This is a genomic window from Pseudomonas sp. SJZ078, from assembly GCF_007828255.1.
Taxonomy (GTDB): Bacteria; Pseudomonadota; Gammaproteobacteria; order Pseudomonadales; family Pseudomonadaceae; genus Aquipseudomonas.
The window spans coordinates 1-57671 of the sequence record NZ_VIUG01000020.1; the positions used below are offsets into that span (position 1 = coordinate 1).

51 protein-coding genes and 2 pseudogenes (1 of these 53 running past the window's edge) are annotated in these 57671 nt (G+C 61.0%); 21 read left to right on the forward strand and 32 right to left on the reverse strand.

Annotated features, from left to right (window positions below; all coding sequences use genetic code 11):
* Positions 1 to 129: 129 nt before the first annotated feature.
* Complete coding sequence (locus FBY02_RS17800; RefSeq protein ID WP_144929567.1) at positions 130 to 891, reverse strand: SDR family oxidoreductase; 762 nt, start codon at positions 889 to 891, stop codon at positions 130 to 132.
* 225 nt (positions 892 to 1116) lie between these two features.
* Between FBY02_RS17800 and FBY02_RS17805 the strand changes: the two genes are divergently transcribed.
* Complete coding sequence (locus tag FBY02_RS17805; RefSeq protein WP_047699019.1) at positions 1117 to 2121, forward strand: NADP-dependent oxidoreductase; 1005 nt, start codon at positions 1117 to 1119, stop codon at positions 2119 to 2121.
* A gap of 121 nt (positions 2122 to 2242) precedes the next feature.
* On the opposite strand, the gene pyrF is transcribed toward FBY02_RS17805, so the two are convergent.
* On the reverse strand, positions 2243 to 2941 hold the full coding sequence (pyrF, locus tag FBY02_RS17815) for an orotidine-5'-phosphate decarboxylase (RefSeq protein WP_178112112.1): 699 nt from the start codon (positions 2939 to 2941) through the stop codon (positions 2243 to 2245).
* A gap of 291 nt (positions 2942 to 3232) precedes the next feature.
* On the opposite strand from pyrF, the gene FBY02_RS17820 reads away from it, so the two are divergent.
* The 3 genes from FBY02_RS17820 (at position 3233) to xopAW (ending at position 6006) form a co-directional block, all read left to right on the forward strand.
* Entirely contained in the window at positions 3233 to 3991 is a 759-nt protein-coding gene (locus FBY02_RS17820) for a response regulator (RefSeq protein WP_144929569.1), read from the forward strand.
* Positions 3991 to 5052: a HAMP domain-containing sensor histidine kinase gene (locus tag FBY02_RS17825; protein ID WP_144929570.1), complete on the forward strand. Its 1062-nt coding sequence runs from the start codon at positions 3991 to 3993 to the stop codon at positions 5050 to 5052. Before FBY02_RS17820 ends, FBY02_RS17825 begins: the two co-directional genes overlap by 1 nt.
* Before the next feature lie 162 nt (positions 5053 to 5214).
* The gene (gene xopAW, locus FBY02_RS17830) at positions 5215 to 6006 is read left to right on the forward strand and encodes a XopAW family type III secretion system calcium-binding effector (RefSeq protein WP_144929571.1); all 792 of its coding nucleotides are present in this window, start codon (positions 5215 to 5217) and stop codon (positions 6004 to 6006) included.
* Between the two features lie 121 nt (positions 6007 to 6127).
* Here the strand turns inward: xopAW and FBY02_RS17835 are convergent, their stop codons facing one another.
* The 8 genes from FBY02_RS17835 to FBY02_RS17870 form a co-directional block, all read right to left on the reverse strand.
* Positions 6128 to 7165 (reverse strand): AI-2E family transporter, encoded by a 1038-nt coding sequence (locus FBY02_RS17835; protein WP_144929572.1) that lies wholly within the window; start codon positions 7163 to 7165, stop codon positions 6128 to 6130.
* Between the two features lie 62 nt (positions 7166 to 7227).
* Entirely contained in the window at positions 7228 to 8049 is an 822-nt protein-coding gene (locus tag FBY02_RS17840; RefSeq protein WP_144929573.1) for a DUF4892 domain-containing protein, read from the reverse strand.
* A gap of 129 nt (positions 8050 to 8178) precedes the next feature.
* Positions 8179 to 9030: an alpha/beta hydrolase gene (locus FBY02_RS17845; RefSeq protein WP_144929574.1), complete on the reverse strand. Its 852-nt coding sequence runs from the start codon at positions 9028 to 9030 to the stop codon at positions 8179 to 8181.
* Complete coding sequence (locus FBY02_RS17850; RefSeq protein WP_144929575.1) at positions 9027 to 9821, reverse strand: alpha/beta fold hydrolase; 795 nt, start codon at positions 9819 to 9821, stop codon at positions 9027 to 9029. The genes FBY02_RS17845 and FBY02_RS17850 overlap by 4 nt, the downstream gene beginning before the upstream one ends.
* A gap of 107 nt (positions 9822 to 9928) precedes the next feature.
* Entirely contained in the window at positions 9929 to 10372 is a 444-nt protein-coding gene (locus FBY02_RS17855) for a hotdog fold thioesterase (protein WP_144929576.1), read from the reverse strand.
* Between the two features lie 133 nt (positions 10373 to 10505).
* Positions 10506 to 10958: a histidine phosphatase family protein gene (locus tag FBY02_RS17860; protein ID WP_144929577.1), complete on the reverse strand. Its 453-nt coding sequence runs from the start codon at positions 10956 to 10958 to the stop codon at positions 10506 to 10508.
* On the reverse strand, positions 10955 to 11302 hold the full coding sequence (locus FBY02_RS17865; protein ID WP_144929578.1) for a DUF4389 domain-containing protein: 348 nt from the start codon (positions 11300 to 11302) through the stop codon (positions 10955 to 10957). The genes FBY02_RS17860 and FBY02_RS17865 overlap by 4 nt, the downstream gene beginning before the upstream one ends.
* 30 nt (positions 11303 to 11332) lie before the next feature.
* Positions 11333 to 12358, reverse strand: a complete 1026-nt coding sequence (locus FBY02_RS17870; protein WP_144929579.1) for an NAD(P)H-dependent glycerol-3-phosphate dehydrogenase — start codon at positions 12356 to 12358, stop codon at positions 11333 to 11335.
* Positions 12359 to 12557: 199 nt separating this feature from the next.
* Between FBY02_RS17870 and FBY02_RS17875 the strand changes: the two genes are divergently transcribed.
* From FBY02_RS17875 to fabB, 5 genes are all read left to right on the forward strand, one after another.
* On the forward strand, positions 12558 to 14681 hold the full coding sequence (locus FBY02_RS17875) for a TonB-dependent siderophore receptor (protein ID WP_144929580.1): 2124 nt from the start codon (positions 12558 to 12560) through the stop codon (positions 14679 to 14681).
* Positions 14682 to 15614, forward strand: a complete 933-nt coding sequence (locus FBY02_RS17880; RefSeq protein WP_144929581.1) for an ABC transporter substrate-binding protein — start codon at positions 14682 to 14684, stop codon at positions 15612 to 15614.
* Entirely contained in the window at positions 15611 to 17512 is a 1902-nt protein-coding gene (locus FBY02_RS17885) for an ATP-binding protein (RefSeq protein ID WP_144929582.1), read from the forward strand. Before FBY02_RS17880 ends, FBY02_RS17885 begins: the two co-directional genes overlap by 4 nt.
* A gap of 237 nt (positions 17513 to 17749) precedes the next feature.
* A complete protein-coding gene (gene fabA / locus FBY02_RS17890; protein WP_047698989.1) occupies positions 17750 to 18265 on the forward strand; it encodes a 3-hydroxyacyl-[acyl-carrier-protein] dehydratase FabA in 516 nt (171 codons plus the stop codon).
* A gap of 11 nt (positions 18266 to 18276) precedes the next feature.
* Positions 18277 to 19497, forward strand: coding sequence for a beta-ketoacyl-ACP synthase I (gene fabB / locus FBY02_RS17895; protein ID WP_144929583.1), 1221 nt, complete (start codon positions 18277 to 18279; stop codon positions 19495 to 19497).
* A 155-nt stretch (positions 19498 to 19652) separates the two neighbouring features.
* Here the strand turns inward: fabB and FBY02_RS17900 are convergent.
* A pseudogene (locus tag FBY02_RS17900) lies at positions 19653 to 20592 on the reverse strand (amidohydrolase family protein).
* 179 nt (positions 20593 to 20771) lie between these two features.
* Here FBY02_RS17900 and FBY02_RS17905 point away from each other — a divergent pair.
* Entirely contained in the window at positions 20772 to 21632 is an 861-nt protein-coding gene (locus FBY02_RS17905) for a pirin family protein (protein ID WP_144929584.1), read from the forward strand.
* 143 nt (positions 21633 to 21775) lie between these two features.
* Here the strand turns inward: FBY02_RS17905 and FBY02_RS17910 are convergent, their stop codons facing one another.
* From FBY02_RS17910 to FBY02_RS17925, 4 genes are all read right to left on the reverse strand, one after another.
* The gene (locus tag FBY02_RS17910) at positions 21776 to 22504 is read right to left on the reverse strand and encodes a dienelactone hydrolase family protein (protein ID WP_144929585.1); all 729 of its coding nucleotides are present in this window, start codon (positions 22502 to 22504) and stop codon (positions 21776 to 21778) included.
* Between the two features lie 70 nt (positions 22505 to 22574).
* On the reverse strand, positions 22575 to 24479 hold the full coding sequence (gene htpG / locus FBY02_RS17915) for a molecular chaperone HtpG (RefSeq protein WP_144929586.1): 1905 nt from the start codon (positions 24477 to 24479) through the stop codon (positions 22575 to 22577).
* Positions 24480 to 24565: 86 nt separating this feature from the next.
* A complete protein-coding gene (locus FBY02_RS17920) occupies positions 24566 to 25027 on the reverse strand; it encodes a PaaI family thioesterase (RefSeq protein WP_144929587.1) in 462 nt (153 codons plus the stop codon).
* Complete coding sequence (locus tag FBY02_RS17925) at positions 25024 to 25500, reverse strand: PaaI family thioesterase (protein ID WP_144929588.1); 477 nt, start codon at positions 25498 to 25500, stop codon at positions 25024 to 25026. The genes FBY02_RS17920 and FBY02_RS17925 overlap by 4 nt, the downstream gene beginning before the upstream one ends.
* 156 nt (positions 25501 to 25656) lie before the next feature.
* Between FBY02_RS17925 and FBY02_RS17930 the strand changes: the two genes are divergently transcribed.
* Entirely contained in the window at positions 25657 to 25908 is a 252-nt protein-coding gene (locus FBY02_RS17930; RefSeq protein WP_144929589.1) for a hypothetical protein, read from the forward strand.
* 73 nt (positions 25909 to 25981) lie between these two features.
* Here the strand turns inward: FBY02_RS17930 and FBY02_RS17935 are convergent, their stop codons facing one another.
* The 11 genes from FBY02_RS17935 to sdhC form a co-directional block, all read right to left on the reverse strand.
* A complete protein-coding gene (locus FBY02_RS17935; RefSeq protein ID WP_144929590.1) occupies positions 25982 to 26719 on the reverse strand; it encodes a DUF599 domain-containing protein in 738 nt (245 codons plus the stop codon).
* 253 nt (positions 26720 to 26972) lie between these two features.
* Entirely contained in the window at positions 26973 to 28286 is a 1314-nt protein-coding gene (brnQ, locus tag FBY02_RS17940; protein ID WP_144929591.1) for a branched-chain amino acid transport system II carrier protein, read from the reverse strand.
* Between the two features lie 378 nt (positions 28287 to 28664).
* Entirely contained in the window at positions 28665 to 29549 is an 885-nt protein-coding gene (gene sucD / locus FBY02_RS17945) for a succinate--CoA ligase subunit alpha (protein WP_047698970.1), read from the reverse strand.
* Positions 29549 to 30715, reverse strand: a complete 1167-nt coding sequence (sucC, locus tag FBY02_RS17950) for an ADP-forming succinate--CoA ligase subunit beta (RefSeq protein ID WP_003179235.1) — start codon at positions 30713 to 30715, stop codon at positions 29549 to 29551. Before sucC ends, sucD begins: the two co-directional genes overlap by 1 nt.
* Positions 30716 to 30912: 197 nt before the next feature.
* The gene (lpdA, locus tag FBY02_RS17955; protein WP_144929592.1) at positions 30913 to 32349 is read right to left on the reverse strand and encodes a dihydrolipoyl dehydrogenase; all 1437 of its coding nucleotides are present in this window, start codon (positions 32347 to 32349) and stop codon (positions 30913 to 30915) included.
* 104 nt (positions 32350 to 32453) lie between these two features.
* Positions 32454 to 33677, reverse strand: coding sequence for a 2-oxoglutarate dehydrogenase complex dihydrolipoyllysine-residue succinyltransferase (gene odhB / locus FBY02_RS17960; RefSeq protein WP_144929593.1), 1224 nt, complete (start codon positions 33675 to 33677; stop codon positions 32454 to 32456).
* Between the two features lie 42 nt (positions 33678 to 33719).
* Positions 33720 to 36551: a 2-oxoglutarate dehydrogenase E1 component gene (locus tag FBY02_RS17965; RefSeq protein ID WP_144929594.1), complete on the reverse strand. Its 2832-nt coding sequence runs from the start codon at positions 36549 to 36551 to the stop codon at positions 33720 to 33722.
* Between the two features lie 261 nt (positions 36552 to 36812).
* Positions 36813 to 37517, reverse strand: coding sequence for a succinate dehydrogenase iron-sulfur subunit (locus tag FBY02_RS17970; protein ID WP_039594133.1), 705 nt, complete (start codon positions 37515 to 37517; stop codon positions 36813 to 36815).
* Between the two features lie 11 nt (positions 37518 to 37528).
* A complete protein-coding gene (sdhA, locus tag FBY02_RS17975; protein ID WP_047698962.1) occupies positions 37529 to 39301 on the reverse strand; it encodes a succinate dehydrogenase flavoprotein subunit in 1773 nt (590 codons plus the stop codon).
* Positions 39302 to 39304: 3 nt separating this feature from the next.
* Positions 39305 to 39673: a succinate dehydrogenase, hydrophobic membrane anchor protein gene (gene sdhD, locus FBY02_RS17980; protein ID WP_041024951.1), complete on the reverse strand. Its 369-nt coding sequence runs from the start codon at positions 39671 to 39673 to the stop codon at positions 39305 to 39307.
* Entirely contained in the window at positions 39667 to 40053 is a 387-nt protein-coding gene (sdhC, locus tag FBY02_RS17985; RefSeq protein ID WP_172679607.1) for a succinate dehydrogenase, cytochrome b556 subunit, read from the reverse strand. The genes sdhD and sdhC overlap by 7 nt, the downstream gene beginning before the upstream one ends.
* A gap of 351 nt (positions 40054 to 40404) precedes the next feature.
* Here sdhC and gltA point away from each other — a divergent pair, with 351 nt between their 5' ends.
* Positions 40405 to 41694, forward strand: a complete 1290-nt coding sequence (gene gltA, locus FBY02_RS17990) for a citrate synthase (protein WP_047698958.1) — start codon at positions 40405 to 40407, stop codon at positions 41692 to 41694.
* A gap of 185 nt (positions 41695 to 41879) precedes the next feature.
* Here gltA and FBY02_RS17995 read toward each other — a convergent pair whose 3' ends face one another.
* The 3 genes from FBY02_RS17995 to FBY02_RS18005 all read right to left on the reverse strand — a co-directional run bounded on the left by FBY02_RS17995 (position 41880) and on the right by FBY02_RS18005 (position 44928).
* Entirely contained in the window at positions 41880 to 43538 is a 1659-nt protein-coding gene (locus tag FBY02_RS17995; RefSeq protein ID WP_144929595.1) for a cation acetate symporter, read from the reverse strand.
* Positions 43535 to 43846, reverse strand: coding sequence for a DUF485 domain-containing protein (locus FBY02_RS18000; RefSeq protein ID WP_144929596.1), 312 nt, complete (start codon positions 43844 to 43846; stop codon positions 43535 to 43537). The genes FBY02_RS17995 and FBY02_RS18000 overlap by 4 nt, the downstream gene beginning before the upstream one ends.
* Before the next feature lie 227 nt (positions 43847 to 44073).
* Entirely contained in the window at positions 44074 to 44928 is an 855-nt protein-coding gene (locus FBY02_RS18005) for a glycine betaine ABC transporter substrate-binding protein (protein WP_144929597.1), read from the reverse strand.
* A 372-nt stretch (positions 44929 to 45300) separates the two neighbouring features.
* Between FBY02_RS18005 and FBY02_RS18010 the strand changes: the two genes are divergently transcribed.
* Positions 45301 to 46599, forward strand: a complete 1299-nt coding sequence (locus tag FBY02_RS18010) for a serine/threonine protein kinase (RefSeq protein WP_144929598.1) — start codon at positions 45301 to 45303, stop codon at positions 46597 to 46599.
* 25 nt (positions 46600 to 46624) lie between these two features.
* Complete coding sequence (locus FBY02_RS18015; protein ID WP_256662532.1) at positions 46625 to 47365, forward strand: VacJ family lipoprotein; 741 nt, start codon at positions 46625 to 46627, stop codon at positions 47363 to 47365.
* Between the two features lie 119 nt (positions 47366 to 47484).
* Here FBY02_RS18015 and FBY02_RS18020 read toward each other — a convergent pair whose 3' ends face one another.
* Positions 47485 to 48399 (reverse strand): DUF808 domain-containing protein, encoded by a 915-nt coding sequence (locus FBY02_RS18020; protein ID WP_144929600.1) that lies wholly within the window; start codon positions 48397 to 48399, stop codon positions 47485 to 47487.
* A 131-nt stretch (positions 48400 to 48530) separates the two neighbouring features.
* Here FBY02_RS18020 and FBY02_RS18025 point away from each other — a divergent pair, with 131 nt between their 5' ends.
* Entirely contained in the window at positions 48531 to 49136 is a 606-nt protein-coding gene (locus FBY02_RS18025) for a TetR/AcrR family transcriptional regulator (RefSeq protein ID WP_144929601.1), read from the forward strand.
* A 127-nt stretch (positions 49137 to 49263) separates the two neighbouring features.
* Here the strand turns inward: FBY02_RS18025 and FBY02_RS18030 are convergent, their stop codons facing one another.
* Both FBY02_RS18030 and FBY02_RS18035 read right to left on the reverse strand, forming a co-directional pair.
* A complete protein-coding gene (locus FBY02_RS18030) occupies positions 49264 to 49722 on the reverse strand; it encodes a transposase (RefSeq protein WP_144929602.1) in 459 nt (152 codons plus the stop codon).
* Positions 49723 to 49942: 220 nt separating this feature from the next.
* Positions 49943 to 50374, reverse strand: coding sequence for a heme-binding protein (locus tag FBY02_RS18035; RefSeq protein WP_144929603.1), 432 nt, complete (start codon positions 50372 to 50374; stop codon positions 49943 to 49945).
* A 267-nt stretch (positions 50375 to 50641) separates the two neighbouring features.
* Here FBY02_RS18035 and gcl point away from each other — a divergent pair, with 267 nt between their 5' ends.
* From gcl to FBY02_RS18065, 6 genes and pseudogenes are all read left to right on the forward strand, one after another.
* Positions 50642 to 52417 (forward strand): glyoxylate carboligase, encoded by a 1776-nt coding sequence (gene gcl / locus FBY02_RS18040; protein WP_144929604.1) that lies wholly within the window; start codon positions 50642 to 50644, stop codon positions 52415 to 52417.
* 137 nt (positions 52418 to 52554) lie between these two features.
* Positions 52555 to 53337, forward strand: a complete 783-nt coding sequence (gene hyi / locus FBY02_RS18045) for a hydroxypyruvate isomerase (RefSeq protein ID WP_144929605.1) — start codon at positions 52555 to 52557, stop codon at positions 53335 to 53337.
* A gap of 157 nt (positions 53338 to 53494) precedes the next feature.
* Entirely contained in the window at positions 53495 to 54385 is an 891-nt protein-coding gene (locus FBY02_RS18050) for a 2-hydroxy-3-oxopropionate reductase (protein ID WP_144929606.1), read from the forward strand.
* 149 nt (positions 54386 to 54534) lie between these two features.
* Entirely contained in the window at positions 54535 to 55815 is a 1281-nt protein-coding gene (locus FBY02_RS18055; protein WP_144929607.1) for a glycerate kinase, read from the forward strand.
* Complete coding sequence (gene pyk / locus FBY02_RS18060; protein ID WP_144929608.1) at positions 55805 to 57220, forward strand: pyruvate kinase; 1416 nt, start codon at positions 55805 to 55807, stop codon at positions 57218 to 57220. Before FBY02_RS18055 ends, pyk begins: the two co-directional genes overlap by 11 nt.
* Before the next feature lie 122 nt (positions 57221 to 57342).
* Positions 57343 to 57671: pseudogene (locus tag FBY02_RS18065) on the forward strand (urea transporter); it runs 573 nt beyond the window's last position.

The following is a 57671-nucleotide window of genomic DNA, read 5'->3' on the forward strand; positions in this document are numbered from 1 at the left end:
TCCAAGGCCAGGGCGGCCGAGGACAGTGAAGATTTCCAAAACTCGGTATCCGGTAGATCGTAAGGCCGCTCCGCTTAAGTGAACAGCATTACGCGACAGGCGCGGGCTCTTTCCTACAATGCACTTCCTTTAGAAGGCCGTGACACCGCCATCCACCGCCAGTGAATGGCCGGTGGTGAACGCCGCGCCGTCGCAGCACAAGTACAGCACGGCGCTGGCGATTTCCTCGACCTTGCCGATACGTCCTACCGGGTGCATGGCGTTGGCGAATTCGCCCTTCTTCGGATCAGACTCGTAGGCACGACGGAACATGTCAGTATCGATCACTGCCGGGCAGACCGCGTTCACGCGAATCTTCTTCTTGGCGTATTCGATGGCGGCCGACTTGGTCAGGCCGATTACGGCATGCTTGGAGGCGGCATAGATGCTCATTTTCGGCGCCGCGCCCAGGCCTGCCACCGAGGCGGTATTGACGATGGCACCGCCACCCTGGGCCAACAGCAGCGGCAACTGATATTTCATGCACAGCCAGACACCCTTCACGTTGACGCCCATGATCGCATCGAACTCATCGAGGCTGCCGTCGGCCAGCTTGCCCTTCTCGATCTCGATCCCGGCATTGTTGAAGGCGTAATCGAGACGACCATAGGTCGCGATCACTTCATTCATCAGGTTCTGCACGTCGCTTTCCAGTGTCACGTTGCAGCGCACGAACACCGCTTCGCCGCCGGCTTCGCGAATCAACTGTACCGTGCCCTCTCCCCCCGTCACGTCCAGGTCGGCCACCACGACCTTCAGGCCTTCCGTGGCGAACGCACGGGCGGTGGCGCGGCCGATGCCCGCGGCGGCACCGGTGACTACGGCGACTTGTCCGGAAAACGTCATGCTCATTGTCAGTTCCTTGAAGGATGCAGGGTGGCGCCAGTGTAGGCACAGCCCGGCCTGGCGCAGCAGCACTATCCAGATCCCGGTTGAGCATCCATCGACATCAGTGATAACAGCCCCGGCGGCATTATCACCGGGTTGTATCGACCTGCATTCGCTACGCCGGCAAACCTTGCGACAAGCGTCTCGAAGGGCTATCAACAAAGCTTCATTTCATCTCGAGTACCCACCATGACTGCCCAGACCAATCGCCAGTTCCTGCTCGCCAAACGCCCGGTGGGCGCCGCGACCCGCGAGACCTTCACTTATCAGCAAGTACCGGTCGGCGAACCGGCGGCCGGTCAGATCCTGGTGAAGAACGAGTACTTGTCCCTGGATCCGGCTATGCGCGGCTGGATGAACGAGGGCAAGTCCTATATCGCGCCAGTGGGCATCGGTGAAGTGATGCGTGCGTTGGGCGTGGGCCAGGTGATTGCCTCGAACAACCCAGGGTTTGCGGTCGGGGACTACGTCAATGGTGCACTGGGTGTGCAGGATTATTTCCTTGGCGAGCCAAGAGGTTTCTACAAGGTCGATCCGAAACTGGCGCCGCTGCCGCGTTATTTATCCGCCCTGGGCATGACGGGCATGACCGCTTACTTCGCGCTGCTAGACGTCGGCGCCCCCAAGGCTGGTGAAACCGTGGTGCTGTCAGGTGCCGCCGGCGCGGTGGGCAGCATCGCCGGGCAGATTGCCAAGATCAAAGGCTGTCGCGTGGTGGGTATCGCCGGTGGGGCCGACAAATGCAAGTTCCTGATCGAAGAACTGGGCTTCGACGGTGCCATCGACTACAAGAGCGAAGATGTCCAGGCCGGCCTCAAACGCGAATGCCCCAAAGGCGTTGACGTGTATTTCGACAACGTCGGCGGCGACATCCTGGATGCCGTGCTCAGCCGCTTGAACCTCAAGGCCCGCGTGGTGATTTGCGGTGCCATCAGCCAATACAACAACAAGGAAGCGGTGAAAGGCCCCGCCAACTATCTGTCTCTGCTGGTCAACCGTGCACGCATGGAAGGGTTCGTGGTCATGGATTACGCCGCGCAGTTCGCCGCCGCCGGCCAGGAAATGGCCGGCTGGATGGCCAAGGGGCAGCTCAAGAGCAAGGAAGACATCGTCGAAGGGCTGGAGACGTTCCCCGAGACGCTGACCAAATTGTTCAGCGGGGAGAACTTCGGGAAACTCGTGCTCAAGGTCTGACACATAGCACTTGTGGGAGCGGGCTTGCTCGCGAAAGCGGTGCGTCATTCAACAATTGAGTCGACTGATCTGCCGCATTCGCGAGCAAGCCCGCTCCCACATGGGATGTTGCAGTGTTTGCTCAGGCCAGTTCGGCCACGACCGCTGCCAGCGCCTTGGCTGGATCTGCCGCTTGGCTGATCGGACGGCCGATTACCAGGTAATCGGAACCGGCGTCCAGTGCCTGGCGCGGGGTCAGGATCCGGCGTTGATCGTCCTGGGCGCTGCCCGCCGGACGGATACCCGGGGTGACCAACTGCAGCGACGGGTGCGCCGTCTTCAGTGCGTTGGCTTCAAGGGCCGAGCAGACCAGGCCGTCCATACCGGCCTTCTCGGCCAGCGCGGCCAAGCGCAACACCTGCTCCTGAGGCTCGATGTCCAGGCCGATACCCGCCAGATCCTCACGCTCCATGCTGGTCAGCACGGTCACGCCGATCAGCAACGGTTTCGGGCCGCTGCGCTGATCCAGCACTTCCCGGCAGGCCGCCATCATGCGCAGGCCTCCGGAACAGTGCACATTGACCATCCACACACCCATTTCCGCGGCCGCCTTGACGGCCATGGCGGTAGTGTTGGGGATATCGTGGAATTTCAGGTCGAGAAACACTTCGAACCCCTTTTCACGCAGGGTGCCGACGATCTCCGACGCGCAGCTGGTGAACAGTTCCTTGCCGACTTTGACCCGGCAGAGCTTGGGGTCCAACTGGTCGGCCAGCTTCAGGGCGGCGTCACGGGTAGGGAAATCCAGGGCGACGATGATAGGCGTCTGGCAGGCGGACATGAGTGGGCTCTCAGGCAAGTCGAAATCGGCGCGCATTGTAGCGGAACCAGCGCCCGTGGGGGACCCGATGATCGCTAAATCATCATCGCGCCCCGCTGAACATGGACAACAATGCATTTTGTGTCCATACCGATACATTCAGGACACCCAGGCAATACGCCAGCCCATTACCATCCGCCGCCACACCCCGTCCTTCCAGCCCTTCCCGCCCTGCGGCCCGAAGCCTATGCTGGAGCCACAACCTCGCCGCCTTTTTCGCGGTTGGCAGCTTACCTGGCAGATGATGCACCCATGCAGAACACCCCTGTTGCAAATGCTGACGGCCAGCCGGCCTCAAGCGATGACAAACGCTGGAGCATCCGTGCGCTGATCGTCGATGACGATTTGCCAATCCGCGAGCTGTTGATCGATTACCTGGCCCGCTTCAACATTCGCGCCAGCGGTGTAACCAATGGCGCCGGCATGCGCCAGGCCATGCAGGCCGAGCATTTCGACGTGATCGTGCTCGACCTGATGCTACCGGATGAAGACGGCTTGCAGTTGTGTCGCTGGTTGCGCGCCGAATCGGATATTCCGATCCTGATGCTCACCGCCCGCTACGAACCCACCGACCGTATCATCGGCCTGGAATTGGGTGCCGACGATTACATGGCCAAGCCTTTCGAACCCAGGGAGCTGGTGGCGCGAATCCAGACGATCCTGCGCCGGGTGCGTGACGACCGCACCGAGCAGCGCGCCAACGTCCGCTTCGATAACTGGCGACTCAACAGCGTTCTACGTCAATTGATCTCCGCCGCTGGGCTGGTCGTACCGTTGTCCAATGCCGAGTTCCGGTTGCTGTGGGTGTTCATCGAACGACCGCGTCGGGTGCTCAGCCGCGAACAACTGCTGGACGCCGCCCGTGGACGCTCCATCGAGGCGTTCGACCGCAGTATCGACCTGCTGGTCTCGCGCCTGCGCCAGAAACTGGGTGACGACCCCAAGGCCCCGCATTTGATCAAGACCGTGCGCGGTGAAGGCTACCTGTTCGACGCGCGGGACATCGGCTGATGCGATTGCGCCTCGACTCGCTGTTCGGCCGCCTGTTTGGCGTGCTGTTGCTGGCGATCGTCCTGGCCCATCTGTTGGCCTTCGCCTGGTTCATCCATTACGACCAACCGCCGCCTCCCGGCCCTCCCCCGGAGTTTTCCCGGCACGGTGACGAACCACCGCCCTTTGCCTCCCCCCCTTTCGCTCCGCCCCCCGAGCCTCGTTCCCGCCCCTGGTTCGGTGGCCCGGTGGTACCACTGACGTTCCAGTTCATATGCCTGATCATCGCGGCCTGGTATGGCGCCAAACTCCTGACCCGGCCAATCCAGCGCCTGAGCGATGCCGCCGAACGCCTGAGCGAAGACCTCGACAGCCCACCGCTGGACGAAACCGGGCCACGGGAAGCCCGGCAGGCCGCCCATACGTTCAACCTGATGCAAAAGCGCATTCGTGAACAGGTCCAGCAGCGCTCACGCATGCTTGGAGCGGTGTCCCACGACCTACGCACCCCGCTGTCACGGCTGAAGCTGCGCCTGGAACAGATCGACGACGTCAAGCTGCAAGGCCAGATGTGCCAGGACCTGGACGACATGATCGGCATGCTCGACGCTACTCTCACCTACCTGCACGAACAGCGCACCAGCGAGGTACTGCAATGGATGGACGTGCAGGCCCTGGTGGAATCCCTGAGCGAAAATGCCCAGGACCAGGGCGCCGACGTGCAATCCAGCGGTTCCTGCGCGCCTTTGCAGGTGCAACCGATGGCGCTGCGTTCGTGCATCAACAACCTCATGGACAACGCCTTGCGCTACGCCGGACACGCTTCGATCGTGTTGGAGGATCAGGACTTCCAGGTGCTGATCCGGGTCATCGACCACGGTCCCGGTATCGCCGAAGACAAACGCGAAGCGGTGTTCGAACCGTTCTATCGCCTGGAAGGCTCACGCAACCGCAACTCCGGCGGCGTCGGCCTGGGCATGACCATCGCCCGGGAAGCCGCGGAACGCCTGGGCGGGCAATTGAGCCTGGAAGAAACCCCGGGCGGCGGGTTGACCGCGGTCATTCGATTGCCGCGTACCTGAATCCCTGCGTGCACAGCCCCCTGCTCGCTCCCACAGGGACCCCGGATGAGCCAGGGTTTTGTACTCTCCCCGGTACAAACCCCACATACCCACGACAACTGCCCCGCCGAGGCTGCATAAGCCGGTGCACCCACCGGCTACTTCACCCCAAGGAGAGCGCCCATGATCGGCAGCGTCAGCAGTAGCAGCTACTCGACGTACACCAGTATCAACAGCACCGCGACCAACAGTGCCCGCAGCCAACAGTTCCAGAAGGAATTGCTCGGCAAGCTCGACAGTAACGGCAATGGCTCGCTCGACCAGGACGAACTGAGCACGGCCCTGTCGCAGAAAAGCGACGACGGTATCCTGGTCAGCCTGAGCAAAAACTTCACTGACCTGGACAGCGACAGCAGCGGTGACCTGAGCATCGACGAAATGGCCGCAATGACCCCGCCGCCGCCACCGCCCGGTGACCAGCCACCGAACACCGAACTGGCCGATGCGCTGCTCAGCGTCCTGGACTCCGACGGTGACGGCTCGGTCAGCAGCGACGAGTTGAGCAGCGGCCTTTCCAGTGCCGGCAGCAGTGCCGACAGCACCCAAGTGTTCTCGGCCCTGGACAAGAATGAGGACGGCACCGTCAGCCTCGACGAACTCGCCGCCAGCCTTGCTCCACCGCCACCACCACTACCACCTCAGCAGGCCTCCAGTGAGGAACTGTTCAGCCAGCTCGACGCCGATGGCGACGGCAGCGTCACCGCCAGCGAACTGACCAGCGCCTTGCCGTCCAGCGACAACTCCACCACGAGTACCGACACCAGTGCCATGCTGATGAAGGTACTCGACAGCGACAGCTCTACCGACCAGTCCAGGGTCAGCGAAGCGCTGAACAGAATGATTGCCAACCTGAGTCGGCAGTATTCGCCGGATAACGTGGCGAGCGTTGGGAAACATCTGAACGTGGCGACCTGATGCCCTGAGAGCCTGGCCCCACAAGCGCCAGGCTCATTGATCAGGATCACACTTGTGGCGAGGGGATTGATCCCCTCGCCACAGATGAAGCCCTCCACCACACTTAATTACCCTTACAGCATTACCGAGCCTGGCTCTTGCTCCAATCCGTCAGCAGGCTGTATGCCACCGCCAGCAGCGTGGGACCGATGAACAGGCCGATGAAACCGAAAGCGATCAACCCTCCGAACACCCCCAGCAAGACAATGACCAAGGGCAGGTTTCCACCACGGCTGATCAAGTAGGGTTTGAGCACGTTGTCCACGCCGCTGATGATGAACGTGCCCCAGATGCCGAGGAACACTGCCATCCCGTATTCGCCCTTCCACACCAGCCAGGCCGTTGCGGGGATCCAGACCAGCGGCGGCCCCATGGGAATCAGGCTGAGCAGGAAGGTGGCGATGCCCAGTACCAGCGCGCCCGGTACGCCGGCGATCAGAAAGCCGATCAGTGCCAGCAAGGCCTGGGCGGCGGCGGTACCGATCACGCCGTTGACCACCCGTTGCACCGTACCGGCCACCAGTTCGATGTAGTAACCGGCACGGTCGCCGATCAGGCGTTCGAGCAGCCCGTGGACAAACGTCGCCAGACGCGGTCCGTCGCGATAGAAAAAGAACACGAACACGATGCTCAGGGTCAGTTCGAGCATGCCGCCACCGATCTGTTTGCTGCGGGCCAGCAGCCAGTTGCCGACCTGTCCCAGGTAGGGCTTGATGGACACCATCATCGCCGCACCCTGCTGGTCGATGCTGTTCCAGATAGCGACCAGCCGCCCGCCCACCAGCGGCAAGCCGCCCAGCCAGGCCGGGGCATCGGGCAGGCCGTCGACCTGCACGTCCCTGATGAACGCTGTGGCATCGCGTACATGATCGGCCAGGTTGAAACCCAACCACACCAGAGGCACCGCCACCAACAGCATCCAACCCACCGTCAGCACCGCCGCCGCGAGGGATTCGCGACCATTGACCCAGCGGGTCAGCAGGCGCATCAGCGGCCAGCTGGCGAAGGCCAGCACCGCCCCCCAGAACAGCGCCGACCAGAACGGTGCCATGACCCACAGGCTTGCACCGAACAACACCAGGAGCAGGATCTGCACCAACAGCCGATCGTTATTGAGCATGGAAAGTCTCGAAGAATGAACAGGACCGGGACAGCGGCGCATCGTCCGCTGTCCGTCACAGATTAGCGCAGCAACTCAAGGTGAAGACCCGCTGTATTGCCGCCACCGGCCGCCTCCATCCGCGCCTCACGCACTCCCTGCCCCGCCAGTGCCTGGCGCCAGGCTTCGGCCTCGGGACCGGCGAGGCTGACCCGCAGGCCGGTGTCCAGGTTCAACGCCCGGGCCAGCAGGCGTAGCCAGGTCTCGTCCGGCTCGCCGACAAGACGTGGCAGATCCAGCACGCCGGTGTCCTTGAGCTGGCGCAGCAGCGTGGCGGAAGTCGGCAACAAATCCCCCAGGGGAGCGCTTGCCTCGAACTGCTCGACATGCAGGTAAGCCTTGCGATTGCCGCGGGTGATGCCGTACAGCGCAATCAAGGTGTTGTCCGTCGGCGGCGCCAGGCGCAGCAGCAGATAGGCCTGACCGTTGTCGGCCCCGTAGAGCTTGGCGTTGCCGAATACTTCGTTGGCCCAGAGACTGCTTTCGCCGCAATCACGGGCCTGGCACCAGTACAACAACTCGGCACCTTGCTGTTGCAAGGCTTCTCGAGCGGCAGTAAAGGCCTGGGTGGCGGAATGTTCCGGCGGCAGCTCATAGGTCACCGACGTGACGGCGCCACGGCCATCGACCTGCCCGTCGAAACGCAACTGGCCGCTGATCTTGCGAATCGAGCCCAGGGGATAGATGCGCTCGACGTCCCTGGCTTGCCGGTAATCGACAATCTGCGTGTCGGGCAGGCGCGGTACGCGCTCCAGATCCCGGCTGCCGGGCACATCGACGGCGAATGATGCCGGGCTGATGCAGGCCAGCGCCAACCAGGCGAGTGAATGAACGAATGGTTTCATCGGATCGACTTGGCCTGGCGCCGGTGGACGAAACCGGCGTCATCCCTGCGCCACAAGGCGGATAAGCAGAACTCTGTCATGGTGGTCTCCCTTTCAATCCGCCCAGCCTCGACAGTTGCCCGACGCAAGTCAAGAAGCGCTGAAGAACCGATTGAAACAGTCTGCTACAAGCACGGCACCGGCCTCGTCGTTCAGATGCAAATGATGACCGCCGGGCAATTGTTCGTGACTGAAGGGTAGACGCTCCAGCAATTCGGCGTGCCGGGCCAGCATGCCCTCGGCTGCGACGATCAGATGGGCGGGGCAACCGACCCGCGCCACGAAGGCCATGGCCTGTTCATCGGTCAGGCGCAGCGGCGAGGGCAAGGTCAAGCGATTGTCGGTGCGCCAGGTGTAGCCTCCCGGCACCGGCATCAGGCCTCGCTGGGCGAGCAGTTCGGCGGCCTCGCGGCTGACCGCCACCAGCCCTTTCATGCGCGCTTCGATGGCTCGGTCGAGGGTGGTGTAGACCGGCTTGGTCTTTTTCTGCAGATCGAGCTGCGCCTGCAGGGCCATGCCCATGCGTTCGGCCGCATTATCGCCCTGGGCAGTCGGGGGAATGATGCCGTCGATCAGCCCCAGGTGCGTCACCCGCTCCGGCAGGGACCCGGCCAACACCAGCGACACGATGGCGCCCAGGGAATGCCCCAGCAGTGCGAAACGTTGCAGGCCCAGTTGTTCGGCCACCTGCAGCACATCATGGGCATAGTCCCACAGGGCGTAGCCGGCACCGGCCGGCCGATGCCCCGAATGACCATGACCCGCCATATCCAGGGCAATGATCCGCAAGCCTTCGAGCCGAGGGGCCAGGCGGGCGAAACTGTTGGCATTGTCCAGCCAGCCATGCAAGGCGATCACCGGCCGGCCATCTTCCGGTCCGAAAAGGTGGGCTGCCAGTTCGATGTGGGGCAAGCTCAGGCGGACTTCTTCAACTCCGTTCATGCGCTGCGCCCTTGCCAACGCTGAAACAGCCCCTTGAGCAGATCGGCCGTGTCCAGAGGGTGCTCCAAAGGAAACATATGCCCGCCGGGCATGCTCAAGGACTCGCCCAGAGGCATGCTGCCCACCGAACGGGCGTGATGACGCATCACCACGCGACTTTGCCGACCTCGCACCACCGCCAAGGGCAACTTGAGCGTACGGGGCCGACCAGGACTGGTGTGCGGCACGCCGCGGTAGATGCTGATTTCCGTGGCTGGATCGAAGCGCAGTCGCAGGCGGTCACCGACTTGTTGCAGGCCATGTTGCAGATAGGCGTCGAAGCAATCCGGGTCGAAACCGCGAAACAGCGTCTTGCCGGAAAAATACTGCCGGGCCGCTTCCAGGTCCTCGAACTCCTCGCGCCGGCCCAGGGTCCGGCCGGCCGGGGTCAGGCGATCGATGAAGCCCAGGCGCTTGGCGGCCAGGATCACCCAGCGATCCGCGCGGGTCAGGACCGGCGAATCGAGCATGACCACACCACGATACAGCCGCGGGCAGCGCAACGCCGCGTGCAGATGCAGCACGCCGCCCAGGGAATGACCGACACCCCATACCGGTCCTGGCTGTTGTTCCAGGTGATGAATCAACTCGTCCACCAGGTTGTGCCAATTATCGTCCACTGGAAAACGCGGGTCATGACCGTGCAGCTCCAGATGCGAGACCTGATACTGCGGCGCCAGCGCGGCAAACAGCTTGCCGTAGGTGGCCGAGGGAAAACCATTGGCGTGAGCGAAAAACACCTGTTGCGACATGACAGCCGATCCATTGGGGGAACTGGGCAGATTGTCCGCAGATGCCGATGGCGCGGCAATGACCGTAACTGACAGGAATGATGACAGTCTGGCTCGGGCTATTGGACTCAGCGCGCCGGCGGTTGCTCGCCCAGCGGCACCACCGCCATGGTCAGGCGCGACACGCAGTTGACCTTGCCCTCGTCGTTGCTCAGGCGGATGTCCCAGACCTGGGTGGTACGGCCCAGATGGATCATCCTGGCCGTAGCCGTCACCCGTCCGCTGCGCACACCGCGCAGGTGGTTGGCATTGATTTCCAGGCCCACGCAATAGAACTTGCTGGTGTCCACGCACAGATAGGCGGCCATGGAACCGACCGTTTCGGCCAGGACCACCGAAGCGCCACCATGCAACAGGCCGAACGGCTGGTGGGTGCGGTGATCGACCACCATGCTGGCGGTCAGGGATTCGTCGTCGAACGACTCGAAACGAATATCCAGCACCTCGCTGATGGTGTTTTTAGCGGCAGCGTTCAGTTGTTCGATGTTGGGTGTGGTGCGCCACAGACTCATCGTTGCCCTTCCTTATGTTTATGTGGGAACAAGGCCCTGATGCCAATCAACGATCAAGCGATATTTCTGTGGGAGCGAGCAGGCTCGCTCCCACAGGTCGTGTAGCTTGACTGGCAGCAAGGCCCGGTCTTTTTCATGGATGCCGAAGGCCCTTGAGCCGCATCGCCCCGGCCAACGGCAGGTCACCTTCCAGCTCTGCCAGGCCAGCCGTCTTCACCTGCTCGGGTTGTTGCAGATGGCCGTGTTGCGCCAGGCCCAACAGGCTGCCCACCAGCGGATTATGGCTGACCAGCAGCACATCATCCCGGTCCGCCAGATGTTCCAGGACTGTTTGTGGCCGGGTTTCCGGCTTGAGCCAGTCGACCGTGATCAGTTCCGGTTCGAAACCCAAGGCCTCGCGCACCAGGTGCGCAGTCTGCTGGGCACGCAGATAAGGACTGGCATAGATGGCCGTCAGGGGTCGACCGATCAGTTCGGCGGCACTGCGCAGGACTTCTTCACGCCCGTGAACCGTCAACGCCCGTTCGGGATCGGGGCGGGCACCGTATGGCTCGGCTTCTCCATGGCGCAGTACCCACACTTTCATAGCTTGGGTTCCTCATCATGAACAGGATGCGGGGCCGGCGTCACGACATGAGGCGCTTCGCCTTCCGGTGCACGCGGGCTCGGCCAGTCAGCGAACGGCCAGGGTTTCTGGTCGCTGTGGAAGGTGCCGAAACGGCCGATCTGCGCCAGGAACTGGCTGAGGCTGTCGCCGAAGTTCATCAGGCTGGCGCCGGGTGCGCCGTAGATCAGCCGATAGATCAATTGCACCAGCACCACGGCGCCAAGGATGAATTGCGCCACTTGCCAGACCAGCAGATAGACCACCATCCACAACACCCGCAACAGGATGGACTCGTATTGGGCCTGGCCCTTCGGATCGTTCATAGCTCACTCCTGCTTGTCATCGACAGCGGCTCAGTTGAAGCCACTGGTGGAAATGAAATCGACGTCGGTCTTCGGTTCACCACGCATCAACAGTTCGATCACCTGCTCCAGCGTGCGCCCTTCGAACAGAATCGCGTGCAGCCCCGCGACCAGCGGCATATAGACCCCGGCTTCCTGGGACCTGGCCTTGAGCACCTTCAGGGTGTTTACTCCTTCTGCCACTTCGCCCAGGCGCGACACGGCCTCATCCAGGCTCAAGCCCTGGCCGAGGGCGAAACCGACCTGGTAATTGCGGCTCTTGGGCGAGGAACAGGTAACGATGAGGTCACCCACCCCGGCCAACCCGAGAAAGGTCATCGGATTGGCGCCCTGGCTGACGGCAAACCGCGTCATTTCCGCCAGGGCCCGGGTGATCAGCATGCTCTTGGTGTTCTCGCCCATGCCCAGCGCCACCGCCATGCCGGAGATGATCGCATAGACATTCTTCAGCGCCCCGCCCAGCTCCACGCCGAAACGGTCGGCACTGGCATAGACCCGGAAGGTGCGACCATGGAGTGCGGCCTGGACGCGCTGGCACAGTTCTTCGTCTTCACTGGCCACCACGGTGGCGGTCAGAGCGTGCTCGGCGATTTCCCGCGCCAGGTTCGGCCCGGAAATCACCCCTATCCGCGCTTTGGGCGCGATATCTTCAAGAATCTCGCTCATCAGCTTGAAGGTCTGGGCTTCGATGCCCTTGGTCAGGCTGACCAGGAGCTTGCCGCTCAGGCTTTCGGCGTGGGGCGCCAGCACCGAACGCAAGGCGCTTGACGGCAAGGCGACGAAAAACAGGTCGCTGCCCTGGAGAGTGGCCGGCAGGTCGGTTATCGGCTCCACTTCCGGACGGATCTTGATGCCCTTGAGGTAACGCGGGTTCTCGCGGTTGACCCGGATGGCCTCGGCCTGCTCCGGGTCGCGCATCCATTGGCGCACCGGGTGGCCATTCTCGGCCAGCAGGTTAGCCACGGCGGTGCCGAAACTCCCGCCTCCCAGGACCGCAATCGGGCGCTGTTCAGTCATATGCAATCCGTTCATCCATACCAAGTGGCGATGCCGGGCATTATACGGAGCGTCCAGATCGCGACTAGCCCCGCCATTAATTACCTGCAACTGTAGGAAGCTGACCATCAGTTGTTCGGAAAATGCTGTCACCGCAACTGGAAAAGTCTCTCAGCTCAGTTAACATGCCCGCCATCGTTCTGTTATCAAAGGCTCCGCCGTGACCGTTGGCCCCTCCCGCTCAGGTTCGTCACTGCTATTGGCGCTGCTCGTCAGCCCGCCAGTGTGGGCCGATGACTTGTTCGTCGACAGCCAGCCCCTGCCCCAGGTCCTGACCGCCACGCGCCTGAAGCAATCGCCGGCGGCGGTGCCGGGCAGCATGACCGTACTGGACAGCGAGCTGATCAAGGCCAGCGGCGCCCGGGACATCAGCGAGCTGCTGCGCCTGGTACCCGGCATGATGGTCGGCAACCTCAGCGGCAATCAGCCCACCGTGAACTATCACGGCACCAACGCCAGCGAAGCCCGCCGCATGCAGGTGCTGATCGACGGCCACTCGGTGTATCGCGCCGGCCTCGCCACCGTGGACTGGAGCGACATTCCGGTGGACATGGAGGACATCGAGCGAATCGAAGTCTTCCGCGGGCCCAACACCGTCAGCTATGGCGCCAACGCGTTGATGGCAGTGGTCAATATCATCACCCGGGCACCGGCCAACAGCCACGGCACGCGGGTAAAAATCACCCGGGGCCAGCGCGGTATCAGCGACTGGTACGCCAGCCAGGGCACCGGCTGGGAGGGTGGTGATCTGCGGCTTTCCTTGTCCGGCCAGGAAGACGACGGCTTCGACAGCGACCGCAACGGCGCCGACTACCGCGACAGCCGCCGCTTGAACCGCATCAACCTGTCGGTCAGCCAGACACTGAACGAACAACAGAGCATCGACTGGCAGTTGAATGCCAAGGACGGGACCAACCAGCGGCCTTATACCTACCGCCCGGTGTTTGCCGGGATTACCGCCGCTGGGGATAACTCCGACGTCATCGCCAAGGACTATGCCGGTTCGGCGCGCTGGAACCTGGACCTCAACCCCAACCACAGCCTGTATGTGCAGGGTTCGATCCAGCACTGGGATCGCCAGCAGACCTGGCGCGCCTGCGATGCCGAGGTGTCCTTCAGCCCGCAACTGACCGACCTGTGGCTGCTCAATCCGAACTACGCCGAGAAACTCGCGCGCAACATGCCCGGCTTCACCAGCATCGGTGCTCCCCCCGGTACGGCGCAGGAACAGGCGCTGGCCAACCAGGTGCTCGACCAATGGCGCAACGGCGCCTCGCGAACCGTGTGCGGCGACATCGACCAGAGTGCCCGGGAATCGCGCTATGACCTGGAAATCCAGGACACCCTCAGCCTGTCCGACAGCCTGCGGCTGGTGACCGGGGCGAACTATCGCTATGACCGGGCCGACTCCGAGACGTACTTCAACGGCACCCTGGATGACACCACCTGGCGACTGTTTGGCCAGTTCGAATGGCGGGCCACCGAACACTGGCTGTTGCAGGGCGGCGCGATGTTCGAGGACACCCGCCTGACCGGCAGTTCGCTGACGCCGCGGGTGGCGGTCAACTACCTGATCACGCCTCGGCATGGCTTGCGGGCGGTGTACTCCGAAGCGGTACGCTCACCGGACATGTTCGAGAACAACGTCAACTGGAGCTATCAGGTCACGAACCTGCGACCCGCCGCCTTTGGCCGAAACAGCGCGCGTTACTTCGTCCAGACCCGCGGCCCGGGGAACCTCGACCAGGAGCACATGCGCTCCCGGGAACTGGGCTACAACGGTTACTTCATGGACCTGGGCCTGACGGTTGACGTCAGGCTGTTTCATGACGAAATCACCGGCATGATCAGCGAACCGCTGCGCAACAATCAGTACATCGCCAGCAACGCCAATGAATCGCAGTTTTCCGGCGCCGAAACCCAACTCGACTGGCGCCTGACCAACGCCGACCGCCTGCGCATGACTTATGCCTATGTCGATGCCCTGGCCAGTGCCCCCCTCGATGAACAACTGACCGCCCGCAACAGTGGTTCGGCCGGCTGGCTGCGGGACTGGGGTCAGGGCTGGAACAGCTCGGTGTTCTATTACGCCGCCGATGCTCTCAACGGCTACCGCTTCGAACGGGTCGATACCCGCCTTGCCCGGCGCATCCCCCTGGGCAAAGCCAGCCTGGAGCTGGCGGGTGTCTTGCAACAGCGCCTCGACAATCAGCCCACCACCTTCGTCGACAACCGCTACGACTCCCGGCATGTCATGTACTTCAGCGCGGAGTTGTCCTTCTAGATGCCGCGGAGCCAACCGCGCAAGAGGCCGTTTCGCGGCCACCTGCCGCTGGCCCTGTGCCTGGTGTTGGCCGGCCTGCTGGCAACGTTCGAGGCCCGCGCCGCCGACATCCTGTTGACCGGTGCCCAGGACAGCCCCGGCGTACAGTCCTTTACCCAGGCCCTGAAGGCCCTGCGCCCCGAAGACGATGTGCGCTTCGCCCCGTTGGCGAGTCTGCCGGCACCGGACAAGTTGCCAGCCAACACCCGACTGATCCTGCTGGACCTGCCCAGCCTCGACTGGCGCCTGCAGGAATCCCAGGGGCCGGCCACGCTGGTGCTGCGGATCAGCCGCTTGCAAGCCCGGGACCGCCTGGGCGATGCGATCCCCGCTCACTTGAGCCTGCTGTGGAGCGACCCGCCGGTCGCGCGACAACTGCGCCTGATCCGCATGATCTTCCCGCAAGCGCGTCAGGTCGGGGTGTTGTACGACGGGCACAGTGAGTTTCTGCTCAAGGAGATCCGCCAGGCTGCCGCACCGTTGGACCTGGAGATCGTCACCGAGCGCTGGGAAGACACCAGCGACAGCCGTCCCCTGCAAAGCCTGCTGGGCCAGAGCGATGTATTGCTGGGCCTCGACGACCCCGATCTGTACAACCCCAAGACGGTGAAGAACCTGTTGCTCAGCAGCTACGCCCGGCAACGCGCGCTGATCGGGCCGAGCGCGGCGTTCGTCAAGGCCGGCAGCCTGGCCAGCACCTACAGCGACCAGGAAGACTGGCTGGCGATTCTCGACGATCTGCTCGACCGTCCCGTCGCCACCTGGCCCCGCGCGCTGTATCCGGCCCGCTTCAAAGTCCTGGACAACCGGCAAGTCACCCGCTCCCTGGGGCTCGAGCCGATTGACGCCGCATCCGTCGCTATGCAATTGGCCGAAGGAGAACACCGCCCATGACCTTGCGTCGCCGTTGGGATATCAATACACGCACCCAGCTCATCGCCCTTGGCCCGGCGCTGTTGCTGACCGTGCTGTTGATCAGCTTCTTCACCTTCGTGCGAATCCAGGACTTGCGCCAGGAACTCAATCACACCGGGCAACTGATCGCCAACCAACTGGCGCCAGCCACCGAGTACGGGGTGATTTCCGGCAACAACGATGTGCTGGAAAGCCTGCTCACCGCCACCCTGGCCACGCCCCACGTACGTTTTCTGGAAGTGCAGGACCGCACGCATCGGGTGTTGGTGCACGTCGAGCAGCCGGCGCAGGATCGTGTTCATTCCCAGCAGATCGAAATGTTCCAGGCGCCGGTTCGCCTGCAGCGCATCACCCTGAACAACGATTTCCTGCAGGGCAACAGCACGCCCATCGAGGCACCCGGCGAAGATTACCTGGGCCGGGTGATCGTCGGCATGTCCAATGACGCCTTCAGCCAGCGGCAGCAGGAAATCCTGTTCAAGGCCGCGATCCTGGCGTTGTTTGCCCTGCTGTTCACCTTCCTGGTAGCTCGTCGCCTGGCCTCTGACCTGTCCCGGCCGATCCGCGACATCGGCAACGCCGTCAAGGCCATTCAGCAAGGCGACTACAGCAAGCCGTTGCCTATCGTGGACGACGCCGAGCTGGGGGCCTTGTCGCGGCACATCAACAACCTGGCCGACGGCCTGGACCAAGCCAGTCGGGAACAACATCAGGCCATGGCGCAATTGATCAAGACCCGGGAAGAAGCGGAAAAGGCCAACAGCGCAAAATCCGAATTCCTGGCCATGATGAGCCATGAATTGCGCACGCCCATGAACGGTGTGCTGGGGATGCTGCAACTCCTGGAAACCACCCGGATGACCGATGAGCAGCACGAGTACACGGCGCTGGCCTCGGAATCCACCGAACACCTGCTCAAGGTGATCAACGATATCCTCGATTTCTCGCGCATCGAACGCTCGGCCCTGGAACTGGAACATATCCCATTCAACCTGACCGAGCTGGTGGGCAGTTGCGCCCAGTCGTTCCAGCACAGCGCCGCCCAACGCAAGCTGGGCCTGGATCTGTTGATCCCCGACGACATGAAGGGCCTGCAAGTGCAAGGCGATCCAACGCGGATCCGGCAGATCCTGGTGAACCTGATCGGCAACGCACTGAAGTTCACCGAGCAGGGACGTGTCACCGTGCAATGCCAGTGGCAAGCCCTGGACCACGAATTGCTGTGGTTCACCTGCACGGTGCGCGACAGCGGCATCGGTATTTCGCCCGAAAGCCTGGAACGCATGTTCGACGCGTTCCAGCAGGCCGATAGTTCGATTTCCCGCCGCTACGGCGGCACCGGTCTGGGCCTGCCCATCGCGCGCACCCTGGCCGAACGCATGGGCGGCACCCTGCGGGCCCAGAGCGAAGAAGGCCAGGGCTCGGTGTTTACCCTGGAAATTCCGCTGGCGCTGTCCACACAGAGCCCGGCGGAGATGACGCCGCGGTTGTCCAACGGCAACGAAAGTGGCGAAGGCCGCAACGTGTTGCTGGTGGAGGACAACCCGGTCAACCAGACCGTGATCGAAGCCATGTTGCGCAGCCTGGGCTTTACCGTCAGCATCGCCGCCGATGGCGCCCAGGCCATCCGCAGTGCTGAAAGCCTGATGTTCGAATTGATCCTCATGGATTGCCGCTTGCCCGTGGTCGATGGCTATGAGGCCACGCGGCGGATCCGCCAGTTGCCAGGTTGCAGTGAGGTGCCTATCGTCGCCCTGACGGCCAATGCCTTGCAGGGCGATCGCGAAGCCTGCCTGGCGGCGGGTATGAACGATTACCTCGCAAAGCCGTTCAAAAGGGTTGATCTGCAGCATATTCTGCAGCGCTGGGTGCATTAATAGGCTGTGTAGCTGGCGTGAAAGGCGAAAGTGCGGCAGTCTTAGGCACCCGAACGAGCCTTGATTGAGGCTCGGATAAAAATTTCAGTGCACAGGTGTACATTCATTTTCCCGTGCGCTGTGACTTTCACTACAACGCAATAGTCTATGAGTAGGCTGTCGATTCGAGGCATGACCGCTTCGGTCGGTCGGGAAGATTCGCCCAACCCTGCCGCATGGGACTATTGAGGAGCTCGCATGACCAAACAAAACGCCTTTACCCGGGAAGATCTGCTGCGCTGCAGTCGCGGTGAGCTGTTCGGCCCAGGTAACGCGCAACTGCCCGCCCCGAACATGCTGATGGTGGATCGCATCACCCATATCAGCGAAGAGGGTGGCAAGTACGGCAAAGGTGAATTGGTCGCCGAGCTGGATATCAATCCGGACCTGTGGTTCTTCGCCTGCCATTTCGAAGGCGATCCGGTCATGCCGGGCTGCCTGGGCCTGGATGCCATGTGGCAACTGGTCGGTTTTTTCCTCGGCTGGCAGGGCCTGCCGGGTCGCGGTCGCGCCTTGGGTTCGGGCGAAGTGAAGTTCTTCGGTCAGGTCCTCCCGACCGCGAAGAAAATCACCTATAACATCCATATCAAACGCGTCCTCAAGGGCAAGCTGAACATGGCCATTGCCGACGGTTCGGTGAGTGTCGACGGTCGCGAGATCTACACCGCCGAGGGCCTTCGGGTCGGCGTTTTCACCTCCACTGACAACTTCTAAGGGTTATCCGCATGCGCCGCGTCGTTATCACTGGTCTGGGCATCGTTTCTTGCCTGGGCAATGACAAAGAGACCGTCTCCGCTAACCTGCGTGCAAGTCGCCCTGGCATCCGGTTCAACCCGGAATACGCCGAAATGGGTCTGCGTAGCCAGGTTTCCGGCTCCATTGACCTGAACCTCGAAGAACTGATCGATCGCAAGATCTACCGTTTTGTCGGCCATGCCGCGGCTTACGCCTACCTGGCCATGAAGGACGCCATCGCCGACTCCGGCCTGACCGAAGAGCAGGTGTCCAACCCGCGCACCGGCCTGATCGCAGGTTCCGGTGGCGCCTCGACCTTGAACCAGATGGAAGCGCTGGACATCCTGCGCGAGAAAGGCGTCAAGCGCGTCGGTCCGTATCGCGTCACCCGGACCATGAGCAGCACCGTTTCCGCCTGCCTGGCCACGCCTTTCAAGATCAAGGGCCTGAACTACTCCATCGCTTCTGCCTGCGCCACCAGTGCCCACTGCATCGGTACCGCCATGGAACAGATCCAGATGGGCAAACAGGACATCGTATTCGCCGGCGGCGGTGAAGAAGAACATTGGAGCCAGTCGTTCCTGTTCGACGCCATGGGCGCCCTGTCCAGCAAGCGCAACGAAACACCGGAAAAAGCCTCCCGCGCCTACGATGCCGACCGTGACGGTTTCGTCATCGCCGGTGGTGGCGGCATGGTGGTGGTCGAGGAGCTGGAACATGCCCTGGCCCGTGGTGCAAAAATCTACGCGGAAATCGTCGGCTACGGCGCCACGTCCGACGGCTACGACATGGTGGCCCCAAGCGGCGAAGGTGCTATCCGCTGCATGCAGATGGCCATGTCCACCGTCGACACGCCCATTGACTACCTGAACACCCACGGCACTTCTACTCCGGTCGGCGACGTCGCGGAAATAAAAGGTGTACGCGAAGTGTTCGGCGACAAGGCGCCGGCCATCAGCTCCACCAAGAGCCTGTCAGGTCACTCCCTGGGCGCCGCCGGCGTTCACGAAGCGATCTACTGCATGCTGATGATGGAAGGCAACTTCATCGCCGGCTCGGCCAACATCGACGAGCTGGACCCGGAAGTGGCCGACCTGCCGATCCTGACCAAGACCCGCGAAAATGCCACCATCAACACCGTGATGAGCAACAGCTTCGGCTTCGGCGGCACCAACGCCACCCTGGTACTGAAGCGCTGGCAGGGCAAGTAAGCCTCGCCGCTACGCCGCACACGAAAACGCCCCGACTGGTTCGGGGCGTTTTTTGCCTGCCATTTCCCCCTGTGGCTATCATCCTGTGGCGAGGGGATTTATCCCCTCGCCACAGGGCCCTCTCTGCCACAGAGCTTCCATAGCCACAAAACCTTTTACTCTCGGATCGCAGTTGGCAACACCGCCAGGAAATTGTCCCGCGCCACTTTCCTCGCCACGTCCTCAGGCAAGGCATCCAGAAACGGGTCGAAGCCATGCAACTCCTTCCCCAGCTTGTTGAAACGTCCAACCACATCCGACCCCACCATGAAGCGCTCCGGGAAGCGCTCGACCAGCCTTACCCACTCCTGCCGAGGCGTGCAAGTAGGGCGTGAGCAGGCTCCAGGATAAGTCTATGTAGAGATTGGGATAGGATTCGAGCATCCGGGTCAGGGTCGGCAACAGGAAATCCAACCGGGTCTGATGCCGATGAATCTCCATGCTGGTGCCGGCATGGGCCCAAATGAAACGGGTGTGCGGATGCTTACGCAACGGCTCTTCGATTTCTGCCAGGTAAAGCGGATTCTTCTCACGCTTGGAGGTGATGTTGGAATGCAGCATTACCGGCAGGTCGTGTTCGGCCGCCAGGTGATAGATCATCGTCATGGCTTCGTTGTTGGCGCGCGGGGTATCGCCCGAAGTCAGCGCCGTGAGGTCATCGTGGCGGGTAAAGACTTCACCGATGCCCTGCCACATCCCCGGGTACAGGTCGAGCATGCGCTGGACATGGGCAGCGGAGTTCTTGTCATTGGGGTTGAAACCCGAGAGGAAAGGATGAAAATGCCGGCGTTGTTCGGTGGTCAGCTTGCCCACCGCCGTCGCGACAATCACATCGGTGGCGCTGTACCAATAGGCGTCCGCATCGTCACCGGCGTAATAACGCGGGCGCTTGGGTTCGTCCTCGTGCCACTTCTTGGCGACCGGGATGCCTGAGATCATCACATGCTCGATGCGATTGTCGTGCATCGCCTGGAGCAACCTGGGCATGCCGGCGGTTTCCTGAAAGAAATCGACGTAATGCAGGTGCGCATCGCTGTAGGCATATTCGCGGGCCATGGCGGCGCCGCTCGAAGCGATCAGCAGCCAGGCGAGAATCAGACGGGTCAAGGGAGTCATTTCCAAGGGCCATGAACAGCATAGACCCCGCCCGTCCCGCTCGGGTTCAAGACACCTGTGCCACCCCCCCTGACGGCGGGTTATGCTCGCCGCATCCGTCGTTCAATCTGGAAGACACCATGACCACGCCCCTGACCATTCACCCCCGCGCAGAAGATGTCGAAGGCCAGCCGATTCTTCGTCCGCTACCGTCCGCCAAATGCCGCAGCGTGGGACCTTTCGTGTTTTTTGACCACATGCTTCAGACCACTTACCCGGCTGGTAAAGGGATGAATATCCGCCAGCATCCCCACATCGGACTCTCCACCCTCACCTACCTGTTCGAGGGAAAAATCCAGCACAAGGACAGCCTGGGCTCGGACCAGGTGGTCGAGGCCGGGGATGTCAGTTGGATGACCGCCGGCAGTGCCATTGCCCATGTCGAGCGCACACCGGCAACGCAATTGGGCAGCGACTTCGGCATGCACGGATTGCAAGTCTGGCTGGCCTCGCCCCAATCCCACGAACAGGGGCCAGGGCACTACAGCCATCATCCGGCACACACCCTGCCGGTCAGCGACAATCTGGGCGTCACTATTCGCATGATCGCCGGGTCGGGCTTTTGTCTGGAATCGCCAGTGCCGGTACTGTCTCCGACGCTCTATGCCGAACTAAACCTGCAAACCGCCACGACGTTGCTGATTCCCACTGAGCATGAAGAACGGGCACTGTACCTATTGAGCGGCGAGGCGCTGTTGGAAGGTGAGCCGCTGGAGCTCCATTCGCTGGTGATACTGCCGGTCGGGGAAGCGATGACGCTGTTTGCCAGCAGCGACTGCCATGCCGTGCTGTTCGGCGGCGCACCGCTGGACGGGCCGCGCCGGATGAACTGGAATTTCGTCTCCAGCGATCCAGCCCGGATCGACGAAGCCCGCCGACGCTGGGCGGCCGGAGACTGGCCGACCGTACCGGGGGAAAGTGAGCGGATCGAATTGCCCTGAATCCAGAGAGTATCTGGCAGTCCGCCATCGCGAGCAGGCTCTCTCCCACAGGGGATTGGTGTCGTTCACCCAGTCCACTGTGGGAGCGAGCCTGCTCGCGATGGCGGCATGGCAAACAACAGAAAAATCAGATCGAACCCGACTCAGCCCTTGAACACTTCATCCAGCAAATTATGCATCGACCTGAACGCCCGCTCGGCCACCTTGGCGTTGTACATCATCTTGCCCGGCACGTTGGCGTGGGGATCGGTGAACGAATGCACCGCGCCACCATAGCTCAGCAGTTGCCAATCGATCCCGGCGGCGTTCATTTCTGCCTCGAAAGCCGGCAGTTGCTCTTTCGGCACCAGCGGGTCGGAAGCGCCATGCATCACCAGCACCGCGCCCTTGATGTTTTGCGCATCCGCCGGATTCGGCGTATCCAGGGTGCCGTGGAACGAAATGGCGGCCTTCAACGGCGCGCCCGTGCGGGCCAGCTCCAGAGCACAGCAACCGCCGAAGCAGAAACCGAAGGTGGCCAGGTTCGACGCATCGACCTGCGCTTCGCCCTGGCTCTGCAGTTGTTCCAGTGCCGCCTGCATGCGCTTGCGTAACAGGGCCCGATCATTCTTGAGCGGCATCATCGCCGCCCCCGCCTCATCGGCATTGGTCGGGCGCACGGTCTGGCCGTACAGGTCGGCAATCAACACGACGTAGCCGTTGGCCGCCACCGACTTGGCAATCTCTTCCGCCCCCGCCCCTACGCCCATCCAGTTGGGCGCCATCAGCAGACCCGGGCGCGAGCCCTGTTGGCTGACGTCGAAGGCCAAGCGGCCTTCATAGCTTTGGCCATCGATCTGATAGACCACCGAACGAATCGTAACCTGACTCATGACGGACTCCTCATTAAAGGGAACATCTGGAATGAAAAAACCCGCCGAAGCGGGTTTTTCCTGCACTAGATCAAGCTGACAGTTCAACCAGCAGCTTGTTCAGGCGACGCACATAAGCCGCCGGGTCCTTCAGGCTATCGCCCGCTGCCAGGGCTGCCTGGTCGAACAGGATGTGCGACAGGTCGCCGAAACGCTCTTCGCTCTGCTCGTTATCGAGTTTTTCCACCAGCGGGTGCGCCGGGTTGAACTCGAAAATCGGCTTGGAATCCGGGACTTTCTGGCCACTGGCTTCCAGGATCTGGCGCATTTGCAGGCCAAGGTCCTGTTCACCGATGGCGAGGATCGCCGGGGAGTCGGTCAGGCGGTGCGAGACACGCACTTCGCTGACGGCGTCGCCCAGGGCTGTCTTGATTCGCTCCACCAGGCCTTCCTTGCTCTTGGCGACTTCTTCGGCGGCTTTCTTGTCTTCTTCCGAATCCAGGTTGCCGAGGTCCAGGTCGCCACGGGCCACATCGACGAAGCTCTTGCCGTCGAACTCGTTGAGGTAGCTCATCAGCCACTCATCGATACGGTCGGTCAGCAACAGCACTTCGATGCCTTTCTTGCGGAAGACTTCCAGGTGCGGGCTGTTCTTGACCTGTGCATAAGTTTCACCGGTCAGGTAGTAGATCTTGTCCTGACCTTCCTTGGCGCGGGCCAGGTAATCGGCCAGGCCGACGATCTGCTCGCCATCGTCACCCTGGGTCGACGCAAAGCGCAGCAGGCCAGCGATCTTCTCCTTGTTGGCGAAGTCCTCGGCCGGACCTTCCTTCATCACCTGGCCGAAATTCTTCCAGAAGCTCTTGTACTGCTCAGGCTCGCTCTTCGCCAGTTTTTCCAGCATGTCCAGGACACGCTTGGTCAGCGCCGACTTCATGGAATCGATGATCGGATCTTTCTGCAGGATTTCCCGCGAAACGTTCAGCGACAAATCGTTGGAATCCACCACGCCCTTGATGAAGCGCAGGTACAGCGGCAGGAACGATTCGGCCTGGTCCATCACGAACACCCGCTGCACGTACAGCTTCAAGCCACGGGGTGCTTCACGCTGATACAGGTCGAACGGGGCGCGGGCCGGCACGTACAGCAGCGAGTTGTATTCCAGCTTGCCTTCGACCTTGTTATGGCTCCAGCTCAACGGGTTCTCATAATCGTGGGCGATGTGCTTGTAGAACTCCTGGTATTCCTCGTCCTTCACCTCGGTGCGTGGGCGAGTCCACAGGGCGCTGGCGCGGTTGACGGTTTCCCATTCCACTTCGGGCTTTTCTTCGCCTTCGGCGGCGCTGACTTGCTTCGGCAGCTCGATCGGCAACGCGATATGGTCGGAGTACTTCTTGATGATGTTGCGCAGACGCCAGCCATCGGCGAATTCGTCCTCGCCGGACTTCAGGTGCAGCACGATGCGGGTACCGCGATCAGCCTTGTCGATGGTGGCGACTTCAAACTCGCCCTCGCCCTTGGACGACCAGTGCACGCCTTCGCTCGCAGCGAGGCCGGCACGGCGGCTGAATACTTCGACCTGTTCGGCAACGATGAACGCGGAATAGAAGCCGACGCCGAACTGACCGATCAGGTGGGAATCCTTCTTCTGGTCGCCCGACAGGTTTTTCATGAAGTCGGCAGTGCCGGACTTGGCGATGGTGCCCAGGTGCGTGATCACCTCTTCGCGGCTCATGCCGATGCCGTTGTCTTCGAGGGTGACGGTCTTGGCGTCCTTGTCGAAACTCACACGGATCTTCAGTTCAGCGCCGCCTTCCAGCAATTCGGGCTTGGACAGGGCTTCGAAACGCAATTTGTCGACAGCATCGGAGGCGTTTGAAATCAGCTCGCGAAGGAAAATTTCCTTATTCGAATACAGCGAGTGAATCATCAGGTGCAGCAGTTGCTTCACCTCGGTCTGGAAGCCCAGGGTTTCCTTTTGAGTTTCCACGCTCATGGTCATCAAACTCCAAGTGGATGGTGGTGTCCGCCTCGCTGAGATGGCGGCGGGATGTCCTCAAGGTGGGGGCAGCGATGGGGATTTCAAGAGTGATCCGGCTTTGCAGGCTCCTGGATCTTGAAATGCGCCCGTGCGGTGGCGATCGGCTCGGCTTCCACGCCTTGCCAGGCAGTGATGGCAACGTTGGCCACTCGTCGCCCCTGACGCCAGACCTGGCACCGGGCATACGTGTCGCGAAATTGCCCGGCGCGCAGGTAATCCAGGGAGAAATCGATAATCTTCGGCACACCTGGCGTGCGGGTGGCAATCAACAGATGAACGGCCGCCGCCAACTCCATGAAGCCGGCAATGACGCCGCCATGGATCGCCGGCAGTAAAGGGTTACCAATGTTGTCCTTGTTGGCCGGCAGGCGAAAGATCAGGTCATCGCCCTGGCGTGTGCATTCGGCGCCGATGAGCTGGGCATAGGGAATCGCGGCCAGCAGCCGCGCAGGGTCGCCCTGCTCGCAGGCCTGGCGCAGGTATTCCCGGGTAATGTCGGTCATGGCGTGCTCCTGGCAGCCATCGAGCCACCTTTCGTCAGCCCCCTGGCATGCTGGCCCAGACGCATGAAAGTCCCCACCACATGGGCGATGGGTTGAGCAGGATCGTCCTGATAGGCGAAACCACGGGTGAAAATCACATCCGGCGTCACCCGATAGCACTGCGCGAAGCCATAGACATCCTTGTTCGGCTCGGCAGCGTGCATGTAGTCGATGCGCAGGTCCAGGGTCGGACAGACCTCGAACTCCGGCAACACGCAGAGGGTGGACATGCCGCAAGCCGTGTCCATCAATGACGTCAACGCCCCACCATGGAGGACGCCGGTAAGCGGGTTACCCACGATCCGGGGACTGAAAGGCAGCACCAGGGTCAATCCATCTTGGCTGGCGCTGTGCAACTCCAGGCCCAGCACCTGGCAATGTCTCAGCGCGGACAGAAAACGCGTCGCGCGCTCAAAAACGGGGGCTTCGGCCATGTGTGATGCTCTTGTCAGTAACGGGGCCTGATAACCAGACGCGACTCATAAAGTTCCATTGCACAGCAAAGTTATATATCTGTCGCAAAAGAGGAACTTAACCCGAGGTGGATTGCTCAAACGGCCAGTAGTTATTTCCATAAGGAGAAACACCGCATGCGTAAGACTTTAGCTATTGCCTTGATGTTGGCCGCCTCCCTCGGTCTCGCTGCCTGCGATAAGAAATCCGAGGACAAAGCTCAAGATGCCGCACAACACTCTGAGCAAGCTCAGGAAAAAATGAACGAAGCACAGGATAAAGTGAACGAAGCGGCGACACAAAACGCCGAAGCTGCCAAAGATAAGGCAGAAGCGGACAAAGCCGCCGCGCAGGAACAAGCCCCTGCTACCGCGCCTAAAACCAACTGATCCAGGTTCAGCGACAAAAGAAAACCCGCCTGGTGCGGGTTTTCTTTTACCTATGATTCAGCCGGGCATGGTGTCATACCGTGTCCTTGACGACTTCGGGAGCCGGTACTTCCGTCGGGGTATAGACCATGACGTCCAGTACATCGGAATGAAACTCGCGTTGATAGAGCACAAACACTACCCCGGCACTCATCAACATGAATAACCAGGGGCTGACAAACCACGCCAACATGGTCATGCCGAAATAATAAGAGCGCAGGCCAAAGTTGAACTGGTTGGCGGCCATCGAGATAACTCGCGCGGCCCGCAGCGCAAAGGCCTTGCGCTCCTGCTCCGAGACATGCCGCTCGCCGATCATCGGCGCCAAGCCCACCAGGACTGCGGCAAAGTTGTATTGGCGCATGCACCAACTGAACGTGAAGAACGCGTATACGAACACCAACGCCAGGCACAACAGCTTGACTTCGGCCAGGCCTTGGGAAGCCTGCTGCACCAGCGGCAGGTCCGCCAACAAGGACACCGCGCGATCGGACGCGCCGAGGACGGTCAGGATACCGGCCAGGATGATCAATGTGCTGGAGGCAAAGAATGACGCGTTACGCTCCAGGTTACCGATCACACTGGCATCGGCGATACGATTCTCGCGCAGCAGCATGCGGCGCATCCAGTCCTCGCGATACAAGTGCATCACGCTGGCAAGACAGGCCGTGTCTCGCGCCTTCCACGTGGCATAACGGGTGTAGCCGCCCCAGCAGATGATGAACCAGACAGCGGCCAGGAGATGGGTCAGGTTGGCTTGGATGAATGACATGCAATTCCTTGGGTGAAAAGAACATGGAGCGGCTTACAGCGTCCCTGTGGGAGCGGGCTTGCTCGCGAAGCGGTGTGTCAGGCAGCCTACCTGTCGCTGACACTCCGCATTCGCGAGCAAGCCCGCCCCCACAGATTCTGCGTGAACCTTTCAGGACACTGCTTCGACGTTAGCCCATGGCAAAAGACACTGCATCCAAAAAAAATGCCCCGTATCGATTGATACGGGGCATTTCAGTGTTTACCGATAAAGCTTAGGCCAGTGCTTCGCTGCGCTTGCCCAGCAGGCGATCACACACCACGGCCACGGCCAGGGTCATGACCGATGGCACCAGCCAGGCCAGCCCTTGCTCGCTCAGCGGCAGATGAGCCAACTGCGCCGGCATCCAGTCCGCCAGTCCCGCGCCCTTGAGCGCGTCGACCAGGCCAAACAGGAACGACACCAGCATCACCGGGCCGACGATGCGCCCCTGTTCATGCCAGAAGTCCTTGCAGAAGCTCAGGGCCACCAGGGCGATGCATGGCGGGTAGATTGCGGTCAGGACCGGGATCGAGAAGGCGATCAGTTTGGTCAGGCCGAGATTGGACACCAGCAACGAAAACGCGGCCAGGATCACCACCAGCGTCTTGTAGGACAGGGGCAGGACGCGACTGAAATATTCGGCACAGGCGCAGGTCAGGCCCACCGCGGTCACCAGACAGGCCAGGGAGATCAGCACGGCGAGGAAACCGCTGCCCAGGCTGCCGAAGGTGTGCTGCACGTAGGCATGCAGCACCGCAGCGCCATTGGTCGCGCCAAGTGCCACTTCGTGGCTGCCCGAGCCCAGGCGGAACAGGCTGATATAAACCAGCGCCAGGCCAACCCCGGCGATCAACCCGGCAATGATTGCATAGCGGGTGATCAAGGCCGGCGATTCGACGCCCCGGGAGCGGATCGCGTTGACGATGACAATGCCGAACACCAGGGCACCCAGGGTATCCATGGTCAGATATCCGTTGATGAAGCCCTGGGAGAACGGCGCCGCAACATACTCCGGCGTGGCCACGCCGATGCCGCCGGCGGGCAAGGCAAACGCAGCAATCCCCAGCACGGCCAGGGCGATGATCTTCAACGGCGCGAGGAAACGTCCAACGGTGTCCAGCAATCGGCCCGGGTAGAGCGAGATGAAGAACACCAGCAGGAAATACACGGCGCTATAGAGGAACAGCGCCAGCGGGCTTTCGCCGGTCAGCGGCGCCAGGCCGACTTCGAACGAGACGGTGGCGGTACGCGGCGTGGCGAACAGCGGGCCGACGGCCAGGTAGCAGACCGCCGCCAGCAGACCGCCGGCGAGCTTGCCGATGGGGCTGCTCAAGGCATCCATCGCCCCGCCGACTTTCGCCAGGGCGACCACGGTGATCACTGGCAGCCCGACCGCCGTGAACAGGAAGCCCAGCGCCGCCATCCAGACATGGGGCCCGGACTGCAAACCGACGATAGGTGGGAAGATGATGTTGCCGGCCCCGACGAACAGGGCAAATGTCATGAAACCAAGCGCCAGGATGTCCTGGCCTTTCAACACTTTCATTAAGGAAACCACACTACTGAATCGGAATTTAGAGAGGGATTTCCCATGGGTGAGGGAAATGCTGCCGATCCGTATGGGATCGACCCGTTTAGCGCGTCGCGTCCTTGTGGGCAGCGGTCGCAAAATGGCTGCCAGCCTAACCAATTCGAAGCACAAACGCACTGTTACGGGGCAAACTATCCGATACACGACATTTCCGTGTCGCGTTTACATATCTTTTTTTCCAACCATGCGTTTCCTCAGAAATGAGAAGGCTTTGTGGCAAGGGGATTTATCCCCTCGCCACAAGAAGTCCTACAACCACAAACATGGCGGCCAGAAACGACAAAGGCCACCCGAAGGTGGCCTTTGTGCTGGAGCGAATCAGTCAGCCGTAGCTTACTTCTTCATTTCCCAGCCAGTCAGCTCAGCCAAGGCCTTGCCGATGTCTGCCAGCGAACGCACGGTTTTCACGCCTGCGTCTTGCAGTGCAGCGAACTTCTCGTCTGCAGTACCTTTGCCGCCAGAGATGATTGCGCCAGCATGGCCCATGCGCTTGCCCGGAGGAGCAGTCACACCTGCGATGTAGGAAACAACCGGCTTGGTCACGTTGGCCTTGATGAAGGCAGCCGCTTCTTCTTCAGCCGAACCGCCGATCTCACCGATCATCACGATCGCTTCGGTCTTCGGGTCTTCCTGGAACAGCTTCAGGATGTCGATGAAGTTCGAGCCCGGGATCGGGTCACCGCCGATGCCGACGCAAGTCGACTGACCGAAACCGGCGTCAGTGGTCTGCTTCACGGCTTCGTAGGTCAGGGTGCCGGAACGGGAAACGATACCGACCTTGCCTGGCAAATGGATGTGACCTGGCATGATGCCGATCTTGCATTCGCCTGGGGTGATCACGCCTGGGCAGTTAGGGCCGATCAGGGTGATACCCAGCTCGTCGCACTTGACCTTGGCTTCCAGCATGTCAATGGTCGGGATGCCTTCGGTGATGCAGACGATCAGCTTGATGCCGCCGAACGCTGCTTCAAGGATGGAGTCCTTGCAGAACGGTGCTGGAACGTAGATCACGCTGGCGGTGGCGCCAGTAGCTGCAACAGCGTCCTTGACGGTGTTGAACACGGGCAGGCCCAGGTGCTCGGTGCCGCCCTTGCCTGGAGTTACGCCGCCCACCATCTTGGTGCCGTATTCGATGGCTTGCTGGGTGTGGAAACTACCTTGCGAACCGGTAATGCCCTGGCAGATAACCTTGGTGTCTTTGTTGATCAGGACGCTCATTATTTGCCCTCCGCAGCTTTAACGACTTGTTGAGCAGCGTCGGTCAGGCTGGTAGCAGCGATGATGTTCAAACCGCTTTCTGCCAGTACTTTAGCGCCCAGCTCAGCGTTGTTGCCTTCGAGGCGAACAACAACCGGGATTTTCACGCCAACTTCTTTCACGGCGCCGATGATGCCTTCGGCAATCATGTCGCAGCGAACGATGCCGCCGAAGATGTTGACCAATACTGCTGCGACGTTGGTGTCGGACAGGATGATCTTGAACGCTTCGGTAACGCGTTCCTTGGTAGCACCGCCACCTACGTCGAGGAAGTTGGCTGGCTTGCCGCCATGCAGGTTGACGATGTCCATGGTACCCATGGCCAGGCCGGCACCGTTGACCATGCAGCCGATGTTGCCTTCCAGGGCTACGTAGTTCAGTTCGAACTTGGCAGCGTGCGCTTCGCGCGGATCGTCTTGCGACGGATCGTGGAAAGTCTTCAGCTTAGGCTGACGGTACATGGCGTTGGCGTCGATGTTGATCTTGGCATCGAGGCAGTGCAGGTCGCCGTCGGCCTTGATCACCAGCGGGTTCACTTCCAGCAGTGCCAGATCGTGGTCCTGGAACAGCTTGGCCAGACCTACGAAGATCTTGGCGAATTGAGTGACCTGCTTGCCTTCCAGGCCCAGCTGGAATGCCAGTTCGCGACCCTGGAATGGCTGAGCGCCAACCAGTGGATCGATGGTGGCCTTGAGGATTTTCTCAGGGGTATCGTGAGCGATTTTCTCGATGTCCACGCCACCTTCGGTGGAGGCCATGAACACGATACGGCGGCTCGAACGGTCAACGACCGCGCCCAGGTACAGCTCTTTAGCGATATCAGTGCACGATTCAACCAGGATCTTGGTGACTGGCTGACCGTTGGCGTCAGTCTGGTAGGTCACCAGACGCTTGCCCAGCCACTGCTGTGCGAAGGCTTTGGCGTCTTCTTTGCTGCGAACCAGCTTGACGCCGCCCGCTTTACCGCGACCACCGGCGTGAACCTGGGCTTTGACAACCCATTCGCTGCCGCCGATTTTGTCGCAAGCTTCTGCTGCTGCTTCCGGGGTGTCTACCGCGTAGCCTGTGGATACTGGCAGGCCGTACTCAGCGAACAGCTGCTTACCCTGATACTCGTGAAGATTCATGCTTATTACCGTCTTCGTTAGGTACTGCGCATTCGGTGCTGCACCGTTTTCAGTGCCGCACCACCTGTGACTGCTGCTTGCGTAGCCTTCCGGTCAACCGGTAGAGCTACGCAAGACTGCGTCCAGCGGACATTCCGCGGTGAGTCTTGCGCGCAAGGCTCACGACGGGCCGAACCGCCGTGGTTTCTTATTATTTCTTAACGCTTCTTGCGGTTGGCCACGTGGATGGCGCCGCCATTTACGGCCAGGGCCGCTTCGTGCAAGGCTTCGGACAGGGTCGGATGGGAGAAGACCATCATGCCCAGGTCTTCAGCGCTGGTGCCGAATTCCATCGCGATCGCGCCTTGCTGTACCAGCTCGGCAGCGCTCGGGCCAATGACGTGAACGCCCAATACGCGATCCGTCTTGGCATCGGCGATGACTTTCACGAAACCGCCGGTATCGTTGGCTGCCATGGCACGGCCACTGGCGGCGAACGGGAAAGTGCCGACGTTAACCTCGACGCCTTCGGCTTTCAAGGCCTGCTCGGTTTTACCGACCCATGCAATTTCCGGGTGGGTGTAGATCACCGATGGGATCAGGTCGTAGTTCATCTGGGCCTTGTGGCCCTTGATGCGCTCGACGACCATGATGCCTTCTTCGGACGCCTTGTGGGCCAGCATCATGCCGCGAACCACGTCACCGATGGCGTAGACGCCTGGTACGTCGGTTGCGCAATGATCATCGACCGCGATGAAACCACGCTCGTCCAGGTTCACGCCGCAATCGGCAGCCAACAGGTCGGTGGTCACCGGGCGACGGCCGACCGCAACGATCAGCTTGTCGAAGGTGATGGTCTGTTCGCCGTTGGCGTCGGTGTAGCTGACCACGACTTCTTCGCCGTTGACCTTGGAACCGGTCACACGAGCGCCTAGCTTGATGTCCAGGCCTTGCTTGGTGAGGGTCTTGAACGCTTCTTTGGAAACCGCGGCGTCAGCCGCTACCAGGAAGGTTTCGAGGGCTTCGAGCACGGTCACTTGCGCACCCAGGCGCGACCATACCGAACCCAGCTCCAGGCCGATCACGCCGGCGCCGATCACGCCCAGGCGTTTTGGTACGCTCTGGAATTCCAGGGCGCCAGTGGAATCGACGATCACGTTCTGGTCGACCGGAGCCGGCGGAATGTCGATCGGACGCGAGCCTGGCGCCAGGATGACGTTCTCGGCTTCGATCACTTCAACCGAACCGTCCGGCTTGGTCACTTCGACTTTCTTGCCCAGCAGCAGCTTGCCGTGGCCCTGGATCGAGGTCACGCCGTTGGCCTTGAACAGAGTGGCAACACCGCTGGTCAGGTTCTTGACGATACCCGCCTTGCGACCAACCATCGTTGCGACGTCCATTTTGACTTCGCCGGTGGAGATGCCGTGAACGTTGAAGCTTTCTTTCGCTTCCTTGTATTTCCAGGAGCTGTCCAGCAGCGCCTTGGATGGAATGCAACCGACGTTCAGGCAGGTACCGCCGAGGGCCAGCTTGCCCTCGCCATCGGTGTATTTCTCGATGCAGGCAGTGGTAAGGCCCAGTTGCGCAGCCTTGATGGCCGCTACGTAGCCACCAGGGCCCGCACCAATCACTACCACGTCGAATTTCTGAGTCATAAAAAAGGTTCCCTTTTAGCTGCAAGCTACAAGCTGCAAGCTACAAGCTACAACCTCGCCCGCGGTGGGCTTGAGTCTGGTCGCTTGCAGCTTGCAGCTGCTTTTTAAATATCCAGGAGCAGGCGAGCCGGATCTTCAAGCAGGTTCTTGATGGTCACCAGGAACGTCACGGCTTCTTTACCGTCGATCAGACGGTGATCGTAGGACAGTGCCAGGTACATCATCGGACGAATCACGACTTGACCGTTGATTGCCATCGGACGCTGGATGATGTTGTGCATCCCCAGGATCGCCGCTTGTGGCGGGTTGACGATCGGAGTCGACATCATCGAACCGAATGTACCACCGTTGGTGATGGTGAACGTACCGCCGGTCATCTCTTCGATGGACAGCTTGCCGTCACGGGCCTTCTTGCCGAAGGTGGCGATGCCGCCTTCGATTTCGGCCAGGCTCATCAGCTCGGCGTTACGCAGGACCGGAACCACCAGACCACGATCGCTGGAAACAGCCACACCGATGTCGGCATAACCGTGGTAGACGATGTCGGAACCGTCGATCGACGCATTGACGGCCGGGAAGCGTTTCAGCGCTTCGGTGGCCGCCTTGACGAAGAACGACATGAAGCCCAGGCGTACGCCGTTGTGGCTCTTCTCGAACAGGTCCTTGTACTTCGAACGCAGTGCCATGACTTCGGTCATGTCGACTTCGTTGAAGGTGGTCAGCATCGCCATGTTCGACTGGGCTTCGACCAGACGCTCGGCTACTTTGGCACGCAGGCGGGTCATCGGAACGCGTTTTTCAACGCGATCACCGGCAGCGAACACCGGAGCGGCGGCAGCTGGCGCGGCAGGCTTGGACGGAGCAGCGGCTGGAGCGGCTTTCTTGGCGACCACAGCGGCAACCACGTCTTCCTTGGTCACACGACCACCCTTGCCGGTGCCGGCAACGGAAGCGATGTTGATGCCGTTCTCTTCAGCGATCTTGCGGGCAGCAGGCGCAGCAACCGGATCGTCTTCGCCATCGGCAGCTGGAGCAGCAGCCTGTGCAGCAGCAGGAGCAGCCGCGGCGGCAGGAGCAGCGGCAGCAGCGCCGCCTTCAACGATCGAGCCCAGCACTTCGTCGGACAGGACGGTATCGCCTTCGTTCTTGACGATGGCGCCCAGCACGCCGTCGGCGGTCGCCAGGACTTCCAGCACGACCTTGTCGGTCTCGATGTCGACGATCAGTTCGTCACGCTTGACCGCCTCGCCCGGTTGCTTGTGCCAGGTGGCAACGGTGCCATCGGCAACCGATTCCGGGAAAGTGGGGGCTTTGATCTCGATAGCCATTATCTTGGGTTCCTTAAATTCGGTTTCAGGTGCGCGAAGGCGTTAAACGGTAAAGGCATCTTGCAGCAGTTGTTCCTGCTGCTCGGCGTGCATCGACGCGTAACCACATGCAGGTGCAGCAGAAGCCTCACGGCCCGCGTATTCGAGTACGAGCGACTTGTTGAGGTTGCTGATGCTGCGACGCAGGTGGTGTTGGCTGCAGTACCACGCGCCCTGGTTCATCGGCTCTTCCTGACACCAGACAGCCGCTTTGGCATTGGTGTAAGGCGCCAGGACTTCCTTCAAGTCGTCCTCAGGGAATGGGTACAGCTGCTCGATACGCACGATGGCGATATCTTCACGGCCTTCGGCACGGCGTTTTTCCAGCAGGTCGTAGTAGACCTTGCCGCTGCACAGAACAATGCGCTCGACCTTTTTCGGGTCCAGGGCATCGATTTCCGGGATAACGGTCTGGAACGAACCGTCGGCCAGGTCTTCGAGCGTCGAAACGGCCAGCTTGTGGCGCAGCAACGACTTCGGCGTCAGCACGACCAGAGGCTTGCGCAGCGGACGAATCACCTGGCGGCGCAGCAAGTGGTAGATCTGTGCCGGGGTAGTAGGCATGCACACCTGGATGTTGTGCTCGGCGCACAGTTGCAGGTAGCGCTCAAGACGTGCCGAGGAGTGTTCGGGGCCTTGGCCTTCGTAGCCGTGCGGCAGCAACATGGTCAGGCCGCAGAGACGACCCCACTTGTGCTCGCCACTGGTGATGAACTGGTCGATGACTACCTGCGCACCGTTGGCGAAGTCACCGAACTGGGCTTCCCAGATCACCAGCGCGTTCGGCGTGGTGGTCGAGTAACCGTATTCGAATGCCAGTACGGCTTCTTCCGACAGGAAGGAGTCGTACAGATCGAACAGCGGCTGGCCCTTGTACAGGTTCTTCAGCGGGATGTAGGTGCTGGCGTCTTTCTGGTTGTGCAGGACGGCATGACGGTGCGAGAACGTACCGCGGCCGATGTCCTGGCCGGTCATGCGGATCGGGTGACCTTCGAACGCCAGAGTCGCGTATGCCATGGTTTCGGCATAACCCCAGTTGATCGGCAGGCCGCCGGCTTGCATCTTCTGACGGTCTTCGTAGATCTTCGCAACCTGGCGCTGAACCACGAAGCCTTCCGGGATTTCCAGCAGCTTGGCGGACAACTCCTGCAAGGTCTTGAGGTCGAAGCGCGTGTCGTGACGTGCAGTCCAGGCGTGACCCAGGTATGGGCGCCAGTCCACGAACAGCTCTTTGTTCGGTTCCTTGACCAGGCTTTTCACCACGTGCAGACCGTCGTCCAGCGCATTGCGGTACTCATCGACCTTGGCCTGGACGCGCTCGGCATCCAGTACGCCTCCCTGGATCAAGCGATCGGCATACAGCTCGCGGGTGGTGCGCTGCTTGGTGATCTGCTGGTACATCAGCGGCTGGGTGCCGCTTGGCTCGTCCGCTTCGTTGTGGCCGCGACGACGGTAGCAGACCAGGTCGATCACCACGTCACGCTTGAACTGCATGCGGTAGTCGATGGCCAGCTGGGTCACGAACAGCACGGCTTCCGGATCATCACCATTCACATGGAGGATCGGCGCCTGGATCATTTTCGCGACGTCGGTGGCGTACTCGGTGGAACGCGAGTCCAGCGGGTTGCTGATGGTGAAGCCGACCTGGTTGTTGATGACGATGTGCACCGTACCGCCGGTCTTGAAACCGCGGGTCTGGGACATCTGGAAGGTTTCCATGACCACGCCCTGACCGGCGAACGCCGCGTCACCGTGGATGGAGATCGGCAGTACCTTCTCGCCGGTAGGGTCGTTGCGACGATCCTGACGGGCGCGAACCGAACCTTCGACCACCGGGGAAACGATCTCCAGGTGGGACGGGTTGAACGCCATCGCCAGGTGGACTTCGCCACCGGTGGTCATGACGTTGGACGAGAAGCCCTGGTGGTATTTCACGTCACCGGAACCCAGCTCGACCTTCTTCTTGCCTTCGAACTCGTCGAACAGCTCGCGCGGGTTCTTGCCGAAGGTGTTGACCAGCACGTTGAGACGGCCACGGTGGGCCATGCCGATGACCACTTCCTTGGTGCCGTACGAACCGGAACGCTGGATCAGCTCGTCCAGCATCGGAATCAGGCTCTCGCCGCCTTCCAGGCCGAAACGCTTGGTGCCCGGGTACTTGGTGCCCAGGTACTTCTCCAGGCCTTCACCGGCAGTCACGCGCTCAAGCAGGTGGCTTTTAATGTCGGCGGAGTACGTCGGACGGCCACGAACGCTTTCCAGACGCTGCTGGAACCACTGGCGTTGCTCGGAATCGGTGATGTGCGTGAACTCAGCGCCAATGGTGCGGCAATATGTCTGCTGCAACGCTTCGTGAATTTCACGTAGGCTCGCTTCCTCTTTGCCGATGAACAGGTCGCCGGCACGGAAGGTCGTATCAAGATCGGCATTGGTCAAGCCGTAGTGAGTGATCGACAGGTCTGCAGGTGCAGGACGCTGCCACAGCCCCAGCGGGTCCAGCTGGGCTGCCTGGTGGCCTCGCATCCTGTAGGCCTGGATCAGTCGCAGTACTTCAACTTGCTTCTTCTCGTGTTCGCTGCTCACGCTGCCGGCGGAGACCGGTTGAGCGCGGCGCTGGTTCTTTGCCAGCAGCACGAAATGATCGCGAATCGTCGAGTGCGAAACATCGGTGGCAGAGTTACCGTCAGCCGGCAACTTCTGAAAATAGGTGCGCCATTCTTCTGGCACAGCGTTAGGGTCGTGCAGGTAGAGCTCGTAGAGCTCTTCCACATAGGCAGCGTTACCACCGGAGAGGTGGGCACTGTTCCACATGCGCTGCATCACGCTTTCTTGCATGCTTGGTCACCCTCGATTAGGGGAACACCATCGGCGAAAACACCGAGCAAACTTGCAGAAGTCCGAGTGCAGCGACTAAAACAAGCCACTTAGGATCACGCTGATAGTCCGGGTACCAGCCCGGATGCCCCTGCTTGTCTCATTTCTTCAAAATAAGAACCGCCGCTTTGTGAGCGGCTGTTCTGGTTATGCTACGACGCGGGTTGAAGCCCGCGCCTTAGCCTCTACGGGTACAGCGGTTCTACGGGTACAGCAGCTGAATCACACGCCGTTTTGCAGCAGCATGTTACGTACGTGACCGATGGCCTTAGTCGGGTTCAGGCCTTTCGGGCAGACGTTGACGCAGTTCATGATCCCGCGGCAGCGGAATACGCTGAACGGGTCATCCAGTGCGGCCAGACGCTCGGACGTCTTGGTGTCACGGCTGTCTGCCAGGAAGCGGTACGCTTGCAGCAGGGCGGCCGGGCCCAGGAACTTGTCCGGGTTCCACCAGAAGGATGGGCACGAGGTCGAGCAGCAAGCGCACAGGATGCACTCGTACAGACCGTCGAGCTTCTCACGCTCTTCCGGGGACTGCAGACGCTCGATGGCCGGAGCCGGCGTGTCGTTCTGCAGGAATGGCTTCACCTTCTCGTATTGCTTGTAGAAGATGCTCATATCGACGACCAGGTCACGGATAACCGGCAAACCTGGCAGTGGACGAACGATCAGCTTGTTGCCTTTTACAACGGCCGACAGTGGCGTGATGCAGGCCAGGCCGTTCTTGCCGTTGATGTTCATGCCGTCGGAGCCGCAAACGCCCTCGCGGCAGGAGCGACGATAGGAGAAACCTTCGTCCTGCTCCTTGATCAGGGCCAGCACGTCCAGCACCATCAGGTCCTTACCACCGGTATCGACCTGGAAATCCTGCATGAACGGCGCAGCGTCCTGATCAGGGTTGTAGCGATAAACACTGACTTGCAACATGGCGGTCACCCTTAATAAGTCCGGACTTTAGGTTCGAAAGTCGGAACAGTCTTCGGCGAGAAGTTCACGGCACGCTTGGCGACGCGTTTTTCACCCGGGAAGTACAAGGTGTGGCACAGCCAGTTTTCGTCGTCACGGTCTTCATAGTCTTCGCGGGCGTGAGCACCACGGGACTCTTTGCGCACTTCTGCGGCGATGGCGGTGGCTTCGGCCACTTCCAGCAGGTTCTGCAGTTCCAGCGCTTCGATACGGGCAGTGTTGAACGCCTGTGACTTATCGTTGATCTTCACATTGGCAATTCGTTCACGCAGTTCTGCCAGCTGGGCAATACCCTTCTGCATGTATTCGCCGGTACGGAATACACCGAAGTAGTTCTGCATGCAGCTTTGCAGCTCGCGACGCAGGGTGGCCACGTCTTCGCCATCGGTACGGTTGTTCAGGGCGTTCAGGCGCGACAGGGCCGCATTGATATCGGCTTCGGTAGCGTCGTCGTACTCGATACCGTCGGTCAGCGCCTTTTCCAGGTGCAGGCCGGCAGCGCGGCCGAAGACCACCAGGTCGAGCAGCGAGTTGCCGCCCAGGCGGTTGGCACCGTGAACCGATACGCACGCCACTTCACCCACTGCGAACAGGCCAGGGATGATTTCGTCCACGCCTTCGGCGTTCTGGGTGATCGCCTGACCATGAATGTTGGTGGCAACGCCGCCCATCATATAGTGGCAGGTTGGAACCACTGGAACCGGAGCAACGACCGGGTCGACGTGGGCGAAGGTCTTCGACAGTTCGCAGATGCCTGGCAGACGGCTGTGCAACACTTCCTCGCCCAGGTGGTCGAGTTTGAGCATCACGTGGTCGCCATTCGGGCCACAGCCGTTACCGGCGATGATTTCCTTGACCATCGAACGCGCCACCACGTCACGACCGGCAAGGTCCTTGGCGTTCGGAGCATAACGCTCCATGAAACGCTCGCCGTGCTTGTTGATCAGGTAACCGCCTTCACCGCGGCAACCTTCGGTGACCAATACACCGGCGCCGGCGATGCCGGTCGGATGGAACTGCCACATTTCAATGTCTTGTACCGGCACGCCAGCACGCAGGGCCATGCCGACACCGTCACCGGTGTTGATCAGGGCGTTGGTGGTGGACGCATAGATACGGCCTGCGCCGCCGGTCGCCAGTACGGTGGCTTTCGAGCGGATGTAGGTGGTTTCGCCGGTTTCGATGCAGATCGCGATCACACCGACGAAGGCGCCGTCCTGGTTCTTCACCAGGTCTACGGCATAGTACTCGTTCAGGAACGTGGTACCGGCTTTCAGGTTGCCCTGGTACAGAGTGTGCAGCAGCGCGTGACCAGTACGGTCCGATGCCGCGCAGGTACGTGCAGCCTGCCCGCCCTTGCCGTAGTCCTTGGACTGGCCGCCGAATGGACGCTGGTAGATCCGGCCGGTTTCGGTACGGGAGAACGGCAGGCCCATGTGGTCCAGTTCGAACACCGCGGCCGGGCCTTCCTGACACATATACTCGATAGCGTCCTGGTCACCGATGTAGTCGGAACCCTTGACGGTATCGTACATGTGCCAGCGCCAGTCATCGTTCGGGTCGGCCGAAGCGATGGCGCAGGTGATGCCGCCCTGGGCGGAAACAGTGTGCGAACGGGTCGGGAAGACCTTGGTGATCACGGCAGTCTTGTGACCGCCCTGGGCCAGTTGCAGCGCTGCGCGCATGCCGGCACCGCCGCCGCCAATGATGATGGCGTCGAAAGAAATCGTTGGAATGTTAGCCATGGATCAGATACCCCAGAGAATCTGCACACCCCAGACGAAGTAAGCGAACATCGCAACGCCGCATACCGCCTGGAAGAGGAAACGTACGGCAGTCGCCGACTTGCCGAACGCCATCGGCGTCAGGTAGTCGGTGGCGATGGTCCACATGCCGACCCAGGCGTGAGCGCCCAGTGCGACGAGGGCCAGCAGACTGAAAATACGCATCCAGTTGCTTGCGAACAGTTCATGCCATTGGGCATAGCCAAGGCCTGGGTTGGCGACGACATATCCGATCAGGAAAATGAAATAAGCCGCGAGAACGACCGCAGACACGCGCTGCGCCATCCAGTCATAGAGGCCCGAACGCGAGAGATTCGTGACGTTGGTTACCATATCCAGACTCCTGCCAGAACGATTACCACCACGGAAACGGCGATAACGATTTTCGAGCCCAGCTTGCCGCCTTCCAGCGTCTCACCGATGCCCATGTCCATGATCAAGTGGCGCACACCGGCAACCAGGTGATACAGCAAGGCGGACAGGATGCCCCAAATCACTAGCTTGGCTAGCGGACTGGTCAGACACGCCTTCACCTGACCGAAGCCTTCTTCCGAGTCGAGCGACTTGTCCAATGCATAGAGCATGATGGCCAGGCTGACAAAGAGGATGACACCGGAGATACGGTGAAGAATGGACGTGTAAGCAGTGACTGGGAGTTTGATGGTCCTTAGGTCTAGGTTTACAGGTCGTTGGCTTTTCACGGCTTTTTTCACACTGAAGAGCCCCTAAGAATCAGGGCAAAGTTGTTGCGGCGCGCACTGGTCAGGTACTCACCACCCAGGGAGTGACGACCCCCAGCAAAGCTGGCCCAAAAGCCCCTGGCGGTCGGCTGCCGAGTATAGACAGTTAGGTTACTAATGACAACGCGTTCACCTTCCACTGATGGCGCATTGCACAACAGCGGCAAAAGGCGTAAACGGCAGGTAATTTCGAGGAAAAAGTCCGGTTAAAGCCTTCTGGAGCAAGACTTTAGGCAAATTGACATTCGGATTTATCTCACTATAGTGGTGCGGGCCCTGCGTGGGGGGTCTGTCTGATGATTCCAAGCATTAATAGGAGGCCACATGGCTGACAAAAAAGCGCAGTTGATCATCGAGGGCGCAGCCCCCGTCGAGCTGCCCATTTTAACCGGCACCGTTGGTCCCGATGTAATCGACGTTCGCGGCCTGACGGCCACGGGCCGCTTCACCTTCGACCCAGGGTTCATGTCGACCGCTTCGTGCGAGTCGAAGATCACCTATATCGACGGCGACAACGGCATCCTGCTGCACCGCGGCTACCCGATCGAGCAACTGGCTGAAAAATCGGACTACCTGGAAACCTGCTACCTGCTGCTCAACGGCGAGCTTCCGACCGCAGAACAAAAGGCCCAGTTCGTCAGCACCGTGAAAAACCACACCATGGTTCACGAGCAGCTGAAGTCCTTCTTCAACGGGTTCCGTCGCGACGCCCACCCGATGGCCGTCATGTGCGGCGTTGTCGGTGCTCTCTCGGCCTTCTACCACGACTCCCTGGACATCAATAACCCCCAGCATCGCGAAATTTCCGCGGTCCGCCTGGTGGCGAAGATGCCGACCCTGGCGGCGATGGTCTACAAGTACTCCATGGGCCAACCCATGATGTACCCGCGCAACGACCTGTCGTACGCGGAAAACTTCCTGCACATGATGTTCAACACCCCGTGCGAGATCAAACCGATCAGCCCGGTGCTCGCCAAGGCCATGGACCGGATCTTCATCCTCCATGCCGACCACGAGCAGAACGCCTCCACGTCCACCGTGCGCCTGGCCGGCTCGTCGGGTGCCAACCCGTTCGCCTGTATCGCCGCCGGTATCGCCGCACTCTGGGGCCCGGCCCACGGCGGCGCCAACGAAGCGGTACTGACCATGCTCGATGAAATCGGCGATGTCTCGAACATCGACAAGTTCATCGCCAAGGCCAAGGACAAGAACGATCCGTTCAAGCTGATGGGCTTCGGTCACCGGGTCTACAAGAACCGCGACCCACGCGCCACCGTCATGAAGCAGACCTGCGACGAAGTGCTCAAGGAACTGGGGATCAAGAACGATCCGCAACTTGAACTGGCCATGCGCCTGGAAGAGATCGCCCTGACCGATCCGTACTTCATCGAACGCTCGCTGTACCCGAACGTCGACTTCTACTCGGGGATCATCCTCAAGGCGATCGGCATTCCAACCAGCATGTTCACCGTGATCTTCGCCCTGGCGCGGACCGTCGGCTGGATCTCCCACTGGAAGGAAATGCTCTCCAGCCCGTACAAGATCGGCCGTCCACGCCAGCTGTACACCGGCTACGAGTCGCGCGACATCACCAAGCTGGAAGATCGGCACTAAACCCCAGCCAAAAAAAGAAACGGCCTCTTGATGAGGCCGTTTTTTTTGGCTGGGGTTTAGTGAGCTGCAAGCTGCAAGCTGCAAGCTGCAAGCTAAAAAAATACCCCAGCCTCTCGACTGGGGTATTTTTCTACGCGGTACCGCTTCTAACTTGCAGCTTGACGCTTGCAACTCGCCACTGCCGTTTAATGGTTAACCGCCCCACTCGCCCCCAGACCAGTCTGCGAACGCACGAACTGCGGGAAGAACAGCGCCCGCTCGTTCTCGGCTTCAGCCGACTTGTCGGTGATGGAGAAGAACCAGATGCCGACGAAGGCAATGGCCATCGAGAACAGCGCTGGGTACTCGTACGGGTAGATCGGCTTCTCGTGACCCATGATCTGTACCCAGATGGTCGGGCCCAGGATCATCAGACCCACGGCACTGACCAGGCCCAGCCAGCCGCCAATCATGGCGCCGCGGGTGGTCAGTTTCTTCCAGTACATCGAAAGCAGCAGCACCGGGAAGTTGCAGCTCGCCGCGATAGAGAACGCCAGGCCTACCATGAACGCGATGTTCTGCTTCTCGAACAGAATGCCCAGAGCGATCGCCAGCACCGCCAGGGCGATGGTGGTGATTTTCGAAACGCGGATCTCGTCCTTCTCGTTGGCCTTGCCTTTCTTGATCACACTGGCATACAGGTCATGGGACACCGCCGAGGCGCCGGCCAGGGTCAGGCCTGCCACAACCGCCAGGATGGTGGCAAACGCCACGGCCGAGATGAAGCCCAGGAAGACGCTGCCGCCGACGGCGTTGGCCAGGTGCACCGCAGCCATGTTGTTACCGCCCAGCAAGGCACCTGCCGCGTCCTTGAAGGCCGGGTTGGTGCTGACCAGCAGGATCGCGCCGAAGCCGATGATGAAGGTCAGGATGTAGAAGTAACCGATGAAGCCAGTGGCATACAGCACGCTCTTGCGTGCTTCCTTGGCATCACTCACGGTGAAGAAGCGCATCAGGATGTGCGGCAGGCCAGCAGTACCGAACATCAGGGCCAGGCCCAGGGAGAAGGCCGAGACCGGATCCTTCACCAGACCGCCAGGACTCATGATCGCCTCACCTTTAGGGTGAACCTTGACCGCTTCGGCAAACAGCATGTTGAAGTCGAAGTTGACGTGCTTCATCACCATCAGCGCCATGAACGAAGCACCCGACAGTAACAGCACGGCCTTGATGATCTGTACCCAGGTGGTCGCCAGCATGCCGCCGAACAGCACATACAGACACATCAGGATACCCACCAGCACCACCGCAACGTGGTAGTCCAGGCCGAACAGCAGCTGGATCAGCTTGCCGGCGCCGACCATCTGCGCGATCAGGTAGAACGCCACCACCACCAGCGAACCGCTGGCGGACAAGGTACGGATCTGCTTTTGCCCCAGACGATAGGACGCCACGTCGGCAAAGGTGTATTTACCCAGGTTACGCAGGCGCTCGGCGATCAGGAACAGGATGATCGGCCAGCCCACCAGGAAGCCGATGGAGTAGATCAAGCCGTCGTAGCCCGACGCGAATACCAGCGCGGAAATCCCCAGGAAGGACGCCGCCGACATGTAGTCACCGGCAATGGCCAGGCCGTTCTGGAAACCGGTGATCCGGCCGCCGGCCGCATAGTAGTCGCTGGCCGACTTGCTACGCTTGGACGCCCAGTAGGTGATGCCCAGGGTCAAGCCGACAAACGCCACGAACATGACGATGGCGGAGACGTTGAGGGGTTGTTTCTGCACGGCCCCGGTCAGGGCCTCAGCCGCCCAGGCACCCGGGGCGAACGCTGCGATGCTCAATAGAGCCAGTAGACGCCGGATCATTGTTGAGCCTCCTTGAGGATCGCATTGTTCAGCTCATCGAACTCGCCGTTGGCGCGTCGCACGTAGATGCCAGTCAGGATGAATGCCGAGACAATCAGGCCGACACCGATGGGAATGCCCCAGGTCATCGTCGAATCGGGCGTGATCCTGGCCCCGAGAATGTGCGGCCCGTAGGCGATCAGTAGAATGAATCCGGAGTACAGCCCTAGCATGATCGCCGAAAGAATCCAGGCGAACCTTTCTCTTTTTCTCACCAGCTCCTTGAAGCGCGGGCTGTTTTGAATCGAGAGGTAAATGCTGTCGTTCATTGTTTTTATCCTCGCAGCACAATTTAAGTTGGAACGACTCTACTCTATGCGGCTCAAGGCCAGGTTCCAGACGACCTTAGTATTAGAACGACATGACGGTTTTGCCAGTTTTCAGCAAAAACCATCGCTCCCACAAGGGTCAGTGCAAGGCTTGAGAATTACGCGGGCATAAAAAAAACCGCATGACACGACGTCATGCGGCTTTCGGAATCACTGGATCAGGCAGATTACTTGCCAGTCCACTCCTTCACACGATCCGGGTGCTTGGCGACCCAGTCCTTGGCAGCAGCTTCAGGCTTGGCACCCTCTTGGATAGCCAGCATGACTTCGCCGATTTCGTCCTTCGAGGCCCATTGGAATTTCTTCAGGAACTCAGCGACTTCCGGTGCTTTGGTCGCCAATTCCTTGCTGCCGATGCTGTTCACGGTTTCAGCCGCGCCATAGACGCCTTTCGGGTCTTCCAGGAAGCGCAGTTTCCACTTGGCGAACATCCAGTGCGGCACCCAACCGGTAACGGCGATGGATTCGTTCTTTTTCTCGGCACGGGTCAGCTCGGCAATCATGCCGGCGCCGGAACTGGCCTTGAGTTGATAACCGGTCAGGTCGTAGTCCTTGATCGCCTGTTCGGTCTTGAGCATCACGCCTGAACCGGCGTCGATGCCAACAATGCGGTTCTTGAAGCTTTCATCGGTCTTGAGATCGGCTACGGACTGAGCCTTGACGTACTCCGGCACGATCAGGCCGATCTTCGCGTCTTTGAAGTTGGGGCCGTAATCGACTACCTGGTCCTTGTTCTTCGCCCAGTAATCGCCGTGAGTCACTGGCAACCAGGCCGAAAGCATGGCATCGAGCTTGCCGGTGGCCACGCCCTGCCACATGATCCCGGTCGCCACCGCTTGCAGCTTCACGTCATAACCAAGCTTCTGCTGGATGACTTCCGCCGCCACGTGAGTCGTCGCGACGCTGTCGGACCAGCCGTCAACGTAGCCGATGCTCAGGGTTTTGGTTTCGGCGCTAGCCAGTGTGGAGCTGATCGCCAGTACCAGTGCGGCACCTGCGCCCATGAGTCGTCGCATCTTCATCGTGTACTTCCCCGAAAGTGCTGCGCCCGACGAATGCCGAGCGACGTCAACGTATTGTTATGGTGCTCAGCGCCCCCATCACGCTCGCCTGCCAAACCAGTTCGAACATCAGTGGAGTACTGATGGAACGATCATCAACCTGCGACGATCCGGAACCTGATCTGTTAGCGACATTGATACAGCGAAGAGCGACATCAGAACGCCATCCACGACAAGTGTAGGCAACTAGCCACCAACCACCACTCCGTGTATCGTCCCGATGCTATCGCCCCCCCACTCGCAGCTGTTTCGTGCCGGTCATGGCACTTGGCTTCGCTTCAGTGGTCATAGCCTGCGAACCTCATTCGGCACCATCCTCTAAGGGATCCAGTCATGCTCCGTTCCTTGCGCTTCGCTGCCCTCATCGGCGGCCTTATCCCGAGTGCGTCCGCGCTGGCGGTGGATATCGACGCCGCCAGTTATGGCTACCCCTTGACCAACCCGTTCGAGGCGACCATCGCGACCACCCCGCCCGACCTGCGCCCCGAGCTGCCCTTGATCGAGGATATCAACCAGGCGGACCACAGCGTAACCTTGCGCCCGGAACGTGAGTTCATCCTGCCGGACAACTTCTGGCCGGTGAAAAGCCTCACCTACCGCATGGCCACCCAGGACAAGCCGGCACCGCTGATCTTCCTGATCGCCGGTACCGGTGCACGGTACGACAGCACCCTCAACGAATACCTCAAGCGCCTCTACTATAAGGCCGGCTACCACGTGGTGCAGTTGTCATCGCCCACCAGTTTCGACTTCATGAGCTCCGCCTCGCGCTTCGCCACCCCGGGTATCACCAAGGAAGATGCCGAAGACATGTACCGGGTCATGCAAGCCGTGCGCGCGCAGAACCCCAAGGTGCCGGTGACCGAGTACTACCTCACCGGCTACAGCCTCGGCGCGCTGGACGCAGCCTTCGTCGCGCACCTGGACGAAACCCGGCGCAGCTTCAACTTCAAGAAAGTGCTGTTGCTGAATCCGCCGGTGAACCTCTACACCTCGGTCACCAACCTGGACAAACTGGTCCAGACCCAGGTCAAGGGCATCAACAGCACCACGACGTTCTATGAAGTGGTGCTGAACAAGTTGACCCGCTACTTCCAGCAAAAAGGCTACATCGACCTCAACGATGCCCTCCTTTATGACTTCCAGCAGTCCAAGCAACACCTGAGCAACGAACAGATGGCGATGCTGATCGGCACCTCGTTCCGTTTCTCGGCGGCCGATATTGCCTTCACTTCGGACCTGATCAACCGTCGCGGCCTGATTACCCCGCCCAAGTTCCCGATCACCGAAAGCACCAGCCTGACGCCGTTTCTCAAGCGTGCGCTGCAGTGCGATTTCGACTGTTACCTGACTGAGCAAGTGATCCCGATGTGGCGCGCGCGGACCGATGGCGGCAGCCTGCTGCAACTGGTCGACCAGGTCAGCCTTTACGCCCTGAAGGATTACCTGCATGAAAGCTCGAAGATCGCCGTGATGCACAACGCCGACGACGTCATCCTCGGCCCCGGCGACCTGGGTTTCCTGCGCAAGACCTTTGGCGATCGCCTGACGGTGTATCCACTGGGCGGCCATTGCGGCAACCTCAATTACCGCGTCAACAGCGACGCCATGCTGGAGTTCTTCCGTGGCTAAATACCTCCTGCTTATCGCTGCGTTAATGGGTGCGGGCGTGGTTCACGCCGATGACAAGGCCACCGTGGATGCCGACGGCTTCAAGGAACCGCTGACCAGGCTCAAGTTCAACCCGGGGCTGGACCAGCGCGAATTCGAGCGTTCGACCCTCAATGCGTTGAACGTCTATGACCCGCTCGAATCCTGGAACCGTCGCGTCTATCACTTCAACTACCGTTTCGACCAATGGGTATTCCTGCCCGTGGTCGATGGCTACCGCTACGTCACCCCGAGCTTCGTGCGCACCGGCGTCAGCAACTTCTTCAACAACCTGGGTGACGTGCCGAACCTGATGAACAGCCTGCTGCAATTCAAGGGCAAGCGCTCGATGGAGACCACGGCGCGACTGCTGCTCAACACCACCATCGGCGTTGCCGGCCTGTGGGATCCCGCCACCTCCATGGGCCTGCCGCGCCAGAGCGAAGACTTCGGCCAGACCCTGGGCTTCTACGGCGTGCCGGCCGGCGCCTACTTCGTACTGCCGATCTTCGGTCCGTCCAACCTGCGGGACACTTCAGGGTTGCTGGTGGACTACACGGCCGAGTCGGCGATCAACTTCCTGAACGTCTCAGAAGTCAGTGCCAACCACCCGGAACTGCTGCTCCTGCGCGGGGTGGACAAGCGCTATCAGACCAGCTTCCGCTATGGCCAGCTGAACTCGCCGTTCGAGTATGAAAAGGTGCGCTACGTGTATACGGAGTCGCGCAAGTTGCAGATTGCCGAGTAGCCTGAAAACCACTGTGGGAGCGGGCTTGCTCGCGAAGACATTGTGTCAGGCAGCATATAGTTAGCTGACACACCGCCTTCGCGAGCAAGCCCGCTCCCACAGGTGCACTATGCAGTCAGTTAGCCTTTCAGCGCTTTCCAGACCTTGCCCACCACCATCACCCCCGCCAGCACCACCGCTCCTGCGACAATCCCCGCCACTGCATTGAGCAGCATTGGCACGATGACCCCGGCCCCGCCGGCACTGGCTGCCACGCCTTCGATCCAGTGATGCACCACTGGCACGCCATGGGTGAGGATACCGCCGCCCACCAGGAACATCGCCGCCGTGCCGATTACCGACAGGCTTTTCATCATGTACGGTGCGGCACGCAGGATGGTGCCGCCGATGCTTCTGGCAACCTGCCCCGGCTTCCGGGTCAGCCACAGCCCCAGGTCATCGAGCTTGACGATCCCGGCCACCAGGCCGTAGACACCAACGGTCATGATCACAGCGATGCCCGATAGCACGATCACCTGCTGGGTCAGCGCAGCGTCGGCGACGGTGCCGAGGGTGATGGCGATGATCTCCGCCGACAGGATGAAATCGGTGCGCACGGCCCCCTTGATCTTGTCCTTCTCGAACGCCACCAGGTCCACCGCCGGATCGGCCACGGCCTCGACCAGTTGCGCATGTTCGGCCTGGTCTTCGGCCGGGCTGTGGAGAAACTTGTGGGCGAGTTTTTCGAACCCCTCGAAACACAGGTAGGCGCCACCCACCATCAACAACGGCGTCACCAGCCACGGCACGAAGGCACTAATGGCCAGCGCCGACGGCACCAGAATCAGCTTGTTGATAAACGAGCCCTTCGCCACGGCCCAGACCACCGGCAGCTCGCGCTCGGCCCGTACACCAGACACCTGCTGGGCGTTGAGTGCCAGATCGTCGCCGAGCACGCCGGCGGTTTTCTTGGCGGCCATCTTGGTCATCAGTGCGACATCGTCGAGCACGGTGGCGATGTCGTCGATCAACACCAGCAAACTGCTTCCGGCCATGGTGGGGCTCCTTGAATGATAATGCCGCGCAGCATACCGCGAGCCGCCGTGCCACGGGGCATTCTTGAGCGTCGCGCGAGGCCGGTGCTACCATGCGCCACCGCCAGAACAGGCAAGGAACCCCTGGGTTTATGAGCACTATCCGCGAGCGCAACAAAGAACTCATCCTGCGTGCCGCCAGCGAGGAATTTGCCGACAAGGGCTTCGCGGCGACCAAGACCAGCGACATCGCGGCCAAGGCGGGCCTGCCCAAACCCAACGTCTATTACTATTTCAAATCCAAGGAAAACCTCTACCGCGAGGTCCTGGAAAGCATCATCGAGCCGATCCTCCAGGCCTCGACCCCGTTCAACGCCGACGGCGTACCCGGCGAAGTGCTGAGCCACTACGTCCGCTCCAAGATCCGCATTTCCCGCGACCTGCCCTTCGCCTCGAAAGTCTTCGCCAGCGAGATCATGCACGGCGCCCCCCACCTGAGCCCCGACCTGGTGGAACAACTCAACGCCCAGGCCCGGCACAACATCGACTGCATCCAGACCTGGATCGACCGCGGCCAGATCGCCCCGATCGACCCCAACCACCTGATGTTCAGCATCTGGGCCGCCACCCAGACCTATGCCGACTTCGACTGGCAGATCACCGCCATCACCGGCAAGGCGAAGCTGGATGAGGCCGATTATGAAGCGGCGGCGCAAACGATTATCCGGTTGGTGTTGAAGGGGTGTGAGTTGGACTGAGGAACTGCGGAGCCCATTCGCGAGCAAGCCCGCTTCCACATGGGATCTGCGATGTTCAGACATTTTGTGTCCACCACCGACGCTGTGGGAGCAGGCTTGCTCGCGAATGGCGGCACTCGCTTTCATGTCATACCCAGATCGCATCCCACAACGGATAGTCGCCAAGCCGCTTCACCAATCCTGCCCGCAATGGATTGGCAACCACATATCGAGCTAGTTTCACCAGATCCTCCTCCCGCCGTAACGCGCGGTCATGGTATCCGTGCTGCCAAAGGCTCCCCGTCCTGCCAGTCGCCTCATTTACCTCCCTGGCACTTAAAGATTTCATCCGACACATCAATTCCCCCAGCGACCCACGATGCAATTGGACCAACCAGTGGAAATGGTCGGGCATGACGACAAATGCGAGGGAGTCGGCGATGCCCTGCCTTTGCACATTCCTGAAGTGGCGAATGACCAACCTGCCTAGACCATAGTTCTGGAAGACAGGCTCACGCTTGCGCGTGTTAGCTGTCAGTAAATAAATACGGTTTTGCTCTGCATATCGACCAATGCGCAGACGGTGTGAAGCTGAGCGTTCAGGCATTGCATTGCCTTTCTTTCAATGAAGTTCTGAAAGGCTAGTGCTGTGAATGCAGCATCGTTACCTGACTCTTTGCCTGGATGTGTCTGGTCGATCGTTTTCGCGAGCAAGCCCGCTCCCACAGAGGATTTGCAGTGTTCAGACATTTTGTGTCCACCGTTGAAACCTGTGGGAGCGGGCTTGCTCGCGAAGAGGCAAGTCAACTCATCGCAAAATCAAACAGCTACCCCGCATCCGCCATCAACCCAACCCCCTCCACCGCCCGGATCGCCACCTGCTCATCGATATCCGACAGATCACCGCTGATACCCACCGCGCCCAGGACTGTGCCGTCCTGATCCCTGATCAACACACCACCCGGAACCGGCACGACGCAGCCCTGCCCCAGGCTGTTCAATGCGGCGATGAACGCTGGGCGTTGTTGGGCGTCCTGGGCCAACAGGCGTGAGCCTTTACCCAGGGCAACAGCACCCCAGGCCTTGCCGACGGCGATCTGAGGACGGAGCAGGCTCGCGCCGTCTTCGCGCTGCAGGGCGATCAAGTGCCCACCGCTGTCCAGGACCGCGACGGTCAAGGGTGCCGCGTTGATTTCACGGCCCGCGACAAGGGCTCGCTCCGCCAGGTTGATGGCGACGTTCAAGGTTAGAGCGCTCATGGATGCTGTCCTTCTTTTGTTGTTGGAAAGCTTTCTGGGTTTCACCTTCTGGGAAACCTCACACAACAAATAGAACACAATCAAATAACATTTTGTATACAATAATCCTCGTAAAACACCACAAGCGACGCTAAGTCGCAGGGTTATCGGCCTTCCGACGAATGAAGCAGGCAGTTGAGGAAAAGGATTGACCTGCAGCGCTCGTCATGAATAAACTCGCCGAAAAGCCACTTGTATACAATTACAAAACGTAAGAGGCACAAAACAATGAGCAAAATGAGAGCAATCGAAGCCGCCGTTCTGGTGATGCGCCGTGAAGGCGTGGACACTGCCTTCGGTATTCCGGGTGCCGCGATCAACCCGCTGTACTGCGCCCTACAGAAAGTCGGTGGCATCGATCATGTCCTCGCGCGCCACGTTGAAGGTGCCTCGCACATGGCTGAGGGCTACACCCGCACCAAGGCCGGCAACATCGGCGTCTGCATCGGCACGTCGGGCCCGGCCGGCACCGACATGGTCACCGGGCTCTACAGCGCCTCGGCCGATTCGATCCCGATCCTGTGCATCACCGGGCAAGCCCCCCGTGCCCGCCTGCACAAGGAAGATTTCCAGGCGGTGGACATCACCAGCATCGTCAAGCCGGTGACCAAGTGGGCGACCACTGTCCTGGAACCGGGCCAAGTGCCCTACGCGTTCCAGAAAGCGTTCTTCGAGATGCGCTCCGGCCGCCCCGGCCCGGTATTGATCGACCTGCCCTTCGATGTGCAGATGGCCGAGATCGAATTCGACATCGATACCTATCAGCCACTGCCGCTGGCCAAACCCGTGGCCAACCGTGCGCAGGTCGAGAAAGCCCTGGCGATGCTCGACCAGGCCGAACGGCCCTTGCTCGTGGCCGGTGGCGGCATCATCAACGCCGATGCCAGCGAGCTGTTGGTGGAGTTCGCCGAGTTGACCGGAATCCCGGTGATCCCCACGCTGATGGGCTGGGGCACGATTGCGGACGACCACCCGCTGATGGTCGGCATGGTCGGCCTGCAGACGTCCCACCGCTACGGCAATGCGACGCTGCTCAAGTCGGACCTGGTGCTAGGCGTCGGCAACCGCTGGGCCAACCGTCACACCGGTTCGGTGGATGTCTACACCGAAGGTCGCCGGTTCATTCATGTCGACATCGAACCGACCCAGATCGGCCGCGTGTTCACCCCGGACCTGGGCATCGTCTCCGACGCCGCCTCGGCGCTGACGGTGTTCATCGAAGTCGCCCGCGAATGGCAGGCCGCCGGCAAACTGAAGAACCGCAGCGCCTGGTTGCAGGACTGCCAGCAGCGCAAGGCCAGCCTGCAACGCAAGACGCACTTCGACAATGTGCCGGTCAAGCCCCAGCGCGTGTACGAAGAAATGAACCAGGTGTTCGGCAAGGACACCTGCTACGTCAGCACCATCGGCCTGTCGCAGATCGCCGGGGCGCAGTTCTTGCACGTCTACAAGCCACGCCACTGGATCAACTGCGGCCAGGCCGGTCCGTTGGGCTGGACCATTCCGGCCGCGCTGGGGGTAGTCAAGGCCGATCCGAGCCGCAAGGTCGTGGCCTTGTCGGGAGACTACGACTTCCAGTTCATGATCGAAGAACTGGCCGTGGGTGCGCAGTTCAAGCTGCCGTACATCCACGTCGTGGTGAACAACTCCTACCTGGGCCTGATTCGCCAGGCGCAGCGCGGGTTCGACATGGACTACTGCGTACAGCTGTCCTTCGACAACCTCAACGCGCCGGAGCTCAACGGTTATGGGGTGGACCACATCGCCGTCGCCGAGGGCCTGGGCTGCAAGGCGCTGCGGGTGTTCGAACCGTCCGCCATCCAGCCGGCGCTGCGCAAGGCCCAGGAAATGATCGAGGAGTTCAAGGTGCCGGTGATCGTCGAGGTCATCCTCGAGCGGGTGACCAATATTTCCATGGGTACCGAGATCAACGCCGTCAACGAATTCGAAGACCTGGCACTGGTGGGCAACGACGCGCCGACGGCCATTTCGTTGCTCGATTGACTACTGACATCCCCTCTGTGGGAGCGAGCCTGCTCGCGAAGGCGTCATGTCAGTTGGCATATGTGTAGCTGACCCACGGCTATCGCGAGCTGGCTCGCTCCCACAGGGGACCTGCCAATTATTTACAGGAGATCACCATGCCGCGTTTCGCCGCCAACCTGTCCATGCTGTTTACCGAGCAGGATTTCCTCGCCCGTTTCGAAGCGGCCGCCAAGGCCGGTTTCAGTGGGGTCGAGTACCTGTTCCCCTACGACTACAGTTCCACCGAACTCAAGGCCTTGCTCGACGCCCATGGCCTGACCCAAGTGCTGTTCAACCTGCCGGCCGGTGACTGGGCCAAGGGCGAGCGTGGCATTGCCTGCCTGCCGGACCGGGTCGAGGAGTTCCGCGCCGGCGTCGACCTGGCGATTGCCTACGCGCAGGTGCTGGGCAATACCCAGGTCAACTGCCTGGCCGGGATCTGCCCGCAGAATTGCGACGAGGCCCTGGTGCGCAAGACCTTCGTCGCCAACCTGAAGTACGCCGCCGAGAAGCTTCAGGCCAAGGGCATCAGGTTGGTAATGGAAGCCATCAATACCCGCGACATCCCAGGCTTCTACCTGAACAACACCGCCCAGGCCCTGTCGATCCGCGAGCAGGTGGGCAGCGCCAACCTGTTTCTGCAATACGACATCTACCACATGCAGATCATGGAAGGTGACCTGGCCCGGACCCTGTCGGCGCACCTGGGCGAGATCAACCATGTGCAACTGGCGGACAACCCGGGACGCAACGAGCCGGGCACCGGCGAGATCAACTATCGCTTCCTGTTCGAACACCTGGACCGCATCGGCTACCAGGGTTGGGTCGGCTGCGAATACAAGCCGTTGACCACCACCGAGGCCGGCCTGAACTGGCTGAAAACCCATAACGCGATCTGACCCGGATCTTTCCTTGTGGGAGCGGGCTTGCTCGCGAAAGCGGTGGGCCAGACAACACATCTGTGACTGATACACCGCTTTCGCGAGCAAGCCCGCTCCCACAGAAAAGCAGTTCTCCATTTGCCTGAAGTAGCAAAAAAACAAGAGGATTTCCCCCATGGCTAAAATCGGATTCATCGGCACCGGCATCATGGGTCACCCCATGGCTCTGAACCTGCAAAAAGCCGGGCACAGCCTGTTCCTGTCCCAACACCACGACCCGGCTCCCGCCGATCTGCTGGCCGCCGGCGCGGTGGCCCTGGCCAACCCGAAGGAAGTTGCCCAGGAAGCCGAGTTCATCATCGTCATGGTCCCGGACACCCCCCAGGTCGATGACGTGCTGTTCCGCGCCGACGGTGTCGCGGCGGGCGTGGGTTCGGGCAAGGTGGTGATCGACATGAGTTCGATCTCCCCCGCCGCCACCAAGGCGTTCGCGACGAAGATCAATGAGAAAGGCGCGCAGTATCTCGATGCCCCGGTGTCCGGTGGCGAAGTCGGCGCCAAGGCCGCGACCCTGAGCATCATGGTCGGTGGCGACAACAGCGCTTTTGAACGCGCCCTGCCGCTGTTCCAGGCCATGGGCAAGAACATCACCCTGGTGGGCGGCAACGGTGACGGCCAGACCGCCAAGGTCGCCAACCAGATCATCGTCGCCCTGAACATCCAGGCCGTGGCCGAAGCCCTGCTGTTCGCTTCGAAGAACGGCGCCGACCCGGCCAAGGTCCGTGAAGCCCTGATGGGCGGGTTTGCCTCGTCGAAGATCCTGGAAGTGCACGGCGAGCGCATGATCAAGGGCACCTTCGACCCGGGCTTCCGCATCAGCCTGCACCAGAAGGACCTGAACCTGGCCCTGCAAGGTGCCCGGGAACTGAACATCAACCTGCCCAACACCGCCAACGCCCAGCAAGTGTTCAGCACTTGCGCAGCCCTCGGCGGTAGCAATTGGGATCACTCGGCGCTGATCAAGGGGCTGGAGCACATGGCGAATTTCTCGATTCGCGATAACTGACCCACCACCACCCCCTTGTGGGAGCGGGCTTGCTCGCGAAAGCAATTTACCTGTCACTGAAGTATTGACTGACACACTGCCTTCGCGAGCAAGCTCGCTCCCACAAGGGATCTGCGTTGAATTCAAATAATAAGAATCGGGAGCCCGCCATGTCGGTCGATCCGCAACAATTGCTCCGCGAGCTGTTTGCCGCAGCCATCGACGCGGCCCATCCGCAACACGTTCTTGAACAGTACCTGCCGGCCGACCGCAGCGGTCGGGTGATTGTCATCGGCGCCGGCAAGGCCGCCGCGGCGATGGCGCAGGTGGTCGAGCGTTGCTGGCAGGGCGAGGTCAGCGGCCTGGTGGTGACCCGCTACGGCCATGGCGCGCCTTGCCAGAAAATCGAAGTGGTGGAAGCCGCCCACCCCGTACCCGACGCGGCCGGCCTGGCAGTGGCCGGACGGGTGCTGGAACTGGTCAGCAACCTGACGGAAGACGACCGGGTGATCTTCCTGTTGTCCGGCGGTGGCTCGGCGCTGCTGGCACTGCCCGCTGCCGGTATTACCCTGGCCGACAAGCAAGCGATCAACAAAGCCTTGCTCAAATCCGGTGCCACCATCGGTGAGATGAACTGCGTGCGCAAGCACCTTTCGGCGATCAAGGGCGGACGCCTGGGCAAGGCCTGCTGGCCGGCGACGGTCTACACCTATGCGATTTCCGATGTACCGGGCGACCTTGCCACGGTCATCGCGTCCGGCCCCACCGTGGCCGACCCCAGCACATCAGCCGAAGCCCTGGCGATCCTCAAGCGCTACAGCATTGAGGTCCCGGCGTCGGTGCACACCTGGCTGCACAGCGCGGAGTCGGAAACCGTCAAACCCGGCGACCCAAGCCTGGCCCGCAGTCATTTCCAACTGATCGCCCGCCCCCAGCAATCCCTGGAAGCGGCAGCGGTGAAAGCCCGCCAGGCTGGTTTCAGCCCGCTGATCCTTGGCGACCTGGAGGGCGAGTCGAGGGAAGTGGCGAAAGTCCATGCCGGCATCGCCCGGCAAATCGCCCGGTACGGCCAGCCCCTGGCAGCGCCCTGCGTGATCCTCTCCGGCGGCGAAACCACGGTGACCGTGCGCGGCCACGGCCGAGGCGGTCGCAATGCCGAATTCCTGCTGAGCCTGACCGACAACCTCAAGGGTCACCCCGGCATTTATGCATTGGCCGGCGACACCGACGGCATCGACGGCTCCGAGGACAACGCCGGCGCCATCATGACTCCAGACAGTTATCGTCGTGCCACCGAGCTGGGCATGAGCGCCAGCGACGAGCTGGACAACAACAACGGCTACGGCTATTTCGCCGCGCTGGATGGGTTGATCGTCACCGAGCCGACCCGCACCAACGTCAACGACTTCCGCGCCATCCTGATCCTCGAGAACCCCGCCCATGACGCCTGACAAAAAGGTCAAGATCCTCGCCACCCTCGGTCCCGCCACTCGCGGGATCGACGACATCCATGCGCTGGTGCGGGCCGGGGTGAACATCTTCCGCCTGAACTTCAGCCACGGCGATCACGCCGACCATGCCCAGCGCTACCAGTGGATTCGCGAGGTCGAGCGGCAGCTCAACTACCCGCTGGGTATCCTGATGGACCTGCAAGGCCCGAAACTGCGGGTCGGCCGATTCGCCGACGGCAAGGTCCTGCTACAACGCGGCCAGGCCCTACGCCTGGACCTGGACCCGACGCCCGGCGATCAACACCGGGTCAACCTGCCCCACCCGGAAATCATCGCAGCCCTGGAGCCAGGCATGGATTTGTTGCTGGATGACGGCAAGTTGCGCCTGCGGGTGATTGCCCGGCACAGCGATGCCATCGACACCGAAGTGCTCAACGGTGGCGAACTGTCGGACCGCAAAGGCGTGAACGTACCACAGGCCGTGCTCGACCTGAGCCCGCTGACCGCCAAGGACCGTCGCGACTTGAGCTTCGGCCTGGAATTGGGTGTGGATTGGGTAGCGCTATCGTTCGTCCAACGTCCCGAAGACCTCCGCGAAGCCCGCGCGCTGATTGGCGACAAGGCGTTCCTGATGGCCAAGATCGAGAAACCGTCGGCAGTGGCCCAACTGCGGGAAATCGCCGAGTTGAGCGACGCGATCATGGTGGCTCGGGGCGATCTGGGCGTTGAAGTGCCGGCCGAGAGCGTGCCGCAGATCCAGAAGAACATCATCGGCACCTGCCGCGCCCTCGGCAAACCGGTGGTGGTGGCGACGCAGATGCTGGAATCGATGCGCTTCTCCCCGGCGCCCACCCGGGCTGAGGTCACCGACGTCGCCAACGCCGTGGCCGAAGGCGCCGATGCGGTGATGCTGTCGGCGGAAACCGCGTCGGGCGACTACCCCCTCGAAGCCGTGCAGATGATGAGCAAGATCATCCGCCAGGTCGAAAACGGCCCGGATTACCAGGCCCAACTGGATGTCAGCCGACCGAAAGCCGAGGCCACGGTATCGGACGCCATCAGCTGTGCAATCCGTCGCATCAGCAACGTCCTGCCGGTGGCGGTGCTGGTGAATTACAGCGAATCGGGCAGCTCCAGCCTGCGAGCCGCGCGGGAACGGCCGACGGTGCCGATCCTCAACCTCACGCCGAACCTTCAGGCCGCCCGCCGCTTGACGGTGGCCTGGGGCGTGCACTCGGTGGTCAACGATCGGCTGCGGCAGGTGGATGAAGTCTGTTCCACCGCCCTGGAAATCGCCCAGGCCCAAGGCATGGCGCAGCGCGGCGATACGCTGCTGATTACTGCGGGTGTACCGTTTGGGCAGCCGGGGTCGACCAATTCGTTGCGTATCGAGACCTTGATCTAGCGCCTGGGTTGGCCCCTTCGCGAGCAAGCCCGCTCCCACATTGGACTTGCGGCGTTCACAGAACCCTTGTGGGAGCGGGCTTGCTCGCGAAGGGGTTAACCCGGTTTATCAGATATACAAACATGCAAAACTCCCCCTGCCCCGACTGGGCCACCGCCCTGCTTAACGGCTTCAGTCAGATCTTCCTCCAGCGTCATCCGCTGTGCGGCCTGTTGTGCCTGCTGGCAATTCTGTTCAGCGCGCCAGCCTTGTTCGGGTGGGCATTGCTGGGTGGCGTGGCCGGGTTGCTCACGGCCCAGCGCCGCGATTACCCCAAGGCAGATCGCCAGGCCGGGCTGTTCAGCTACAACGGCATCCTGTTGGGGTTGTTGGCGGGCCTGGTCTTGCCCTGGTCCGTCTTGCTGCCGCCGCTGATCATCGCGGGCGGCGGTCTCAGCGCGATGCTGACCCA

Coding starts and splice junctions, on each gene's coding strand:
- FBY02_RS17865 (WP_144929578.1), bottom strand. CDS start 11,302: ATGAACGATCCGAAGGGCCAGGCCCAATACGAGTCCATCCTGTTGCGG.
- FBY02_RS17970 (WP_039594133.1), bottom strand. CDS start 37,517: ATGTTGCAAGTCAGTGTTTATCGCTACAACCCTGATCAGGACGCTGCG.
- FBY02_RS17885 (WP_144929582.1), top strand. CDS start 15,611: ATGACCTTGCGTCGCCGTTGGGATATCAATACACGCACCCAGCTCATC.
- pyk (WP_144929608.1), top strand. CDS start 55,805: ATGACGCCTGACAAAAAGGTCAAGATCCTCGCCACCCTCGGTCCCGCC.
- FBY02_RS17920 (WP_144929587.1), bottom strand. CDS start 25,027: ATGACCGACATTACCCGGGAATACCTGCGCCAGGCCTGCGAGCAGGGC.
- FBY02_RS17995 (WP_144929595.1), bottom strand. CDS start 43,538: ATGATCCGGCGTCTACTGGCTCTATTGAGCATCGCAGCGTTCGCCCCG.
- FBY02_RS18020 (WP_144929600.1), bottom strand. CDS start 48,399: ATGGCCGGAAGCAGTTTGCTGGTGTTGATCGACGACATCGCCACCGTG.
- htpG (WP_144929586.1), bottom strand. CDS start 24,479: ATGAGCGTGGAAACTCAAAAGGAAACCCTGGGCTTCCAGACCGAGGTG.
- fabA (WP_047698989.1), top strand. CDS start 17,750: ATGACCAAACAAAACGCCTTTACCCGGGAAGATCTGCTGCGCTGCAGT.
- FBY02_RS17880 (WP_144929581.1), top strand. CDS start 14,682: ATGCCGCGGAGCCAACCGCGCAAGAGGCCGTTTCGCGGCCACCTGCCG.
- FBY02_RS17850 (WP_144929575.1), bottom strand. CDS start 9,821: ATGTCGCAACAGGTGTTTTTCGCTCACGCCAATGGTTTTCCCTCGGCC.
- FBY02_RS18000 (WP_144929596.1), bottom strand. CDS start 43,846: ATGAACGACAGCATTTACCTCTCGATTCAAAACAGCCCGCGCTTCAAG.
- FBY02_RS17835 (WP_144929572.1), bottom strand. CDS start 7,165: ATGCTCAATAACGATCGGCTGTTGGTGCAGATCCTGCTCCTGGTGTTG.
- odhB (WP_144929593.1), bottom strand. CDS start 33,677: ATGGCTATCGAGATCAAAGCCCCCACTTTCCCGGAATCGGTTGCCGAT.
- FBY02_RS17925 (WP_144929588.1), bottom strand. CDS start 25,500: ATGGCCGAAGCCCCCGTTTTTGAGCGCGCGACGCGTTTTCTGTCCGCG.
- gcl (WP_144929604.1), top strand. CDS start 50,642: ATGAGCAAAATGAGAGCAATCGAAGCCGCCGTTCTGGTGATGCGCCGT.
- sdhA (WP_047698962.1), bottom strand. CDS start 39,301: ATGGCTAACATTCCAACGATTTCTTTCGACGCCATCATCATTGGCGGC.
- sucC (WP_003179235.1), bottom strand. CDS start 30,715: ATGAATCTTCACGAGTATCAGGGTAAGCAGCTGTTCGCTGAGTACGGC.
- FBY02_RS17820 (WP_144929569.1), top strand. CDS start 3,233: ATGCAGAACACCCCTGTTGCAAATGCTGACGGCCAGCCGGCCTCAAGC.
- FBY02_RS17860 (WP_144929577.1), bottom strand. CDS start 10,958: ATGAAAGTGTGGGTACTGCGCCATGGAGAAGCCGAGCCATACGGTGCC.
- FBY02_RS17910 (WP_144929585.1), bottom strand. CDS start 22,504: ATGAGTCAGGTTACGATTCGTTCGGTGGTCTATCAGATCGATGGCCAA.
- FBY02_RS17825 (WP_144929570.1), top strand. CDS start 3,991: ATGCGATTGCGCCTCGACTCGCTGTTCGGCCGCCTGTTTGGCGTGCTG.
- FBY02_RS17840 (WP_144929573.1), bottom strand. CDS start 8,049: ATGAAACCATTCGTTCATTCACTCGCCTGGTTGGCGCTGGCCTGCATC.
- brnQ (WP_144929591.1), bottom strand. CDS start 28,286: ATGAAAGTGTTGAAAGGCCAGGACATCCTGGCGCTTGGTTTCATGACA.
- FBY02_RS18030 (WP_144929602.1), bottom strand. CDS start 49,722: ATGCCTGAACGCTCAGCTTCACACCGTCTGCGCATTGGTCGATATGCA.
- FBY02_RS17965 (WP_144929594.1), bottom strand. CDS start 36,551: ATGCAAGAAAGCGTGATGCAGCGCATGTGGAACAGTGCCCACCTCTCC.
- FBY02_RS18010 (WP_144929598.1), top strand. CDS start 45,301: ATGCTCCGTTCCTTGCGCTTCGCTGCCCTCATCGGCGGCCTTATCCCG.
- lpdA (WP_144929592.1), bottom strand. CDS start 32,349: ATGACTCAGAAATTCGACGTGGTAGTGATTGGTGCGGGCCCTGGTGGC.
- FBY02_RS18005 (WP_144929597.1), bottom strand. CDS start 44,928: ATGAAGATGCGACGACTCATGGGCGCAGGTGCCGCACTGGTACTGGCG.
- FBY02_RS17800 (WP_144929567.1), bottom strand. CDS start 891: ATGAGCATGACGTTTTCCGGACAAGTCGCCGTAGTCACCGGTGCCGCC.
- sdhD (WP_041024951.1), bottom strand. CDS start 39,673: ATGGTAACCAACGTCACGAATCTCTCGCGTTCGGGCCTCTATGACTGG.
- FBY02_RS17930 (WP_144929589.1), top strand. CDS start 25,657: ATGCGTAAGACTTTAGCTATTGCCTTGATGTTGGCCGCCTCCCTCGGT.
- FBY02_RS17905 (WP_144929584.1), top strand. CDS start 20,772: ATGACCACGCCCCTGACCATTCACCCCCGCGCAGAAGATGTCGAAGGC.
- FBY02_RS17935 (WP_144929590.1), bottom strand. CDS start 26,719: ATGTCATTCATCCAAGCCAACCTGACCCATCTCCTGGCCGCTGTCTGG.
- FBY02_RS18015 (WP_256662532.1), top strand. CDS start 46,625: ATGGGTGCGGGCGTGGTTCACGCCGATGACAAGGCCACCGTGGATGCC.
- pyrF (WP_178112112.1), bottom strand. CDS start 2,941: ATGTCCGCCTGCCAGACGCCTATCATCGTCGCCCTGGATTTCCCTACC.
- fabB (WP_144929583.1), top strand. CDS start 18,277: ATGCGCCGCGTCGTTATCACTGGTCTGGGCATCGTTTCTTGCCTGGGC.
- xopAW (WP_144929571.1), top strand. CDS start 5,215: ATGATCGGCAGCGTCAGCAGTAGCAGCTACTCGACGTACACCAGTATC.
- FBY02_RS17855 (WP_144929576.1), bottom strand. CDS start 10,372: ATGAGTCTGTGGCGCACCACACCCAACATCGAACAACTGAACGCTGCC.
- FBY02_RS18050 (WP_144929606.1), top strand. CDS start 53,495: ATGGCTAAAATCGGATTCATCGGCACCGGCATCATGGGTCACCCCATG.
- FBY02_RS17870 (WP_144929579.1), bottom strand. CDS start 12,358: ATGACTGAACAGCGCCCGATTGCGGTCCTGGGAGGCGGGAGTTTCGGC.
- FBY02_RS17805 (WP_047699019.1), top strand. CDS start 1,117: ATGACTGCCCAGACCAATCGCCAGTTCCTGCTCGCCAAACGCCCGGTG.
- FBY02_RS17845 (WP_144929574.1), bottom strand. CDS start 9,030: ATGAACGGAGTTGAAGAAGTCCGCCTGAGCTTGCCCCACATCGAACTG.
- sucD (WP_047698970.1), bottom strand. CDS start 29,549: ATGAGCGTCCTGATCAACAAAGACACCAAGGTTATCTGCCAGGGCATT.
- FBY02_RS18035 (WP_144929603.1), bottom strand. CDS start 50,374: ATGAGCGCTCTAACCTTGAACGTCGCCATCAACCTGGCGGAGCGAGCC.
- FBY02_RS18025 (WP_144929601.1), top strand. CDS start 48,531: ATGAGCACTATCCGCGAGCGCAACAAAGAACTCATCCTGCGTGCCGCC.
- hyi (WP_144929605.1), top strand. CDS start 52,555: ATGCCGCGTTTCGCCGCCAACCTGTCCATGCTGTTTACCGAGCAGGAT.
- FBY02_RS18055 (WP_144929607.1), top strand. CDS start 54,535: ATGTCGGTCGATCCGCAACAATTGCTCCGCGAGCTGTTTGCCGCAGCC.
- gltA (WP_047698958.1), top strand. CDS start 40,405: ATGGCTGACAAAAAAGCGCAGTTGATCATCGAGGGCGCAGCCCCCGTC.